The organism is Laedolimicola ammoniilytica, from assembly GCF_025567165.1.
Lineage (GTDB): Bacteria > Bacillota > Clostridia > Lachnospirales > Lachnospiraceae > Laedolimicola > Laedolimicola ammoniilytica.
Genome location: NZ_JAOQKC010000016.1, coordinates 867 through 58,537, shown reverse-complemented (window position 1 = coordinate 58,537; position 57,671 = coordinate 867). Strand labels below are relative to the sequence as shown.

The 57,671-nt window shown below is 49.2% G+C and carries 54 protein-coding genes, 1 pseudogene, 2 CRISPR repeat arrays and 1 riboswitch (1 of these 58 only partly in view); of the genes and pseudogenes, 6 read left to right on the top strand and 49 right to left on the bottom strand.

The genetic code is table 11. From position 1 onward, the window contains the following. From OCV63_RS12040 to OCV63_RS11870, 37 genes and pseudogenes are all read right to left on the bottom strand, one after another. A protein-coding gene (locus OCV63_RS12040) for a transaldolase family protein (protein ID WP_158364193.1) crosses the window boundary here: on the bottom strand, positions 1 to 362 show its 5' portion. It extends 313 nt beyond the left edge of the window; the window shows 362 of its 675 coding nt (coding positions 1-362); it begins with the start codon at positions 360 to 362; the stop codon falls past the left edge of the window. 314 nt (positions 363 to 676) lie between these two features. Next, complete coding sequence (locus OCV63_RS12035) at positions 677 to 2,719, bottom strand: hypothetical protein (protein WP_158364191.1); 2,043 nt, start codon at positions 2,717 to 2,719, stop codon at positions 677 to 679. Beyond that, positions 2,716 to 3,144 (bottom strand): cytidine deaminase, encoded by a 429-nt coding sequence (gene cdd, locus OCV63_RS12030; RefSeq protein ID WP_158364189.1) that lies wholly within the window; start codon positions 3,142 to 3,144, stop codon positions 2,716 to 2,718. Before cdd ends, OCV63_RS12035 begins: the two co-directional genes overlap by 4 nt. Before the next feature lie 14 nt (positions 3,145 to 3,158). Beyond that, positions 3,159 to 3,602: a GNAT family N-acetyltransferase gene (locus OCV63_RS12025; RefSeq protein ID WP_158364187.1), complete on the bottom strand. Its 444-nt coding sequence runs from the start codon at positions 3,600 to 3,602 to the stop codon at positions 3,159 to 3,161. 90 nt (positions 3,603 to 3,692) lie between these two features. Then, positions 3,693 to 4,958 (bottom strand): saccharopine dehydrogenase family protein, encoded by a 1,266-nt coding sequence (locus tag OCV63_RS12020; RefSeq protein WP_158364185.1) that lies wholly within the window; start codon positions 4,956 to 4,958, stop codon positions 3,693 to 3,695. A gap of 355 nt (positions 4,959 to 5,313) precedes the next feature. Next, on the bottom strand, positions 5,314 to 5,595 hold the full coding sequence (locus tag OCV63_RS12015) for a response regulator (RefSeq protein WP_158364183.1): 282 nt from the start codon (positions 5,593 to 5,595) through the stop codon (positions 5,314 to 5,316). Between the two features lie 111 nt (positions 5,596 to 5,706). Further along, a complete protein-coding gene (locus tag OCV63_RS12010) occupies positions 5,707 to 5,898 on the bottom strand; it encodes an alpha/beta-type small acid-soluble spore protein (protein ID WP_158364181.1) in 192 nt (63 codons plus the stop codon). A 68-nt stretch (positions 5,899 to 5,966) separates the two neighbouring features. Further along, positions 5,967 to 8,540 (bottom strand): preprotein translocase subunit SecA, encoded by a 2,574-nt coding sequence (gene secA / locus OCV63_RS12005; protein ID WP_158364179.1) that lies wholly within the window; start codon positions 8,538 to 8,540, stop codon positions 5,967 to 5,969. A gap of 142 nt (positions 8,541 to 8,682) precedes the next feature. Continuing rightward, on the bottom strand, positions 8,683 to 9,207 hold the full coding sequence (hpf, locus tag OCV63_RS12000; RefSeq protein WP_158364176.1) for a ribosome hibernation-promoting factor, HPF/YfiA family: 525 nt from the start codon (positions 9,205 to 9,207) through the stop codon (positions 8,683 to 8,685). A 37-nt stretch (positions 9,208 to 9,244) separates the two neighbouring features. Then, the gene (gene hisA / locus OCV63_RS11995) at positions 9,245 to 10,015 is read right to left on the bottom strand and encodes a phosphoribosylformimino-5-aminoimidazole carboxamide ribotide isomerase (RefSeq protein ID WP_158364173.1); all 771 of its coding nucleotides are present in this window, start codon (positions 10,013 to 10,015) and stop codon (positions 9,245 to 9,247) included. A 129-nt stretch (positions 10,016 to 10,144) separates the two neighbouring features. Then, positions 10,145 to 11,407, bottom strand: a complete 1,263-nt coding sequence (locus tag OCV63_RS11990) for a peptidoglycan-binding protein (RefSeq protein ID WP_158364171.1) — start codon at positions 11,405 to 11,407, stop codon at positions 10,145 to 10,147. Positions 11,408 to 11,502: 95 nt separating this feature from the next. Then, entirely contained in the window at positions 11,503 to 12,828 is a 1,326-nt protein-coding gene (locus OCV63_RS11985; protein ID WP_158364221.1) for a family 4 glycosyl hydrolase, read from the bottom strand. An 8-nt stretch (positions 12,829 to 12,836) separates the two neighbouring features. Next, entirely contained in the window at positions 12,837 to 14,393 is a 1,557-nt protein-coding gene (locus tag OCV63_RS11980) for a PTS transporter subunit EIIC (protein ID WP_158364169.1), read from the bottom strand. A 143-nt stretch (positions 14,394 to 14,536) separates the two neighbouring features. Then, positions 14,537 to 15,286, bottom strand: a complete 750-nt coding sequence (locus OCV63_RS11975; RefSeq protein WP_262670838.1) for a MurR/RpiR family transcriptional regulator — start codon at positions 15,284 to 15,286, stop codon at positions 14,537 to 14,539. A 79-nt stretch (positions 15,287 to 15,365) separates the two neighbouring features. After that, positions 15,366 to 15,860: a Uma2 family endonuclease gene (locus tag OCV63_RS11970; protein ID WP_262670842.1), complete on the bottom strand. Its 495-nt coding sequence runs from the start codon at positions 15,858 to 15,860 to the stop codon at positions 15,366 to 15,368. Positions 15,861 to 17,171: 1,311 nt separating this feature from the next. After that, positions 17,172 to 17,803: direct repeats of the CRISPR family, unit length 33 nt; unit sequence ATTTCAATCCACGCCCCCCGCGAGGGGAGCGAC. Between the two features lie 100 nt (positions 17,804 to 17,903). Then, positions 17,904 to 18,748: direct repeats of the CRISPR family, unit length 33 nt; unit sequence ATTTCAATCCACGCCCCCCGCGAGGGGAGCGAC. A 165-nt stretch (positions 18,749 to 18,913) separates the two neighbouring features. After that, the gene (cas2, locus tag OCV63_RS11965) at positions 18,914 to 19,204 is read right to left on the bottom strand and encodes a CRISPR-associated endonuclease Cas2 (protein WP_158364165.1); all 291 of its coding nucleotides are present in this window, start codon (positions 19,202 to 19,204) and stop codon (positions 18,914 to 18,916) included. A gap of 8 nt (positions 19,205 to 19,212) precedes the next feature. Further along, a pseudogene (cas1c, locus tag OCV63_RS11960) lies at positions 19,213 to 20,244 on the bottom strand (type I-C CRISPR-associated endonuclease Cas1c). Continuing rightward, positions 20,241 to 20,903 (bottom strand): CRISPR-associated protein Cas4, encoded by a 663-nt coding sequence (gene cas4, locus OCV63_RS11955; RefSeq protein ID WP_158364163.1) that lies wholly within the window; start codon positions 20,901 to 20,903, stop codon positions 20,241 to 20,243. Before cas4 ends, cas1c begins: the two are co-directional and overlap by 4 nt. Next, a complete protein-coding gene (gene cas7c, locus OCV63_RS11950; protein ID WP_158364161.1) occupies positions 20,903 to 21,814 on the bottom strand; it encodes a type I-C CRISPR-associated protein Cas7/Csd2 in 912 nt (303 codons plus the stop codon). Before cas7c ends, cas4 begins: the two co-directional genes overlap by 1 nt. After that, on the bottom strand, positions 21,815 to 23,545 hold the full coding sequence (gene cas8c / locus OCV63_RS11945; protein WP_158364159.1) for a type I-C CRISPR-associated protein Cas8c/Csd1: 1,731 nt from the start codon (positions 23,543 to 23,545) through the stop codon (positions 21,815 to 21,817). It abuts the gene before it with no gap. Next, positions 23,542 to 24,204 carry a type I-C CRISPR-associated protein Cas5c gene (gene cas5c / locus OCV63_RS11940; protein ID WP_158364158.1) on the bottom strand — a complete coding sequence of 221 codons (663 nt, stop codon included), beginning with the start codon at positions 24,202 to 24,204 and terminating at the stop codon, positions 23,542 to 23,544. The genes cas8c and cas5c overlap by 4 nt, the downstream gene beginning before the upstream one ends. A 314-nt stretch (positions 24,205 to 24,518) precedes the next feature. After that, positions 24,519 to 26,669, bottom strand: coding sequence for a CRISPR-associated helicase Cas3' (cas3, locus tag OCV63_RS11935; protein WP_158364157.1), 2,151 nt, complete (start codon positions 26,667 to 26,669; stop codon positions 24,519 to 24,521). A gap of 149 nt (positions 26,670 to 26,818) precedes the next feature. Beyond that, on the bottom strand, positions 26,819 to 27,676 hold the full coding sequence (locus tag OCV63_RS11930; RefSeq protein ID WP_158364156.1) for a hypothetical protein: 858 nt from the start codon (positions 27,674 to 27,676) through the stop codon (positions 26,819 to 26,821). Positions 27,677 to 27,754: 78 nt separating this feature from the next. Beyond that, positions 27,755 to 28,180, bottom strand: coding sequence for a metal-sensing transcriptional repressor (locus OCV63_RS11925; protein WP_158364155.1), 426 nt, complete (start codon positions 28,178 to 28,180; stop codon positions 27,755 to 27,757). Between the two features lie 98 nt (positions 28,181 to 28,278). Then, entirely contained in the window at positions 28,279 to 29,751 is a 1,473-nt protein-coding gene (locus OCV63_RS11920) for an ATP-binding protein (protein ID WP_158364154.1), read from the bottom strand. Further along, the gene (locus OCV63_RS11915; protein WP_262670836.1) at positions 29,748 to 30,953 is read right to left on the bottom strand and encodes a VWA-like domain-containing protein; all 1,206 of its coding nucleotides are present in this window, start codon (positions 30,951 to 30,953) and stop codon (positions 29,748 to 29,750) included. The genes OCV63_RS11920 and OCV63_RS11915 overlap by 4 nt, the downstream gene beginning before the upstream one ends. A gap of 195 nt (positions 30,954 to 31,148) precedes the next feature. Continuing rightward, positions 31,149 to 32,540 carry an asparagine--tRNA ligase gene (gene asnS, locus OCV63_RS11910; protein ID WP_158364151.1) on the bottom strand — a complete coding sequence of 464 codons (1,392 nt, stop codon included), beginning with the start codon at positions 32,538 to 32,540 and terminating at the stop codon, positions 31,149 to 31,151. Positions 32,541 to 32,742: 202 nt separating this feature from the next. Then, positions 32,743 to 33,081 (bottom strand): hypothetical protein, encoded by a 339-nt coding sequence (locus OCV63_RS11905; protein ID WP_262670835.1) that lies wholly within the window; start codon positions 33,079 to 33,081, stop codon positions 32,743 to 32,745. 160 nt (positions 33,082 to 33,241) lie between these two features. Further along, positions 33,242 to 33,637: a hypothetical protein gene (locus OCV63_RS11900; protein ID WP_158364149.1), complete on the bottom strand. Its 396-nt coding sequence runs from the start codon at positions 33,635 to 33,637 to the stop codon at positions 33,242 to 33,244. A gap of 179 nt (positions 33,638 to 33,816) precedes the next feature. Then, a complete protein-coding gene (locus OCV63_RS11895) occupies positions 33,817 to 35,736 on the bottom strand; it encodes an ABC transporter ATP-binding protein (protein ID WP_158364147.1) in 1,920 nt (639 codons plus the stop codon). Beyond that, the gene (locus OCV63_RS11890) at positions 35,733 to 37,478 is read right to left on the bottom strand and encodes an ABC transporter ATP-binding protein (RefSeq protein ID WP_158364145.1); all 1,746 of its coding nucleotides are present in this window, start codon (positions 37,476 to 37,478) and stop codon (positions 35,733 to 35,735) included. Before OCV63_RS11890 ends, OCV63_RS11895 begins: the two co-directional genes overlap by 4 nt. Then, positions 37,472 to 37,969: a MarR family winged helix-turn-helix transcriptional regulator gene (locus OCV63_RS11885; protein ID WP_158364143.1), complete on the bottom strand. Its 498-nt coding sequence runs from the start codon at positions 37,967 to 37,969 to the stop codon at positions 37,472 to 37,474. The genes OCV63_RS11890 and OCV63_RS11885 overlap by 7 nt, the downstream gene beginning before the upstream one ends. Positions 37,970 to 38,110: 141 nt before the next feature. Next, positions 38,111 to 38,263, bottom strand: coding sequence for a 2-keto-3-deoxygluconate permease (locus tag OCV63_RS17775; protein WP_416862037.1), 153 nt, complete (start codon positions 38,261 to 38,263; stop codon positions 38,111 to 38,113). After that, positions 38,221 to 38,442, bottom strand: a complete 222-nt coding sequence (locus OCV63_RS17770; RefSeq protein WP_416862036.1) for a 2-keto-3-deoxygluconate permease — start codon at positions 38,440 to 38,442, stop codon at positions 38,221 to 38,223. The genes OCV63_RS17775 and OCV63_RS17770 overlap by 43 nt, the downstream gene beginning before the upstream one ends. Positions 38,443 to 38,616: 174 nt before the next feature. Next, positions 38,617 to 39,270, bottom strand: coding sequence for a GntR family transcriptional regulator (locus OCV63_RS11880; protein ID WP_158364137.1), 654 nt, complete (start codon positions 39,268 to 39,270; stop codon positions 38,617 to 38,619). A gap of 48 nt (positions 39,271 to 39,318) precedes the next feature. Further along, on the bottom strand, positions 39,319 to 39,453 hold the full coding sequence (locus tag OCV63_RS11875) for a hypothetical protein (protein ID WP_262670834.1): 135 nt from the start codon (positions 39,451 to 39,453) through the stop codon (positions 39,319 to 39,321). A 3-nt stretch (positions 39,454 to 39,456) separates the two neighbouring features. Then, a complete protein-coding gene (locus OCV63_RS11870) occupies positions 39,457 to 40,740 on the bottom strand; it encodes an L-cysteine desulfidase family protein (RefSeq protein ID WP_158364135.1) in 1,284 nt (427 codons plus the stop codon). 301 nt (positions 40,741 to 41,041) lie between these two features. Here OCV63_RS11870 and OCV63_RS11865 point away from each other — a divergent pair, with 301 nt between their 5' ends. Then, on the top strand, positions 41,042 to 41,362 hold the full coding sequence (locus OCV63_RS11865) for a DUF1622 domain-containing protein (protein WP_158364133.1): 321 nt from the start codon (positions 41,042 to 41,044) through the stop codon (positions 41,360 to 41,362). A 207-nt stretch (positions 41,363 to 41,569) separates the two neighbouring features. Here the strand turns inward: OCV63_RS11865 and OCV63_RS11860 are convergent, their stop codons facing one another. The 8 genes from OCV63_RS11860 to OCV63_RS11825 form a co-directional block, all read right to left on the bottom strand. Next, positions 41,570 to 42,208, bottom strand: coding sequence for a TIGR01906 family membrane protein (locus OCV63_RS11860; RefSeq protein WP_158364131.1), 639 nt, complete (start codon positions 42,206 to 42,208; stop codon positions 41,570 to 41,572). Between the two features lie 97 nt (positions 42,209 to 42,305). Then, entirely contained in the window at positions 42,306 to 42,878 is a 573-nt protein-coding gene (locus OCV63_RS11855) for a DUF4340 domain-containing protein (RefSeq protein ID WP_158364129.1), read from the bottom strand. Beyond that, a complete protein-coding gene (locus tag OCV63_RS11850; RefSeq protein ID WP_158364127.1) occupies positions 42,879 to 44,957 on the bottom strand; it encodes an ABC transporter permease in 2,079 nt (692 codons plus the stop codon). 1 nt (position 44,958) lies between these two features. Beyond that, entirely contained in the window at positions 44,959 to 45,918 is a 960-nt protein-coding gene (locus OCV63_RS11845) for an ABC transporter ATP-binding protein (protein ID WP_158364125.1), read from the bottom strand. 476 nt (positions 45,919 to 46,394) lie between these two features. Continuing rightward, positions 46,395 to 47,147: a 4-hydroxy-tetrahydrodipicolinate reductase gene (gene dapB, locus OCV63_RS11840; RefSeq protein WP_158364123.1), complete on the bottom strand. Its 753-nt coding sequence runs from the start codon at positions 47,145 to 47,147 to the stop codon at positions 46,395 to 46,397. 3 nt (positions 47,148 to 47,150) lie between these two features. Continuing rightward, positions 47,151 to 48,041 (bottom strand): 4-hydroxy-tetrahydrodipicolinate synthase, encoded by an 891-nt coding sequence (dapA, locus tag OCV63_RS11835; protein WP_158364121.1) that lies wholly within the window; start codon positions 48,039 to 48,041, stop codon positions 47,151 to 47,153. A 91-nt stretch (positions 48,042 to 48,132) separates the two neighbouring features. Continuing rightward, positions 48,133 to 48,307, bottom strand: a riboswitch (Lysine riboswitch). A gap of 112 nt (positions 48,308 to 48,419) precedes the next feature. Further along, positions 48,420 to 48,905 carry a cob(I)yrinic acid a,c-diamide adenosyltransferase gene (locus tag OCV63_RS11830; RefSeq protein WP_158364119.1) on the bottom strand — a complete coding sequence of 162 codons (486 nt, stop codon included), beginning with the start codon at positions 48,903 to 48,905 and terminating at the stop codon, positions 48,420 to 48,422. A 124-nt stretch (positions 48,906 to 49,029) separates the two neighbouring features. Further along, positions 49,030 to 49,656, bottom strand: coding sequence for a single-stranded DNA-binding protein (locus OCV63_RS11825; protein ID WP_158364117.1), 627 nt, complete (start codon positions 49,654 to 49,656; stop codon positions 49,030 to 49,032). A gap of 242 nt (positions 49,657 to 49,898) precedes the next feature. Between OCV63_RS11825 and typA the strand changes: the two genes are divergently transcribed. After that, a complete protein-coding gene (typA, locus tag OCV63_RS11820) occupies positions 49,899 to 51,725 on the top strand; it encodes a translational GTPase TypA (protein ID WP_158364115.1) in 1,827 nt (608 codons plus the stop codon). A 75-nt stretch (positions 51,726 to 51,800) separates the two neighbouring features. On the opposite strand, the gene OCV63_RS11815 is transcribed toward typA, so the two are convergent. Then, entirely contained in the window at positions 51,801 to 52,367 is a 567-nt protein-coding gene (locus OCV63_RS11815; protein ID WP_158364113.1) for a carbonic anhydrase, read from the bottom strand. 258 nt (positions 52,368 to 52,625) lie between these two features. Here OCV63_RS11815 and OCV63_RS11810 point away from each other — a divergent pair, with 258 nt between their 5' ends. From OCV63_RS11810 to OCV63_RS11795, 4 genes are read left to right on the top strand one after another with little or no spacing between them, the layout of a single operon-like run. Then, a complete protein-coding gene (locus OCV63_RS11810; RefSeq protein ID WP_158364111.1) occupies positions 52,626 to 52,949 on the top strand; it encodes a PadR family transcriptional regulator in 324 nt (107 codons plus the stop codon). Further along, a complete protein-coding gene (locus OCV63_RS11805) occupies positions 52,946 to 53,638 on the top strand; it encodes a DUF1700 domain-containing protein (protein ID WP_158364109.1) in 693 nt (230 codons plus the stop codon). The genes OCV63_RS11810 and OCV63_RS11805 overlap by 4 nt, the downstream gene beginning before the upstream one ends. Beyond that, positions 53,635 to 54,495 (top strand): DUF4097 domain-containing protein, encoded by an 861-nt coding sequence (locus OCV63_RS11800; RefSeq protein WP_158364107.1) that lies wholly within the window; start codon positions 53,635 to 53,637, stop codon positions 54,493 to 54,495. The genes OCV63_RS11805 and OCV63_RS11800 overlap by 4 nt, the downstream gene beginning before the upstream one ends. A 51-nt stretch (positions 54,496 to 54,546) precedes the next feature. Next, positions 54,547 to 54,741 carry a PspC domain-containing protein gene (locus OCV63_RS11795; RefSeq protein WP_158364105.1) on the top strand — a complete coding sequence of 65 codons (195 nt, stop codon included), beginning with the start codon at positions 54,547 to 54,549 and terminating at the stop codon, positions 54,739 to 54,741. A 42-nt stretch (positions 54,742 to 54,783) separates the two neighbouring features. Here the strand turns inward: OCV63_RS11795 and OCV63_RS11790 are convergent, their stop codons facing one another. The 3 genes from OCV63_RS11790 to OCV63_RS11780 form a co-directional block, all read right to left on the bottom strand. Then, positions 54,784 to 55,575, bottom strand: coding sequence for a nitroreductase family protein (locus tag OCV63_RS11790; RefSeq protein ID WP_158364103.1), 792 nt, complete (start codon positions 55,573 to 55,575; stop codon positions 54,784 to 54,786). A 1-nt stretch (position 55,576) separates the two neighbouring features. Continuing rightward, complete coding sequence (locus tag OCV63_RS11785) at positions 55,577 to 56,044, bottom strand: low molecular weight protein-tyrosine-phosphatase (RefSeq protein WP_158364101.1); 468 nt, start codon at positions 56,042 to 56,044, stop codon at positions 55,577 to 55,579. A gap of 185 nt (positions 56,045 to 56,229) precedes the next feature. Then, entirely contained in the window at positions 56,230 to 57,429 is a 1,200-nt protein-coding gene (locus tag OCV63_RS11780; RefSeq protein ID WP_008703747.1) for a site-specific integrase, read from the bottom strand. Positions 57,430 to 57,671: the final 242 nt, after the last annotated feature.

The following is a 57,671-nucleotide window of genomic DNA, read 5'->3' as shown; positions in this document are numbered from 1 at the left end:
GCCGCCAGGAACGCCTGCATCTGGGTATAAATCGCTGTGGCTGTCACATGGATACCTGCCGCCGCCAGAATCCGGATAGCCTTCAATCCCTCCTTGGTGGTCGGGATCTTAATATAGGTATCGTCTCCCAGCTCCTTGCGGATCTTGTAGGCTTCCTCCACCATACCCTCGGCCTTGTCGTTTAAGACCTGTACATGGAGCTCTCCTTCCTCGATAAAATCACGGATCTCCTTCAGTACCTCGTAGGGCGGGCGCTTTTCCTTGGCCAGAATGGTCGGGTTACAGGTTACGCCGTCCATGGGAAAATACTCATACATGGAACGAATGTCATCAATGTTCGCGTTATCAATAATCAGTTTCATAGGATTCCTCTCCTTTTCCAACGGGCCTGCCATCCGTAAGGGCCGGTTTTGTTTTGGAATGTTGTGTTTTTGTTATGTTTTTTGTTGTATTTTTGTTGTATTTTGTTATATTCTGTTATATCCTATTATACTAGAATCCGCTCAAAATACAATGCATAATATGTCTAAAATTTAACATATATCTGTCCTGATTCTGTACTTTTTGCGTAACGGTTCCGTACCGTCATCTAAGAACTTGCCACCGAAAAATCCTTACAGCTGCTTTGTAACCGTTACACTGCAAATTCTATGAAAACCGACTTTGCTAATGGAATTTACTGATTTACTTTTTCCCGCAGTTCCTGCACCAGGAACAGCACCGCCAGCGCCTCAAAGGCAATCATAATCGGATAAGCCCCCGACAGATACCAGTACAGAATCGCGTTCCAGCCGGAGATCTCCGAATAAGAGATTCCCCCCAGTAGCACGAAATAGCTGGCCAACAGTGCAGAAAGCGTAAGCCATACGGACAAATCCCGTCCGTCCTCATCCTTCACCTTCTGCAGGCGGCGCTTCAACATCCGCACGCAGAGCGCCACATAAGCCAAAGCTCCTGCCGCTGCCGCCACGGCTCCGGTAACATGGTACACCTGACGGATTCCATTTAAAAGGACGCCCTTATAATTGATCTTTGCCAGGAAACCATGCCGCTCCGGCACATCCCAGTACCAGTCCAGATTCAGGCAGGAAGCCCCGCTCTCCACCCGGGTCAGATCCTCCGAAAGCTCGTAGGAATCCAGAAGCGTTCCATTCCGGTAGGCCTTCAGATAGACCGTCTGCGGTTTATCCTTCACCGACAGCTTCAGGGAGAAGCGACATTTTTCACTGCCGGGTGCTTCAATCCCCTGTCCCGCCAGATAAGCCGCGATATCATCGCTCTCGGTAAATTCCGCCGTGCCAAGCACCGTACCGTCCGTTGCTTCCGCCTGCAGGGTCACGCCCTCCATGCCTTCATAGGAAGCATACCAGCCTGCCATTTCCACCAGATCTGACTCATACCAGACAGCCTTGTCTCCGGTCATCCGCTCAAACAGCGGAATTCCGCCATTTTCATCGGGCTCGCTGTAGAGATACACCAGGGTCTCCATTTCGTCATAAGTAGTAGTATAAGCAATCGCCTTGCCTAACGCGCCGAACAGATCTCCGAGATATCCTTCCCGCCAGGGGGACATATAGGTGGATGGCATGGTCGCCTGCCGTGTGAGGCGTCCCTCGTCCATGGCCGCCTCCAGCTCGTCCCGAATCTGCAGACACACCTGATTGACCGTCCCGCCGTCCGTATAATAACCGGCCTGCGCGAGGGCTGTCCGAAAGATCCAGAAGACCCAGCCGTCCCGTACTTCCCAGTCCTTCTCATTTTCCCCGGAACCTGCCCAGTAGAGTCGGCTGCTCTGGATATAGGGTTCCAGCTTCTCCAAGGTCGGGCACTCGTCGCACATCCGCGCGATTTTCTCCCGGGTCATGGTCACGCCCGGAATATCCTCCTCCGGCTTCACCGCCATCATACTCTTATACATTTCCGCAAAGCCGCCCTTTTGCAACTCGTTGGTCAGACGAATGTTATAATGATTATCATTTTCCTGGGCAATCAGCTGTCCTGCGCCCCAGACGCTGAGGAAGGGCAAAAGCACCAGCACTGCCTTTCCCACATATTCGCGCCTGTGCTCCTTCTTCCATGAAAAGAACATAGTTCCCAGGTAAACCAGCAGGAACACCAGCAGGAAGGGCTCCACCCAAATGGCGTCCTCCCGGGTATAAAAGAACGTGACCATGCCCACTGCGGCGGTCAGAAGCCACAGAATCTGCTTCTTCACCGGTTCTTTGCGTCTGAGCCACAGGGCCAGCAGGCCACCGAAGATCAGCAGTACCTGAATATAGGAAATGCTGTTGCGGTACACGCGCTGGAACGCCTGCACCGAATAGGACACCGGGTTCCACAGAAGCACCAGATAAAGCGTAAAGCAAGCCCAGTACTTCTTCAAAAGGGGCCGCAGGGCATACACGAAAATCATACAGCTTACCGTATACAGAAGCGCCGACACACTTAAATAGGACAGGCGCAGGAAATTCAGCACCGCCAGATAGAGCGGGAAAAACATACCCTTGGTCAGGGTCAGATCGTTATATTCGCCCAGCCACTGGCCGCTCCGCAGGGCATCCGCCATATGTACCATGATCCAGTCGTCGTGGATGCCTTTGGGCACCGCCATGATCGGCAGGTTGTAGACCAGGAATTCCTTCAACACCCCGAACAGCACCATGGCCAGGAAAAAGGAAACTTCTTTTCTCCGGATTGACTGGTTTTTCCAGAATTTCATGAATATTTCTCCTTCCCCTTCAGATTATCCGGGCCAAAGCTCAATGGAAGCAGCTCTTTTAATAAATACACCTGCTTCTCCCCGGTTCCGGCTCCCAGGATAATCCGAAATTCTTCCGGATCGCAGAATTCCCGCATGACCTGGCGGCAGACGCCGCAGGGCGCGGTCAGGGCCGGCTCTCCGCCCTCCGGGCCGCCCGCGATGGCGATGGCCTGAAAGTCCCGCTTGCCCTCACTGACCGCCTTGTAGATAGCCGTGCGCTCGGCGCAGATGCCCGGCGTAAAGGCAGCATTTTCGATATTACAGCCGGTGTAAATGCTGCCGTCGGCGCAGAGCAGAGCCGCCCCTACCCGGAAATGGGAATAGGGACTGTAAGATCCTTCTCTGGCCGCCAGAGCCAGCTCCATTAATTTCTCATCACTCATCTGTATCTCCTCATTTACCGGTCGAGAATCATCTGATCATAATCCAGGAAGGTGAAGCCCAGACGCTCGTAGAGACGCACAGCCTTCTCATTGCTGCGGGTAACCTCCAGACGGAAGCGGCGCACCTCCGGCTTTGCTTTCATAATTTCATCAAAGAAGCGGGTGCCGTAGCCCTTTCCCCTAGTCTCCTCCTTCAGGTAAAGTTCCTCAAACATCAGGCAGCGGCCGCCCACCTCGCAGGCATAGTATTCGGTAATATAGGCAAAGCCCACGGTCTTTCCATCCTCGGTCAGCACAAAGCCCTCCAGAATCGGATCATCGCTCACTGCGTCCGCAAAGGTCTGCTCCAGCCGCTCCTCAGGAACCGGATGGCAGACTGCGTCGCTGTGATAAAACTCCTCCACCATCGCCAGCACTTCATCGTGCATCTCTTTTGTCATTTTTTTCAGTGCAAACATGGTAATTCTTCTCCTTATTACGCATTGGTACTTACAGTGTACCTTGAATCCGGCTTTCCGTCAACCACGCCGTCCGGACGCTTTAGCGCTTTAGCGTTCCTGGATCTGATAGACCAGTCCTGCCTCCTCCATCAGATCCATGTAGGGACGGGAGGGGAAGTACTCCGGCGAGAATACGCCGGCCTCCTTCCAAATTCCCCGGCCCATAAGCTCGATGGCCAGAGCCGCCCCGAAACCGGTCTGGGCCACCACTGCCTGCAGTCCGAAGTCCCGCAGCGCCTCCTGATTGTCAAAGGGCTGATAGATAAAATATTCCTTCCTCTCTCCGTCCTTGATACCGATACAATCCACGCCCACGCACATACCGCCTGTCATGTCCTCTCCGATATCCTTGGGCTGGGGCGCGCAGGCCGCTACCACGTCCCGGGGCACTACCTTCACATCTCCCACTTGAACCGGATGGATATTCCGGAGTCCCAGCTTATCCAGAACCTTCAGGGCGTTCAGCAGGTTATCGTCCAGGGCAATCTTGAAGCTGGCCTTCTGCAATCCATATTTTTCCAAATATCGCGGCATGGTAACTACCTCCTCGTGCTCCACCTTTACCAGATGGTTGACGCCGAAGGGATCCGGCATCCGGAAATCTTCCTCTCCCGCAAAGGCGTCCTCGATGAGGAAGCCGCCCTCCCGGCTCCATTCCGCGTTGGGATTCATCACCTCGTCCAATACCGTCCATACATTGAAGCCAAAAATGATCTCGTCCTTCTCGCTCTCCGGCGGCGTCAGATTGCCGCCGTCCTTCACATGCACCTCCAGCAGCTCATCAAATAAGTATTCTGCCGCATATTTGGCAAATACATTTACCACGCCCGGATCGATGCCCAGACAGATACAGGCCATCTGTCCTTTTTCCTTCCAGGCCTCATGCCGGTCAAAATTATATTTGGTCATGGGCTCCAGGTAAGCCCCCTCAAAGCCCTTTCCGAATTCCGGGTGATCCTTTGGCACCGACCAGGTTCCCATGCTGGCATAATCGGCTCCCGCCTCAAAGGCCGCGTCAAATATAAAATTGCTCACAAAGGGAGAGGCCGCGTCCATCACGAAATCAATCCGGTGCTCCCGCATAAGCGCCGTCAGCGCCTCCCGGTCTCTGGCGTCCACCTGCGCCGTCTCATACTGCGTTCCTTCCCGGAATTTCCGCTCCTGCTCCAGATGGCTCTTTACCTCATCCGCCCGCTTTAAATCAAAATCCGCCAGCAGCACATAGGAAAGCCACTCTCCCTTGGGATCCCGCTTTTCCAGCATTTTTAAAATACATTCTCCTACGGCGCCTGCGCCTGTCAGCATCATTCTCATATCTTTTCTCCTTTTCCATAAAAAATAGAGAGACTGATGCCTGTACATCAATCTCTCTGTCCTTTTACCAGTTGGTTATCTCCACGTAGGCGGCGATTGCTCGCTCTCTCCAGAGTTCCGTCGGATAACCTTCCTTTTGCCTGCCAGTTTCCACTGCGGAATGATGAATTCCCACAGTTTGCTTCTTCGGCGCCCCTTTTGCTTTATTCAGCCGGAGTCTCTAGAGTTATCCTCTGCCGGATCTATGAATTTGAACCAAGTATACCAGTCCCAGCTCCTTCATGCAAGCTTTTTTACTCAATTACCGGAAATATCCTACTTGAAACTTATACTGCGCTATTACTTATGCTATTACTTATTGTCCTATATCCTGTGCTTCTCCGCTGACTGCCAGGTGAAACCGCATATATTCAAAATGGGAATATCCACTGATAATAATAAATTCCATATCCGGGTTTTGGATGCGCGCCCGTTTCAAAAGCTCCATTCCATCATATCCGGGCATCCGGATATCCGTCAGCACCAGATCCGGTGTTCCGCTTCTATCATCTGAAGAGCTCCAATTCCATTTGATGCGGTTCCCACCGATTTCATTTCCAGTTCTTCCCAGTGAATCAGCTTGCAAATCAACTGACATGCCTTTTCCTCATCATCTGCTACTAATACACGGAGCATGCATTTTCTCCTATTCCGTTTTTTGTATTCTTCATTATATACACCCCGTTAAAAATAGCAAGCTGGCTGCGTCTTACCTGGATTTGTTCAGTTCTTTCTTCTTTTTTGTCATCAGCCCGCCGATCCGTCCGGTCTCCTTGGATGACAGGGCCTTCCAGCCGTCCGCCAGGACCTTGTCGAGAAGTCCCAGCTCCTCGGCGATCTCGTATTTCAGCTGTTCTTCCGGCTCCAGGTGCTTCAGATCCGGCTTTTTCTTTTTTGACATAAAAAGACCATACCCCTTTCTGATTATTCTAAAAAGAGTATGGCCATTTTTTCATAGCTTATGCGATATTACGCGCCTTTTCTTCCGCAGCACTGCTTATACTTCTTTCCGCTTCCGCAGGGGCAGGGATCGTTCGGATAGACCTTGGCGCTCTCGCGCTTCTTGGGCGCTGCTGCCAGTGTGGTGTCCTTATTGGTGCCCGTTACCTTGGCTACCTGCTCACGCTCGGCCTTCTCCTCCACGCGTACATGAAGCAGAATCCGGACGGTCTCTTCCTGGATGCTGGCCGTCATGGCGGAGAACATCTCATAGCCGCTGAGCTTATACTCTACCAGCGGATCACGCTGAGCAAAAGCCTGCAGACCGATGCCCTGACGAAGCTGCTCCATATCGTCGATGTGATCCATCCACTTGCGGTCGATGACCTTCAGAAGGAATACACGCTCCAGTTCACGAAGCATCTCCGGATTCGGGAACTCCGCCTCCTTCAGCTCGTAGAGCTTCACAGCCTCTTCCTTCAGCATATGCTTCAGCTCTGCCTTATTCTTCTTATCGGCGATACGCTCCGGCGTAATCGTCTGAAGCGGAATCGTGCGAAGCAGGGACTCATTCAGTCCCAGAAGATCCCACTCGGATTTATCCTGGTCGTCGCCAATCAGGCTGTCTACCACATTTTCCACGGTATCAGTGAGCATCTTGTAGATGGCGTCGCGCATGCTCTCGCCGTTCAGTACCCGGCGGCGCTCCGCGTAAATGATCTCACGCTGCTCATTCATAACCTGGTCGTACTCCAGCAAGTTCTTACGGATACCGAAGTTATTGCTCTCAATCTTCTTCTGGGCTTTCTCGATGGCATCAGAAAGCATCTTGTGCTCGATCTGCTCATTTTCCGGCACGCCCAGGGCGTTGAACACGCTCATGAGACGCTCGGATCCGAAGAGACGCATCAGATCGTCCTCCAGGGAAATGTAGAAGCGGGATTCTCCCGGATCTCCCTGACGGCCGGAACGTCCGCGCAGCTGGTTATCGATACGACGGGACTCATGGCGCTCGGTACCGATGATTTTCAGTCCTCCTGCTGCTCTCGCGTCATCATCCAGCTTGATATCGGTACCACGGCCTGCCATGTTCGTGGCGATGGTAACCGCGCCGTGCTGACCGGCCAGGGCTACGATCTCAGCCTCGCGCTCATGGAACTTGGCGTTCAGGACTTCATGCTGGATCCCCTTTTTGCGGAGCAGTCCGCTTAAGTACTCGGATGTCTCGATGGTAATGGTACCCACCAGAACCGGCTGTCCCTTGGCGTGGGCCCGCTCGATTTCCTCTACCACCGCATGGAACTTCTCTTTCTTGGTCTTATATACCGCATCATCCAAGTCTTTTCGGATAACCGGACGGTTGGTCGGGATCTCGATAACGTCCATACCGTAGATCTCGCGGAACTCCTTCTCCTCAGTGAGGGCGGTACCGGTCATACCGGCCTTCTTATTGTATTTATTGAAGAAGTTCTGGAACGTAATATTGGCCAGAGTCTTGCTCTCTCTCTTGACCTTCACATGCTCCTTTGCCTCAATGGCCTGATGGAGTCCGTCGGAATAGCGGCGGCCCGGCATGATACGTCCGGTAAACTCATCGACAATCAATACCTGATCATCCTTCACCACGTAATCCTGATCGCGGAACATCAGATAGTTGGCGCGAAGGGCCAGAATCATATTGTGCTGAATCTCCAGGTTCTCCGGGTCAGCCAGGTTCTCGATGTGGAAATAATCCTCCACACGCTTCACGCCGTCGGCGGTCAGATTGACAATCTTATCCTTCTCATTGACGATAAACTCACCGGTCTCCTCGATCTCCTCGCCCATGATGGCGTTCATCTTGCTGAACTCTCCGCTGGCCTCGCCACGCTTCATGGTCTTCGCTAGCGCGTCGCAGATCTCGTAAAGCTTTGTGGACTTGCCGCTCTGTCCGGAGATAATCAACGGGGTACGGGCCTCGTCGATGAGGATGGAGTCAATCTCATCGATAATGGCGTAATGCAGGTCTCTCTGTACCAGCTGTTCCTTGTAAATGACCATGTTGTCACGCAGATAGTCGAAACCAAGCTCGTTATTGGTTACATAGGTAATGTCACAGTTATAAGCGGCACGGCGCTCGTCACCCGTGCTGCTGTTCAGTACCACGCCCACGGTCAGACCCAGAGCCTCATGAACCTTGCCCATCCACTCGGCATCACGGTGTGCCAGATAGTCGTTGACCGTGACAATGTGGACACCCTTGCCTTCCAGTGCGTTCAGGTATGCCGGGAGAGTAGACACCAGGGTCTTACCTTCACCAGTCTTCATCTCGGCGATACGTCCCTGATGGAGGATAATACCACCGATGAGCTGTACCCGATAATGCTCCATGCCAAGCACTCGTTTCGCAGCCTCGCGGACTGCCGCGAAAGCCTCTACCAGTAAATCATCCAGGGTCTCGCCATCCGCCAGACGCTGTCTGAATTCTTTTGTCTTGCCTTTCAGTTCCTCGTCAGACAGCTTCTGCATCTCCGGGCGGAGTGCTTCGATCTTGTCTACCAGCGGATAAATCAGCTTTAATTCACGCTCGCTGTGAGTACCAAACATTTTTGTAAATAAATTCATCTGCTAACTCCAATCTTAAGTTTCTGATATTTCAGACAATACTCTGTTTATCATTTTAACACTACACGGCAGAATATTCAAGAAGTTTCGCCGCCAGCCAAAAAGGGGCTGCGCCTGCGCGCAGCCCCTGAAAAATCCTGTTTTAATGTTCCGGCTCAATGAGTCCGTAGGTATTGCCCTTTCTCTTGTAAACCACGTTGATCTGCTCGGTCTCCGCATTTACAAATACATAGAAGCTGTGGCCCAGCATCTCCATCTGCACGCATGCGTCCTCGGGATACATGGGCTTCATGTCGAACTGCTTGGTACGGATGATGCGAACCTCCTCATCCTCTGCCTCTTTGTCGATAAACTCCTGACGGAAGCTTCCGGCTCCCTGCTCGCGCTGTACGATCTTGTTCTTGTACTTGCGGAGCTGACGCTCGATAACTTCCTCCACCAGATCGATAGATACGTACATATCGTTGCTTACCTGCTCGGAACGAATGACGGTTCCCTTTACAGGAATGGTTACCTCAATCTTCTGTCTTTCTTTCTCGACACTTAAAGTAACATGTACTTCCGTGTCCGGAGTAAAATAGCGCTCTAACTTTCCGAGCTTGTCCGTGATCGCTGTACGGAGCCCCTCTGTCACATCGATATTTTTGCCGCTGATTACATAACGCATAAAATCAACTCCTTTACGGGTATTTCGAGATCTCTCTCTAACGCAAGTATACCACATTTCGGTACGGGATACAACCGCCAAAAAGATCTAAAGCGCTTCCGATGGTCACGTCCAGGCGGCCCTTTCCGAGGGTGCGAAGCGCCTCCACATCCTCCAGGCTGCCCACGCCGCCCGCATAGGTTACGGGAATTCCGGCCCAGTCGCCGAGCATGGCTGCCAGTTCTTTTTCGATCCCTGAAGCTTTGCCCTCCACGTCCACGGCGTGGATTAAAAATTCGCTGCATTTCCCGGACAATTCATCCAGAAGGGCGGGCGTCACCCGGACGTCTGTAAATTTCTGCCAGCGGTCGGTGACGATGTAGTACGCGCCGCCCTTTTTGCGGCAGCTCAAGTCCAGCACCAGGCGGTCGCGGCCCACAGCTGCAAGCATTTTTCCCAGATTCTCATACTGGATCCGGCCGTTTTTGAAGACATAAGAGGTCACGATGACCTGGCTGGCTCCGGCGTCCAGATATTCCGCCGCGTTTTCCGGATGGATGCCGCCGCCGATCTGAAGGCCCCCCGGGTAGGCCTTTAAGGCTTTCAACGCCTGCGCTTTCGTGGCCTCATAATAAGGAGAATCCGCGCCGTTCAGCAGAATCACATGGCCTCCTTTCAGGCCGTCTTCCTGATAAAGCTTCGCGTACCAGGCCGCATCCTGCTCCGACACAAAATTTTCCCTGGCGAAATCATTTTTATCAGTCAGGCTGCCTCCCACGATCTGCTTGACCTGGCCATTGTGGATATCGATACATGGACGAAAACGCATAAATTTCTTTCCCCGCTTTCCAATCATTTTCCCTATTATAATAGAATTGTTTTTCTTTTGTAAAGCGAAAATACCGGTATTCAGAGAGTTGTTATTCATTCCCTGAATGCCGGTACTTTTTAATCTGTTCTAATTCAGCTCCGCGATTCTGGACACGCCTACATAGATCTCCGAAATCTTATACCAGGTCCGATAATCCACCACCCCGGTCTGGGGCAATCCAAAGATAGACTGAAACGTCCGCACGCTCTCCGCCGTGGCCGGGCCGTAGATACCATCCTCGGAGACGGTCGGAATCGCCGGATAGTTCCGCGCAATCCGGTTTAACTGCTCCTGTAGCTGCAGTACCTTCTGCCCGGAAGCTCCCTCCGTCAGCTCGTAGCCGGGCCAGGAATACGGCACGCCAGAGATCTCCTCCGCTGTATTGATATACATGGACTCCCCGTAATAATTCCGCAGAATCTCAATGGCCATATAGCCCTGCTCGCCCAGAGACTGACTTCCCCACTGACTCATCCAGTTGGGACAGTTCACCCGTCGGCCATCGCAGTATTGGGTCAGGATGGGCTGCTTCACATTGGGCCGGGACAGATAGTCCGCGAAGAGCTCATCAACGATCAGAGAGATGTTTTCAAAAATGTTTCGGTTATGGATCCATTTGTGGTCGAATGCTGTGGACGAGGTAATCGTAAAGTCGTAGCCCTTGTTTCTATACCACTCGGTATACACCCGGTTAAGCGTAAAGGACATAATTGCCAGCACATTGGCGCGGATGGCCGCGTCGGTCCAGGTGGCGTAGATTTCGCTGCAGGCCACATTTTTGATGTAATCCCGGTAGCGGACCCAGTAGTCTGACGCGGAGCTGTCCGAGGGCGCGCCGTCATGGACGATGACGTACTCCGGCACCACCACACGGCTCAGGACAATCTCCCCGCTCTCGCCCACCGGCTTAATCTCCGCCTCCGCGATCTTCGGCGGATAATTCCCGAACAGGGTATGAGCTCCGATGACATAGCGCTCATACTCTTCTCCCTGCCGGGGCTGCATCCGAATCTCCTGAATGGCCGTCACCTCCGGCAGAATCTCAGTTCCTGCGATCTCCACCGGCTCATACCCCGGTGCGGTCACCGACAGGGTATATTCCGAGTAGGGCTGGGGCTCGCTTGGCTCCACACTGTACTCCAGCGGCGGCGCGGCCAGCTCCACCTCATCGGTCTGCCCGGAACTGTTGGTCGTCAGCTCCTCCATGGTCTGATCCGGCTCTCCGGTATAAGAGATAGCCACCTTCGCCCCCGGAATCGGATGCGCGCCTAGGGCGGAAGTAATATGAATCTGCAGCTTCCCGTAGTCCGGCAGGTCGGACTGCATGGCTTTTACTCTAAAATTTTGCATAATGGTTTCCTGTATGAATTTTTTCTATAATATATGCAAAGAAATGTAAAAAAAGCCATAATGAAACTATTTTCTCATCATGGCTTTTCGCGATTCTACTTTAATACCCAATAATCTTTTGAAACCAACTGAAAATCATCTAAGATGGCTTTTGCTTTTTCCGGATCAATAACTGTTCTGTTTAACGTCAGAGCTTCCAGCGCCTTTTTATAGTCCTGCTCAATAAACGCGTCTACCGTCAAGCTCTCATATGCGTATTGATTTTCCATCAGGCCTTTGTAAAACATGTCGATGTTTCCAAAGTAATAACCTTCTGCTCCATTTTTCCCGATTGTTCCTGCAACTTCTACAATTGCGTCCTTTTCAAAATTAGGAATAATGCCGTTATTTTTTACCAGAACAATAAACTCATTATGGAGATCGTATGCTATGGATTCCGCCACTTCTACCATCAGTTTACCAAAGACCCCATTGGTAAGCATGGTAATTCCGTCCATTGTATCTCGTCCGACGGCCTGTCCGCAAACCTCAAATACTTCTTTCTCTCGACTGTCCCGCGCTTCATCCACTCTGGTATACTGTGGATTACTTTCCTGCACAATTTCATCCGGGAAGAAATAATACTGTAAATATGTGGTCGGAATGTACTCATCAAAGTACTGCATATACTTGTTAACTCTTACATATGTATCCAGCCAGGATTTTGATCTCTGCTCCGCATTAAATGGCTTAAAATCATGATTTTTCAGATAATCCCGCAACTGATCAAAATAATTATTTCCTGCTGTATCAAATAAATCTGTAAACCAGCCAAAATGATTCAATCCAAAATATCTTGCCCTTAATGTTTCCTGCGGAATCCCCAGGATTTTTGCAAAAGACTTCATCAGAGAAAATGGCTGATCACATAAATTTAAAATTCGTTTATCATCCGGAAATAACCGATCCAATCCAAGCGCTACAATAGCTGCCGGATTTGTATAATTCAGAATCCAGGTATCTTTCGAATAAGAACGAACCTTTTCCACCATTTCCTTCATGGCTCCCAGAGAGCGCATCCCGTAGGAAAATCCTCCCGGTCCGCAGGTTTCCTGTCCTACCAGTCCGTATTTTAAAGGCATTTTTTCATCATAGCTTCTCATTTTGCCTTTTCCGACCCTCATCTGACAAAACACAAAGTCGGTATGACAATACGCAACATCCATATCTGTAGTAAATACAACCTCTACTTCCGGATAATAAGTTTTGAGAACCAGTTCGTCATATGCCTGCATTTTTCCCATACGTTCATTATCAATATCGTAAAATATGATTTTCGTAAGCGGAAAACGTTCTTTCATCTCAATCAGATTGCCTACCAGAGCCGGCACTCTGGCGCTGCCTGCTCCCGCAATCGTAATGATATGTTTTTTTCTGTTCATTGTCATTTCTATCTTATCTCCAATCTGTCATCTACTGCATTTCTTACAAACTCAACCAATGGACCAAACACAATATGAATATGCTGCGGAGCCGGGAAAAATACGCCTGAGCAGCCTGATTCACTCAGCTTTTTCTTATCAATTTTCTTAATATCTTCCACGTCAATTCTCAATCGGGTGATACAATTATCTACATTTTTGATATTTTCTTTTCCACCGAGCGCTTCAATAACTATCTCCGCAATTTTGTCATACTTCTTTTCTTTAATCAGCGTATTGTCCAAAGATGGAGCGTCCTCACGTCCCGGCGTTTTTATGTCGAATTTCAAGATAAACCATTTAAATACCAGATAGGTTACAACTGACACGACAAGACCGATCAGGACAAAGAATATCCAGTTTGTTTTTTCATACAATAAACCAAAAATTGCAAAGTCAAAAATGGTGCCACGGATATATCCAATCGCAACATGGGCAAAGCTCAAAGCAACTGCTCCGATTCCTATGATACAAGCATAAATAACATACAGAATTGGAGAAATGAATACAAAAGAGAACTCCAACGGTTCCGTAACATTTCCCAACAGCGCAGTAACTACACAGGTGATCATCAATGATTTTACCAGCGGTTTATTTTTCTTATAGGCTGTCTGATACATAGCAAGCGCAATCGCCGGAAATGCAAACATTGTACACAGCATCTGCTGCTGTGCCATAAATCTGGTCAGTTTTGGCATCATGGACCAATATTCACTGGACGGTCCAAGATTAAACAAAATCTCATTCATGGCCGGAACCACGCCTACATATGTTTCACCGTTAATCACATAACTTCCTCCAGCTTCCGTGAAACGGAACAGAGAATTCCATAAATGATGAAGACCAAAGGGAATAAATACCCTTTCCCCTGCTGCTGTAAAAAATGGTCCTACCGGAGACAGAAATATAACGGATAATTTAGTAAGTCCCTTTACAAAGAACTGCCACACAAACGGAACCGTCAGACCAAATGCTGACATCAGCAGAATACAGATAATAGAGACTGATTTTTTACCCGCAAAAAATGCGAATGCAACCGGTAACTCAAGATTATAAAACTTGTCGGTAGCCCATGCCGCTATCAGACCTGCGACGATTCCGCCCAGCGCGTTTATATTTAACGTCTGAATTCCAAGGATTTGAATCTGTCCTACCTGACTCATCGTTTCCGGATCTGCCAGATTGCCCGTTACCTTCAACCACACATTCATGGCAATCAGCATAACCAGATAACCAATAACAGAGGCAAATGTTGCAATTCCCTTGTCTTTCTTACTCATTCCATATGCGACGCCCATCGCAAACAGCAACGGGATATTATCAAAGATAATACTTGCAATTGTTCTGATACTTACTAAGATCGTGTTGACAACCGGAGTCCCTAAAAATGGAAATCTTGCTATCATATAGCTTTGTACAAGAGCTCCCGTAATTCCCAATACCATACCTACTGGCGCCATAACGCCAATTGGCAATAACAAGGTTCTTCCGAATTTCTGTATTGCCTGATTATATTTCTTTAACATTCTTCTTCTCCCATACTTATTTTTTGGTTAACCATGAACTAATTATAAAAAGATATTTCCTGCCATACAATAAAAAAGCTGTGACATAGATTGTTTTTCAATACTAATGTCACAACTTCTGACTTATGTCATTTCTGCCATTTTCATTTAAATATATTTTCTTCGTACATTTCCTTTACAATTGTTACCAGCATATCAATCACGACAAACATTCCCAGCCTTGAATTAATATCATTTTCTCTGGTATCTGCATTTTCTGCGGAACAATATAAGGTATAATCCGCCAATCGTCCAATCGTACTGGAAAAAAAGCCAGTCAGGGCAATTACCGTTGCAGATCTGGCTTTTGCAATTCTTGCCACTTCGACTATTTTTCTTGTTTCGCCTGATAAAGAAATTAAAATTACAGATTCGTTCATATTAATTTTTTTGATAACTGTAGAATTCAGATTGTAATCCCGTAAATTAATACACTTAATTCCTATCAGTAAAAGTAAATGTTCCAGATAATCTGCCGCAGCTTTACTTGTTCCTCTGGCAACAATATATACTGTTTTTGTCTTGATAATAGCAGACGCCACCCTTTTCAGACACTGCCGATCTACCACTGCCATCGTCTTCTTTACCTGATCAAGACACTGAAATTGTATATCCTCATAGGTTCTTTGGCTCTGTTCTTCCTGCCTGCCTTTTAAATAATATTTCAGATCTCCAAAGCCATCAAACCCCAATTTCTGACACATATTAATCACAACTGTTTTTGAAACCGCCGTCTCTTCAGCCAGATCATTTATCTTCATAACAGAAACTTTTTCCTGGTTCTGAAATACATACGTAAAAACATTTCTTTCACTGTCTGTTAAATTTTCATACTCACCGATAAACTTCTCCACATGTATCCCCCCTGCACGCTTCCGTTTCTTTCTCCATTATATTTGATCTCTGAGTGAAAGTAAAGGCGTCGAATCTCTCCTACTCTATCGTAATCTCAAGGTCCTCGTATATCCCTGCCTTTACCGGCTCGCCGAATTTGTATATTACCGGGAATCCTTCTTCCTCGCGCTTATAAACTACGGTCACCTCGCGCACCGGATCCACAATCCAGTATTCCCGGACACCATTGTTCATGTACAGGTTTGCTTTTTGCAGGTAATCCCTCATTCTGCTGGAAAGAGAGACTATCTCTATCACCCAATCGGGTGCTCCGTGACAGCCTTTTTCGTCTACCTTATTCGGATCGCATATTACCATAAGATCTGGTTCTACAAAATCCTCTCCCCATTTTTCATTTTTCAGGAACACACCAAACGGTGCATAAAACACCTCGCACTTCCCCTTTTTCGATTCAATATAGGAATCTATCTTTCTAAGCAAGAAATGCGATAATCTCTGGTGTCTTGTACTGGGTGTCGCCAACATGTACATTTGTCCATCTATCAGCTCTGCCTGTTCTCCTTCCTTTATTATATTTGATTCTTATGCCAAAGTAAAGGCGTCGCTATCTTTTGTGGGCTCACAATCTCTGGAATATTTGGAGTGATTCACTCCCTGAACTTTTTCAGATAATGATGATAAATTCAGACTAGCATAATTTTACATCATCGTCAAATATTTTTGTTCGACAAATATAATGTGGTATATTACAAATTCCAATCCTCGCTCCCGCAAGGGGAGCGACTTCGCTTCAACGTTTTCTGAATTATATAATATAACATTTCAATCCACGCCCCTGCGAGGGGAGCGACACCAGTCCACATTGCCAAAAGAATAGATAACATCGTATTTCAATCCACGCTCCCGTGAGGGGAGCGACAGTTTGTGGAACGCTATACAAACCCTCTAACTGATTTCAATCCACGCTCCCGCGAGGGGAGCGACTGCCGTAATATATATTTTACTCATTTGAATCCTCCAATTTCAATCCACGCTCCCGCGAGGGGAGCGACATGAGCGATACGGATACAAGAGAAATCCTATATATTTCAATCCACGCTCCCGCGAGGGGAGCGACCACCGTAATGCTGTTCAGGATAAATCGGTCCCGGTTATTTCAATCCGCGCTCCCGCGAGGGGAGCGACTTTCCATCGGCTTTCACGCTCAATAAGAGCTTCCACATTTCAATCCACGCTCCCGCGAGGGGAGCGACACCGTACAAGCCGGGAGATATCCTGTATGTTCGGATTTCAATCCACGCTCCCGCGAGGGGAGCGACGAAGATCCACCCGGCGCAGAAGCCTGTTGCAGTCCTATTTCAATCCACGCTCCCGCGAGGGGAGCGACGGAGTGGTGGACGGACGAAAAAATGAGGCTGGAAATTTCAATCCACGCTCCCGCGAGGGGAGCGACCTTGTGGGATTTCAGCACATAGATCTTTCGCTGAAATTTCAATCCACGCTCCCGCGAGGGGAGCGACTTTGAATGACGGCGAAACAATACACATTTATAGACCATTTCAATCCACGCTCCCGCGAGGGGAGCGACGAAATGTTGTCGGCATTTCTCGCAGTTGTGGAAATTTCAATCCACGCTCCCGCGAGGGGAGCGACGGCTGTTACATTTTCAGTTCCTTCCAGTCCGAAACATTTCAATCCACGCTCCCGCGAGGGGAGCGACTGGAGGGTGCGATCCGCGGTGCACTGCGAGGATTATTTCAATCCACGCTCCCGCGAGGGGAGCGACTGCGCAGAATTAGGGTTGTCCGTCAACACAGAGATTTCAATCCACGCTCCCGCGAGGGGAGCGACGGAGGGTGCGATCCGCGGTGCACTGCGAGGATTATTTCAATCCACGCCCCCCGCGAGGGGAGCGACATTCAGATCCTGGACGTCGTTATAAAAGCGCTCATTTCAATCCACGCCCCCCGCGAGGGGAGCGACAACTTTTGCGGACGGATTCACGATGACTTTTCTATTTCAATCCACGCCCCCCGCGAGGGGAGCGACTGGATCGCCGTTATCCGGATGAGGATCCGGAAGAATTTCAATCCACGCCCCCCGCGAGGGGAGCGACTTGTAATTCGTGTTGTTATAGCCCAACTCTGACAATTTCAATCCACGCCCCCCGCGAGGGAAGCGACGTAAACGGCGTGTGCCGCGTAGTTGTTCCATCATTATTTCAATCCACGCCCCCCGCGAGGGGAGCGACTATAACCGACCTGCGCAACGTTGTGACTGTACAATTTCAATCCACGCCCCCCGCGAGGGGAGCGACGAGGGTACACTTGCAGGACACAAACGAGATCCGATTTCAATCCACGCCCCCCGCGAGGGGAGCGACTGTACCAGAACAATAACCCGCACATTACAATAGATTTCAATCCATGCCCCCCGCGAGGGGAGCGACCATCCCCTGCAAGTCGCTCCAGAGAGTTTCGGAAATTTCAATCCACGCCCCCCGCGAGGGGAGCGACAAAGAGAGGTAATGTATTATGGCAACGAGTTTGAATTTCAATCCACGCCCCCCCGCGAGGGGAGCGACACGTTCCACCCGAAATCGTTGTTCAATGATTTAATTTCAATCCACGCCCCCCGCGAGGGGAGCGACCATATTGTCCCATGCGCTCGCAGTTTCGATATCAAATTTCAATCCACGCCCCCCGCGAGGGGAGCGACATGCGCTTGGCCAGTATTATAATACATTTTGGCACATTTCAATCCACGCCCCCCGCGAGGGGAGCGACACGCTATGAATGGGGGAGTTTACATTGAGTAAGAATTTCAATCCACGCCCCCCGCGAGGGGAGCGACTAACTTTTCCCCGAAACTGTTCGATTGTGCCGTAATTTCAATCCACGCCCCCCGCGAGGGGAGCGACTAGTCACAAGCCACCCCTCCCGGTTTTTGCGGTGATTTCAATCCACGCCCCCCGCGAGGGGAGCGACGGTGAACGTCTTGCAGAATCAATACTTGGAGTTAGCATTTCAATCCACGCCCCCCGCGAGGGGAGCGACTTCACAGGCGTTGTCAGCGTGTCCTCATATTCGCGATTTCAATCCACGCCCCCCGCGAGGGGAGCGACACACGTCGCTTCCATCGTCATTCGTACTTGCATTATTTCAATCCACGCCCCCCGCGAGGGGAGCGACTGTAATTCGTGTTGTTATAGCCCAGCTCCGACAGATTTCAATCCACGCCCCCCGCGAGGGGAGCGACTAAATTGGCACGCAGTCCACATCAATTACTTTTTGATTTCAATCCACGCCCCCCGCGAGGGGAGCGACGACCTCTCTTCGCACGTATCCTGTTGAGGTTAGTGATTTCAATCCACGCCCCCCGCGAGGGGAGCGACCAATCCTTTCGAATTAACAACACCGAAAGCAAATATTTCAATCCACGCCCCCCGCGAGGGGAGCGACAGCAATTTTTACCTAAAATCTTATCTAATTCTCAGCAAAAATTGTTTAAAACTTTTAAAATCATTAAACATTTCGATTTTACAGAACATATTTAAGCATTCCATGACTTATTTTCAGGTGCGAATCCCTCAGTCCATTTATGTGTCATTGGCTTTCGCACCGAACTTATAAAATAAGCGTCTGATCTGCAGCAATCCCTCTGTCTACTCCAATATGTTCTATCTTTGTTTGATATTTGTTTCCTAAATAATAAATGCGAAGACTATCCTTCTCTGGATCAATAATATCCGCAAGGATTGCTTTCAAGGTAATACTCTGCGCATTATCCAGGAGGCACTCAAATACCGAATTTTGCACTCTTCTGCCATAATTGACACACTGCTTTGCGACTTTCCGCAGCCTTGTCTTTCCGGCCGCATTTTCGGTATTCACATCATACGTAATTAATACTAACATTCCACACCTCATTTCCACAGAAAAACCGGATAGCCATCCAAATCGCCACGCAAAAAACGTGCCAGCAACATTGCCTGAACATAAGGAACCATTCCCCACTCCACCTTTTCCTGTAAAAACGGATGCGTTATGAACTCCTTTTTTCTGTTCTGCCATTCCGTCAATATCAGTCTGCGTCCATTGTCATCAAGAAGTACCGCACCGTTTTCCTTCTATGTAAAATTTTTGCCTGTAATCATTTTCTTATTCACTAACGACAACACAAACCGATCTGCCAGAACTGCCCTGAGTTCTTCCATCATATCCAGTGCTAACGAAACTCTGCCGGGTCGTTCTGTATGAAGGTAACCGACACAGGGATCCAGCCCTACACTTTCCAGTGCAGACGTCTCCATATTGGTCAGCAATGTATAAACAAATGACAGCATTGCATTCATCTTATCCATAGGCGGTCTTCTATTCCTGCCCTGAAACGTAAAATCCTTTTTCTGCTGCAGGATCAGTTCGTCAAATACTCCAAAGTAAATACTGGCCGCTTCTCCTTCATATCCTCTGAGTTCGTCCTTTGATGTACTGCTCCGAACCATCGCAATAGAATTTTTTAACAGTTCAGACGCCTTTTTTACACGCTCCGCATCTATCTGCATAGCGTGATCCCGAATAGCCCGCTCCAGAACCCAGCGCGCATTATGTACCTTTCCCAGAATGCAACTCTTAGCAATCTCCAGCGCGATTGTATCGTCGTTACTGCTCTCGTACTGCTGCTTACGCAGAACTACATTTCCCCGTGTTTTTCCTGTAACGCGCGCCAGGAATTTCCCCTGAGGAGTCATATAGCACAGGGAAATATTTTTTTCTGCGCAGGCTCCCATAAGCGCCGGACTGGTTCCACGATAACCAAAGGATACAATTCCTTCCAGATTATGCAACGGGACTCTTCCCAGTTCGCTTTCCTTCTCATAAATAACAATATTCTCACCGTCTAATGACAGATAACTGTTTTCGGAAGTAACATATAACGTGTTCAATAATTTTTTCATACATCTTCCTCCAGCGCCTGGTCCAGATACATTTTCACAGAACCGTTTTTTCCAAGTTTTGGAAGGCAGACATCTTTCAACGAGCATGCTGTACATTTCTTGCCCGGTTTTACCTTCGGCGTATACTGTCGCTTATAATATTGATGCATCTCCTGAAACATTTCTTTTACTTCATTGCGGAGCTCTTCCGTTATTTTCACAGGTTCACGCCGTCTTGTTTCCCCGTAGAACAAAGCCCCCTCTGAAATATGCGTGGAAAGCATTTCCTCCAGGCACATTGCCTGTGCGGTCAGCTGCAATCTGTCTTCTTCCGTAATTTTAGGCTTTCCTTTTTTGTATTCTATCGGATAAACAGAAAAGTTGCCTCGATGTCCATACAGGCGAATTCCCTCCTCACATCGGTGAAACTCTACTACGTCGCATTCACCAGTGACGCCCATTTTTCTGGACGCCACCGGCATAGCCCGCGCAATGATGATATCTTTTCGTTTTTCTGTAAGATAGGGATCGTGTACTTTTTTATGCATCAATTCACCAATAACTGTGTGTTCATTCTCTGCCCACTGCTGTTCTATGTGAATCAACGCCCACTGCCTTTTACAGAACCTGAAATGCTGAATTCCGGATATCATAAGATAATCGTCTTCTGTGTATTCCATCAATTTATCCTTCTTACTTCTACGGAATCAGGAATCTGTTCTTTGTGAACCGTTACGATATAATCCTGATATTTTTTGGGGTATTCCACATCTTCCTTTCTCTTTACTTCTACCGCATCGAATAATTTGTACGCCGGACAATCTCCCAATTCCTTACTGTGCTTAAAGACAATCAACTCCCGTACTGCCATATTTCCCCTTGCAGCAGAATGATCTATTTCAAACATATTGAGAATTGCTTCCCACAACAGTTCCAGATCTTCTTCCGAAAAGCCGGTTACTTTTCGCGCCAGATTTGCAGAAATATATCCCTCCGCGCGATAAAGTCCATAAGGAACGATCGTCTTTCTGCCCATTTCTGTATTTTTGTTTTCCGCATCTTTTTCAGTAGTGATAGCAACTCTCGTAATTGTCACCTCCTGACCGATAATCGGATCAACGCTGCGGGCGAAACCAATCTGAACAGGACCTCTTACCTGACCACAGTTCAAAGAGGCTTTGACAAAAGTAGTCATTACGGCTCCAAAAGTACGAATGTCATAGAAATTCCGGCACATATAATCCTTCAGCTTAAGATCTGCGTCCGGATCATCTTTCTTTAATTTCTTCAATTCTTCCGTTACCTTTTTTTCCTCTGTTTCCCTGATTCCCAGATCTGCGCAGGCCTCTCTGTCACTGCGGTTCAAAGGTACAGACTCTTTGATGTAAATTTTATATCCCTGCGCATCCTCTTTTACCGTTTCCACATAATTGCGAATCTTGCGCTTCAGGCAAACATCTGTTACCAGTCCCAGTCCACTCTCCGGATCGATTCTGGGCATATTGCCTGCGTCGGGGTCGCCATTTGGATTTCCATTTTCCACGTCAAATAATATCACGAACTCGTATCTATTTTTAATCGCTTCACTCATTTATTTTTCCTCCCCTTTTTCATATCTTTTCTGCTGCTGATGATAGTAACCCAGCGTAAATTGTCCCTGCTGCTCCAATGATAACCGTTTTGGAAATTCCTCCAGTCTCCCCATGATATCTGTCAGCTGTTTTTCATAATAAATTTTTGCGCCCCCTTTATCTCTTTCCAGCTTCTTGATATGACTGTTTTTCAATTTGATCAACACCGGGAATACGCTTGCAGGTGTTGCACAGGCGGAATTAAAATACCGATCCCGGATTGTCGTTGTGATTGATGGATTTGCTTCTTTCTGTATTGCTTCCAGAAGGGAAAATAATCTTCCTAATACATAAGCTGTATCCGTGCATTCTTCCTTTAGTCCCATAAATCTTTCTCCTTTCTTCCACCCATAGTTGCGATTCAGATATGCTTTGATAATAGCGGCTCTCCCCCATGTAATCTTGCCATTCTCTGCCCGTATGCGAATCAAAGTATCTGTATAAAGGCTTGCCGGATATCTGCTTCCTGACAGAATCGCCTGCAATACAAGCGATGACATATTTGAAATGGGTGTTTTATCTTTCGACTTCTGGTTCACGGTCTCATTCAGCATATCGCGAATTCCCAAATAATCCTGCTCTGCCCAGGCCGGTTTTACAATGCTGAGCCGCTCATAATGTTCCGCAATATTCTGCAATATCTTCCCAAATGAATTCATGTAAAAAAATCGTACCGATAAGCGAGCCGCATTGGGCGCCAACGCCAGGATATAAAATTTCTGTTCCGGATCCATCTCTGCGTTTTCCAGATATACCTTCGTATCTTCTTTTAAACTATCAAAAATATCCTTTAATTTTTTTTGATTATCTTTGGTCGGTCTCAGGATATCAAAAAAGCACTTCTGATATTCTTCTTTTCCGCTTTCTGCCCAGTACACCACCATGGCGTCGCCCAGAGAAAAGGTATAGTCTCTCTGTGTCAAAAGATAATTTAATGCTGTCGTATAGGCAAATTCCGCATATTTCCCCACCGGTGCATTGTAGCTCTGTTCTTTTCCATAAGACTCAAATGCCGGGGCATTAAAAGATACCAATGCCGCTCCGCTGGACTGCGCGCCCGGAACTCCTTTGATCACTTTATGGATTCGGGAAATCTCAGTTTTCCTACCTGTAACAAGACAAAGCCCCTTACGTTCACCATCGTCTTGCTCCCGGTACTGTTCCCAACACGTCCGGATTTCCTCGTCCTCCTGCGCCTCCTGTCCTTCTACGCTGAAAATCAGGTTTCCGCCTTCTGTCAACTTTTCCCAGTTTTCTCGAATAACCGGATGCTGTTCTGCTTTTTGCGGATCCCACTTCTCAAAATAGGCCAAAATCGCGCGGGCTATTTCTCCCTGCGCGTTTTTCAACACGCTCCGGTGCTTTTCTCTTGTGGCCTGAAAGCAATCAATAACACGCTGATTTGTTCCCTGCACATCAATTCCCAGCATATACTTGGAATTATCACACAGGAAATTAGCTGACACACCAGAAGAGCGCGTCACCATTTCCGGGACAATCAGAGATGCTGGTGCCCAGACGGTCTTTTTACCGCGCATTTCTTCTATCTTCCGCGAAGTAACGCCCAGAACGTCTCCATTTTTTGACAAATCAAGTTCGTATGACACTTTGGCCTGACACCAGCCCAGCCCGGATACTTTTCCCTGTCTTTCCAGATTCTCATATTGTTTTACCAATGCCTGCAAGATCATCGTAACACCTCGCATTCTCTTAAATCTATCACACCATGACGCATAACCGCATGGAAAAACATGGGCTGAATATTTTCCGGTTCGCTGTAATCCATATCGTATAACATAAGTCCCAAATCTTTTTCCGGCACTTCATCATAAGCGGTATGGATCTCTTCTTCCTCGCAGAGAGCGAAATTCGCCGGAAATTCTCTGCATCCGAGACAAGGCATCTGGAAGCACTCTCCCCTTCGCAATCGCCGCATAATGATATCCTTAAATTTACCCGGATTATCCGACGCGTTTGCCTTGTCTGTCATTTCAAAATGCGCCTCTATCACATAGGAAACATTACACAACATCAGCGCTGCTCTCTGGACAATGTCCTCCCTGGCGCTGATATACAACGGCTTGTCTGCGCCATTGTACGCCTGCAGCACATTGCTTGCCAGAATTTTGCTTTTTACTTCGTTCCGCCGTACACTTGTAAAACAAACAGGATTTTTCACATAGATTTTATCGATGACCCACCTCATACCTGGATGCCAGTATACGGCGTCCAGGATGCCACGGGCCGCCGAGGGGGTAATGACGTCATAGCTGTAGCGTTCTGTCTTAAGCTCCGGTCTTGAAAACAATGCGTAATCACCCCATACATGCACCTTTACTCCAATTCCCATTTTATTTTCACCTTCTTTCATCGTTAAACTATTACTCTCATCTACAGTATCTGCGAGATAACGTTATATTTCGTCCTGCATTTATCTGATAATTAGACTGTATCACATTTATTTTAGAATTGCAATAGTAAATTATTTTTTGTAACATAAATTATAATTGAAATTATACATCGCCTTGAATAAACTACCAAACCTGTGGTACACTATACACGTCAGGGAATCCCTGTGGATTGAAATAATTATAATTTTTGTTATGTTCAAAGAGCGGCGGTACACTTTTTTATGGTGTACCGCCGTTTCCATTCTTCCTTTATTCAGATCAGTATCATTCCGCCCAGTTCCACGTCCAGTTTCATTCCTGTATTTTCCAGATACTGCTCTTTATCCGTAAGCTCGTAAAAATCCTGTGCTCCGTCCACCACCAGACGCAGCATTCCCGCTCTGTACATCTTCTCAAACAGCATTTCTTTCCGACCGTCTCCCCGATAGACATTTACGCAATATTTTCCGGCTTTTCTCATCAATCCCTTTGTCAGTCCCTTTTGCCGAATTTCCTGCAAAAGCTCCTCTGCCTCCGGTTCTCTGTTTACATATACGGTAACTGAATTTTCTTCAATCAGATTAAATTCCCTGGCGACTGTTGCAAAATGGTAATCTCTGTCTTTGAATTTATCTAAAATATCTTTTTTATCCAGGCTCCCGCCCCTGATGTGATAAAGTCTGCGGAAATATTCCGTAATATGCTCCAGGGTTGTAATATCTTTTCCCTCTGCCAACAGACTTTTTGTCGTATCGATCTGCTGCTGTTGTCCCGGTATGTGTTCTTTGTCCTCCCATTGAAATATATGGACCACACTCTCTTTTTTATCTCTGTTCCCATTTCGATTACAGCGTCCTGCTGCCTGAATCATGGAATCCACACCGGCAAGTTCCCGATATACAGACTTAAAATCCAAATCTACTCCCGCCTCTACCAGACTTGTAGAAATAACAATACATTTTTTATCCTTCTCCTTTATCCTGCTGCGGATTTCATTCAGGACTCTCCTTCTGTGTAACGGATACATGCTGGTCGATAAATGATAGATCCCCTCGCCCCGCAGCTGTTCATAAAGTCTCTGCGCTCTTTTCCGTGTATTAACAATACACAGTGCCTGTCCCTCCTGACACAGATTTTCTATCATATTCTCTTCCGTTACCGTTCCCATATTCTGATAAGTAACTCTTTCAAAAAATTGAAACTGTTCCTCTCTTCTTGGACATAATTCTCTGACCGTCTGTTTTCCATGAAAAAACGGAAGCAACGCCGGCTGTGTCGCCGTACACAATACGATGCTGGCTCCATATCGCTGCAGCAATTCCTCCATGATTGCAATACACGGCTTTAAATAATTTGTCGGAAGCATCTGTGCCTCATCAAATATAATCACACTGTTTGCAATATTATGCAGCTTCCGGCATTTCGATGATTTATTGGCATACAGAGATTCAAAAAACTGGACATTTGTAGTCACCACTATCGGTTTATCCCAGTTTTCCGCCGCCAGCTGCATCGGTTTAAATTCCTCTGAGCTTTCATAATCCACATTGCTGTGATTTTCCAATACATTTTCATTCCCCAGTATTTCACGAAATACCTGTGCATTCTGTTCAATAATACTTGTATAGGGAATGACATAGATGATCCGATCCATCTGATTTTTCACGGCATGCTGCAATGCAAATGCCATCGAAGAAATCGTTTTTCCTCCACCGGTAGGCACCGTAAGTTGAAATAACCCCTTACATGATTTACCCTGCTCCAGACAATTTCTAAGGATCTCACTTCGTCTGCCGTTGATGGTTCTATCGTCCCAATCTTCAAGCCATGTAGCTATATGCTCTTTGAATCTGAGTAAAAGATTTTCCATATTCTCCCCGGAATCTCTTTGAGCTACCCCGCCGCTCATGAATTGTTCCGTATCAAGGAAATCTGCATCTACCAGACAGGAGTATAGCATACGGATAAAGGTACTCAATGAGAAATCAAAATCCGCCACCTGTTCCGGCGCAAATGGCTCCGTAGTGATTTTCGGTATCTCTATTTCTTTTTTATATTCGCTGTAATCACAAACCTTTTTTTCAAGTCTGCCCAACAGGCTGGCGGATACTCCTTTTCTCCCGCAATCCGGAAGTCCGGCATGGTGTCCGGCGATACAATAGCTCATCAGGCTATAATATGCTCCCAATTCATTGCTTACCTGCGCCCCTGCCGTAGAGTGATCCACGCGCAGATCCGGATTCTCCTGAATTTTACGCTGAAATTCTGATGAATACTTTCCTATATCGTGAAGTAATCCGCAGTAATATCCCCAGTCTGCTGAGCCGAATTTTGCGGCAAACTTTTCAGCAAGCTTTGCTGTTCCCTGTAAATGTTCTTTTACCGATTGTTTCCTGCTCTCCGTCAGATGTGCATAATAATCCATTGAATTTCCCCATATATGAATCGTCATTTTTTATATTGTACCAAGCCAACGCTCCGACATCTAGATCTAAGTTTCTAAAATAATCCTTTCAAATTCGTGCAAAAACACCCGGCGGAAGGATTCCTTCCGACCGGGTGTCACACCTGTCTTTAACCTGCATAGGGCAGTGATTCAAACAGCTCATTCTCATCTACACCGCCAATTGTATATGCGTAATTTCCTTCTTCGTCCAGATCCACCTGGAAGCTGCCCGGAGTGCCGTCCTCCCTTTCAAAATAGAATACTCCGTCCTCCGAATATGCCGTTGGGGTGATGATATCGCCAGGCTTCAGCTCCGTACTGCCGCCTTCGATCCGGCAGCTGATCTCGCCTGTTACGGTTAGCACAGGCCTGTATCCGTCCGGAGTGCCCCGGAATTCATACAGCGTGCTGTCTGTGGTGAAGCGGCCATTTTCAATGGTGTAAGTCCGGGTACCGCCATAGCTGCCCAGCACGTCTATCTTGGAGGTAATAGAAAATCCGTCCTCGGGATTCTTTGGCATATCACCCAGGGAACCATCTATCACATCTGTCTCAGTGATTCCCTTCTCGTCCGCCCGAAGCAGATAGACCACTCGCCAGTCATTGAAGGTGCCGGTTTCTGTCAGCATATAGATACCGTCCTTCTGAACTACCTCGTAGATACCCTTTACCCCCAGACTTTCATCCAGCTTCAGGGTCTGATCCCCGTATATAGCGTTGACTGCAAGAATCTCATCGTCGTCCGGGTAGGCCTGCTCTGTGGTAATGGTAAATTCTGTTCCGTTTATCTCGGTCGGGATATTGACGGCCAGCGAGGTGACGCTTCCGGATTTTTCGTTCTCGGATATCAGCGGGGTATCGGAATCTGCGGTGTCTTCGGTACCCTGGGAAGGTGTTGTTGTATCCGTATTTGTGTTTCTGGCATTGCAGCCGGCCAGCAGGGCTGCGGTCAGCAATATGCATAGCAATATCTTTTTTCTCTTCATATTCTTGCGCCTCCTGTTTCTGTTATCTTAGCGCATTTTTCCGTAGCTTCGTTTAAATTTTTATGAAGATTTTTTTATTTATTTGATAAACCGGTCAATGGCCGCCGTCAGCTCTTCGATAGCTTCATGGTCGCCGCTCTCCACCGCGTCTACCATACAGTGCTCGATGTGGTCTTTCAGGATCACTTTGGCCGTGTTGTTGATGGCGGCTTTGACGGCGGAAAGCTGAACCAGTACTTCGCTGCAGTCGCGGCCATCTTCCACCATGCGTTTGATGGACTCCATGTGGCCGATGGCCCTGGACAGGCGGTTCAGAACGGCCTTGGTGTTCTGATGGGTATGGGTATGCCCGTGACCATGGGCGTGACCGTCCTCATGACTATGCTCATGGCTGTGCTCATGTGTGTGCGGTTCCAAATGACTGTGTTCCCCATCTGTGTGCGTATGCTCATAGACGGTGCCGTCCGGCGCTATATGTGTATGGGTATGTATCTGTTCCTTCATGATCATCGTTCTCTTTCTTGGGTTTTGTTCAGTATAGCACACGCATATTCAAAATACAATCCTGGGTGAGGGGATGTTTTTCCCACTTTTTTGGGCTTTTACGCCTGCTGCTCCGTCAATTTCCGGCGAAGCTCCTCCTCTTTTCCTCCGGCATTCAGAAAGTCTTCCGCCTCCCCGGAAAGCTCCCCCAGCTCCTCCTGCAATACCCTGCTGCAGACCGGCTGCTCCCGAAGGCCGGTCAGAAAGATCACCAGCTCCTGCTTTTTCCCGAAGGCTTCACGGACGAAGGCCGCGCCGTTTTGCATGGCTGCGGTCAGCTCTTTCCGCTGCCGCTCTGCCCGGTTTTGTTCCTGTGCGCTTCTCTCCGAAAATGCGTCCGTAGCTCCGCCTGTCCTGACTGCCTCCCTGCAGTCCCGGATCACGTTGAAAAGCCGCTGTTCCCGTTCTTCTTCCCCTGCAGCCAACAGACCGTTTTCTTTGCGGACCGCCAGACTCTTTCTCCGACGGTCCAGGCGCTCGTCCACAAGCGCTGTCAGCTGCTCTGCGGTTCCCTGTCCCAGTCCGTCCGCAAAGAAGCGCAAACTGTCGGACAGCTTCTGCTGCTCCTCGTACGCCCTGCCCAGGGTGTAAATACGCTGTAACAAAAGCCAGACGATGCAGAGGCGCTCGTCAAAGGGCAGGGACGGCAGGTTCGTCGGCACGTCCGCTGCTCCGGTCAGAATCTGCTCGGGCTTCAGCTCCTTCTTCCATTTTTCATAAAGACGGTAATAAAAGGTAAATTCCGTCGCCGTATCCTCGTCCTGAAGATACTGACCGAACAGCGCCTCCTCCACGCCAAGCTCCAGTTCCTCCATGGTCAGTAGTATCTCTGACAAATCTTCCCAGGCCCGTCCGGTCACAAAGCCCTTCTCGCCAGGCTCCATCACGTAAAAGCGTTCCGGGCGCAGCTCCAGGAAGGACAATACCGCCGGGTGCAGGCCGCTCTCCACCGCATAATGCTTCCAGATGGGGAAATCCGGTTCCACCTTCATATAGCGTACCCGATCCAGGGTAACCGTATCGAATTCCCGCGCCGAACGGTTGTAGGCAGGCGGATTACCGGCCGCCACGATGACCCAGCCCTCGGGTAGCGCATGGCTTCCGAAGGTCTTATACTGGAGGAACTGCAGCATGGCCGGCATCAACGTCTCTGACACACAGTTGATCTCGTCCAGGAATAAAATGCCGTCCCTGCAGCCGGTTTTTTCTATCTGCTCATAGACCGACGCAATGATTTCACTCATGGTATAAGAAGTCACGGTATACGCTTTTCCCGCAAACTGCTTTTCTGTCAATACCGGCAGGCCGATGGCGCTCTGACGGGTATGGTGGGTCATGGTGTAAGACACCAGGCCGACGCCGCATTCCCCGGCAATCTGCTCCATGATGGCGGTCTTGCCGATACCCGGCGGGCCAATCAGCAGCACCGGCCGCTGTCTTGGCACCGGAATCCGGAAGGTTCCCGCCGCCGTTCTGGCTGTGTAAGCCCGGACTGTCTTTTTGATTTCTTCTTTTGCTTCCTGTATATTCATGCCCTTTTCTCCTCCAATACCAGTCTGTGTACCCAGTCCGGCATATCGATACTGTCAAAATGCCCCTGCAGCATTACGAACCAGACCTGATAGTCCGGCTCCTTCTTCGGATACCAGCCGCAGCCGTCCGTAAAATACAGAATTCCCTGTAAATCCCGCAGCTCTCCCTGCTGCCTCAGCTCCTCGATCCGCGCAAAGGCTGGGCGGAAATCTGTCCCGCCCCCGCCCCGGATCTCCAGGTGCTCCAGATATTTTTCGAATTCTTCCCGGCTGTGAATACAATCGTCCCGCTGGATCTGATTGTCGCACTGGATCAGGTGCAGGCAGAAGCTTCGGAAAAACAGGCGATCCTGCTCCAGAATTCCCCTGGTCTCCTCCAGGAATACCCGCACCAGTTCTTTTTCACAGGAACCGGAGGTATCGATAACAATGACCAGGTCGGCGATTTTCCGTTCCTCGCTGTATTCCAGCGGTTCTATCAACGGCATATTTCCATATATTTCCAGTCCGTAAGTGTACCAGGAATACTGAAACTCGTCCAGATTCAGACGGCTGTCTTCCCGGTAGGAGGACAGGCCTCTTAAAATACTCCGATAATCGCCCCGCTGACCGGCTGCCGGAACCAGCTGCCGGGTGCGGTGCCGCTTCGCCGTCCCCGCTTTCCGTTTTCCTCTGGGATTGCCGCTTCGAAGCAGCTTCTCACCCTGCCCCTGCCAGAAGGCCTTTTCCCGCTCGTCAGGCTTCTGTCCCCAGAAGCTGTGATCGTCTACCGGGGGCTTTTCCGGGATGGACTTTCCCCAAAGCTCTTCCGTCAGCGCCCAGGCCTTTTCGTCGCAGTCAGACTCCCAGACTTTTCGCTCCTCCCGTTCCACACGCCAGGCCTCGAAAGGATGCCCCAGGAGACAATGGCTGAGCATGTGCAGCAGCTCCCGGCAGAGGAAATCGCTGTCTTTCAGGAAATCTGACCGGATCCGGGACGGGGAGAGATAAAAGACGCGGCCGTCGATCCGAAAGCCCGCGCAGGCCCTGTCCGCGCTTTCCTGTTCCACTCCCCCATTAGGTTCCGGCTGCTTCGGCTCTTCGATCCGGAACTCCACTGCGCCCAGCACCGGAGCCAGGCCGTGAAGCCGCTGGTAGAGCTTCAGCTTCAGCAGTTCAAGGATTTCGTATTCGGTTGTGTACTGGCCGGCCTGATTTTTCATATCCCCGCTCCGCTTCCTTTCGCCTTTCTTCTTGTCTATCATTTTAACACGCCGCCCCCGCTTTATAAAGAACATAAAATAGAATCCCGCGGAGCGTTTTTGTGTCATAGGACGAAGTTTCCTATGACAAAAAATATCTGTATCACGCCCCAGGGGAATGATACAGATATTTGGAATTTTCTGTAAACTATAATCTTACAGCTCGCAGTTATTTACGGTTCTCGGGAACGGAATCACGTCGCGGATATTGCCCATGCCGGTCAGATACATGACGCAGCGCTCGAAGCCCAGGCCAAAACCGGAATGACGGACAGAGCCGTATTTCCGCAGGTCAAGGTAGAAGCCGTAATCCTCTTCCTTCAGACCCAGCTCCTGCATACGACCGGTCAGCTTCTCCAGGTCATCCTCTCTCTGGCTTCCGCCGATGATCTCACCGATACCCGGTACCAGACAGTCCATAGCGGCTACGGTCTTGCCGTCCTCATTCAGCTTCATATAGAAGGCCTTGATGTCCTTCGGGTAATCTGTTACGAAAATCGGGCGTTTGAAGACCTGCTCGGTCAGATAACGCTCATGCTCCGTCTGCAGATCACAGCCCCAGCTTACCTTATAATCAAAGTTGTCGTTGTTCTTCTCCAGAATTTCAATGGCCTCGGTGTAGGTCACATGGCCAAACTCGGAGTTCAGTACGCCGTGCAGTCTGTCCAGAAGTCCCTTGTCCACAAACTGGTTGAAGAAATTCATCTCCTCCGGAGCGTTCTCCAGCACGTAACTGATAACATATTTCAGCATAGCCTCAGCTACTTCCATATTGTCTTCCAGATCGGCGAATGCCATCTCCGGCTCGATCATCCAGAACTCAGCCGCATGACGGGTGGTATTGGAATTCTCCGCGCGGAAGGTCGGTCCAAAAGTATAGATGTCACGGAACGCCATAGCGTAGGTCTCGCCATTCAGCTGTCCGCTTACGGTCAGATTCGTCTCTTTTCCGAAGAAGTCCTGGCTGTAATCGATCTGTCCCTCTTCGGTCTTCGGTACATTGTTCAGATCCAATGTCGTTACCTGGAACATCTCGCCTGCGCCCTCGCAGTCGCTTCCGGTAATCAGCGGCGTATGTACGTATACAAAGCCTCTCTCCTGGAAGAACTGGTGAATCGCATAGGCAATCAGGGAGCGAACCCGGAATACAGCCTGGAAGGTATTGGTTCTGGCACGCAGATGAGGAATGGTTCTCAGATACTCGAAGGAGTGGCGCTTCTTCTGCAGCGGATAATCCGGCGCGGAATCGCCCTCTACCACAACCTCTTCTGCCTGAATCTCGAAGGGCTGCTTTGCCTCCGGTGTAGCAACCAGAGTTCCCTTTACAATCACGGCAGCGCCCACGTTCAGCTTGGAAACCTCTTTAAAGTTCTCCATGGTATCATGGTATACGATCTGTAGTGTCTGGAAGCAGCTTCCGTCTCCCATAACCAGGAAGCCGAAGGCCTTGGATCCACGGTTACTGCGGAGCCAGCCCGCTACTGTGATTTCCTTATCCAGATAGCTTTCAGTATTACGATATAATTCTTTTACAGTAATGCACTTCATGTTCTTTATCCCTATCCTTTTCTTTCTCTTGCTTCCGGCGCCTTTCCCGCGCGCCGATTTAGCTTATAGTATAGCGCATTTTGGCCTGGTCTGCAAGACAGGAATCTTAAAGAATCTCACCGTCAGACCGGGTTTTCCCATAAAATTGCCCTGCAAATCCATCTCGATCTGCAGGGCATTGCTTTTTGCTTTCTTTTCAGGCTTAACGAGTGGTCTGGTTTGTGGTGCCGTTATTGGTGTTCGTTGTCCCATTCGTCATATCGTCCACCACATTTTCTGTGCCGTCTACCACGTCGTCCACACCGTTCATGATGCCGTCGCCTACGTCTTCCACTGCGTCTCCTGCGCCGTCTACGGCGTCGTCTACGATGTTGCCATTGTTCGTAGTGCCGTTCGTATTGGCTCCATCATTGGTTGTTCCGTTGTTTTCGGTGTTCGGCTTGTTGGTGCCTCCGTTGTTGTCGGAATTGCCACAGGCGCTTACGCCCAGGACCAGTACAAGCAGCAACAGTCCTGCTGTGTATTTTCTGAACCTCTTCATAATATAGAATCTCCTTTCTGCCGTCGCTGGACGGTATCCGTTTCTATCCACATTATGAGCGGTTCCTGATTTTTTTATACACAGGGAAATGTTATTTTTCCACTTTGTTCTATTAAAAAAGCAATGTAATCTTTTTACAGACTGCATTGCTTTTTGGGTTTTAGCTTTTTTTCTGAAATTCCGTCCGGCATTTGGGGCAGGTTACGATGATTTTGCCTTTGCCCTTGGGGACACGGATCTTTTGACCACAGCTGGGACACTTGTAGATATGGTGGGTTTTTCGGTCGGCCAGGTTTCTTTTCCAGTTATTTACTTTGTATTTTATTTTGTTCTGCCAGGTCAGGAATTTCTGATTTTCCGCGTAACGGCGGTTATAATCCCTGGAAAACATCCGGTAATAGCAGTAAACAAGCAGAGCCATTACCAGATAGACGATCGCATTGCTGTGGACAAACAGGTTCAGAATAATCAGAACCAGGCCGATGGCAGTCAGAAACCGGGACAGCTGGTCGGCGCCGTAGCGTCCCTGCATAAAATGTTGAAATTTTTCTCGCATAAAAGCTCCTTTTAAGACGGACGCTCTGCGAGGTTCAAAAATCGTGTGTTCGGACGTTTCACAGACAATGTATGTCTGGAACGGACAGGCAAGCCTGTTCGCCCCAGACACACACAATCCGCGAAAAGCCGGACACCCTGATTTTTCGAACCCCACAGAGCTGGTTTTCGAGATTAAGGTTATGAGAGTTCAAAGGCTCCGGTATAGAGCTGATAATATTTACCCTTCTGGGCAATCAGCTCCTCGTGGCTGCCCCGCTCGATAATTCGGCCCTGATCCAGCACCATGATGACATCTGAATTCTGGACCGTAGACAGACGGTGGGCAATAACAAATACGGTACGGCCCTCCATCAGGCTGTCCATACCCCGCTGTACGATGGCCTCTGTACGGGTATCGATACTGGAGGTCGCCTCATCCAGAATCAGAACAGGCGGATCTGCAATGGCTGCCCGGGCTATCGTCAGAAGCTGACGCTGTCCCTGGGACAGGTTGCCGCCGTCTCCGGTAAGCATGGTATCATAGCCCTGGGGCAGGTGCCTGATAAAGCTGTCTGCTCCTGCCAGCATGGCTGCGCCCTTGACCTCGCTGTCGGTGGCGTCCAGCTTGCCGTACCGGATATTGTCGGCTACGGTGCCGGTGAACAGATGGCTGTCCTGAAGTACCATACCCAGGGAACGGCGCAGATCCTGCTTCTTAATCTTATTGATGTTGATACCGTCGTAACGGATCTTTCCGTCCTGAATATCGTAAAACCGGTTAATCAGGTTGGTAATGGTCGTTTTTCCGGCTCCGGTAGCGCCTACAAAGGCCACCTTCTGTCCGGGCTTCGCGTAGAGCTTAATGTCGTGAAGTACGGTTTTTTCCGGTGTATAACCGAAGTCTACCCCGTCCATGACTACGTCGCCCTTCAGCTCCGTGTATGTGATGGTACCGTCATGATGGGGATGCTTCCAGGCCCAGATACCGGTACGCTCCGGCACCTCCACCAGCTTGTCACCCTCATAGCGGGCATTGACCAGGGTTACATAACCGCCGTCCTGCTCAGAGGGCTCATCCATCAGGTTGAAGATTCGCTCCGCGCCTGCCAGGGCCATAATGATAGAGTTGAACTGCTGGGCAATCTGCGCAATCGGCTGATTGAAGCTTCTTGTCAGCTGCAGGAAGGAGGCAAGACCGCCCAGAGTCAGGCCGCCGATCCCGCCGATAGCCAGCAGAGAGCCTACGATGGTGGTCAGTACATAATTGATATTTCCAATATTTCCCATTACCGGCATCAGCACGTTGGCGTAGATGTTCGCGTTGCTGGCGCTGTCGAAGAGCTTGTCGTTCAGCTCCTTGAATTTTTCTTTCGCTTCTTCTTCATGGCAGAAGACCTTTACCACCTTCTGGCCGTCCATCATTTCCTCGATGTAGCCGTTGACTTTACCCAGATCCTGCTGCTGCGCCATAAAGTACCGGCCAGACTGGCCGCCGATTTTCTTGATGACATTTGTCATGACGAATACCATGGCAATGATCATCAGGGTCAGAATCGGGCTTAAGTATACCATGGACGCGAATACGCTGACGATGGTAATGGCGGAGGACAGCAGCTGCGGGATACTCTGGCTGATCATCTGGCGCAGGGTATCTGTATCATTGGTGTAGATACTCATCAGGTCTCCGTGGGTATGGGTGTCAAAATACGGGATCGTCAGGGTCTCCATGTGGTCGAACAGTCCGTCCCTTACTTTTTTCAGGCTGCCCTCGGAAATGTAAATCATCAGGCGGTTGTACAGATAGTTGGAGACTACGCCCACCAGATAAATCACTGCCATGGTGGCCAGTGCCTTCAAAAGCGGCGTGAAATCCGGTGCGGAGCTTCCCACCAGGGGTGTGATATAGTCATCGATCAGAGACTGCAGAAATAAGCTGCCGTATACGTTGGCCAGTACTCCGACTACGATACCGATGATAACCAGTACGCACTGAATCGGATAACCCTTTACGATGATCGCGAAGATCCGCTTCAGCGTCTTCATGGGGTTTTTCGCCTTGGGGCCTTTTCTCATGCCTCTGGGTCCTCCGGGACCTCCAGGTCTTTTGCTGTTGCTCATTCTGCGTCACCTCCTTCGCTGTCTGTGGGCTTCTGCTGGGATTCGTATACTTCCCGGTAGATTGCGTTATTTTTCAATAATTCCGCATGGGTTCCGACACCGCTAACCGCACCGTCGTCCAGCACGATAATCTTATCCGAATCCTGTACGGAAGAGATACGCTGGGCAATGATGATCTTGGTGGTATCGGGAATCTCCTCCCGGAAGGCCTTCCGGATCATGGCATCCGTATGGGTATCCACCGCGCTGGTGGAATCGTCCAGAATCAGGATTCTCGGCTTCTTTAACAGGGCTCTGGCGATACAGAGACGCTGTTTCTGTCCGCCGGACACATTGCTGCCGCCCTGCTCAATCCAGGTGTCATACTGCTCCGGGAAGCGCTGGATAAATTCATCGGCGCAGGCCAGCTTACAGACACGGATCAGCTCCTCATCGCTGGCGTCCTTATCGCCCCAGCGCAGGTTTTCCTTGATGGTGCCGGAAAACAGCACATTCTTCTGAAGCACCATGGACACCTGATTCCGGAGGGAATCCAGGTCATAATCCCGGACGTCGATGCCGCCTACCCGGACGCTTCCTCCTGTTACGTCATACAATCTTGGGATCAGCTGTACCAGCGTAGACTTGGCGCTTCCGGTGCCGCCCAGGATCCCTACGGTCTCGCCGGATTTGATTTCCAGATTGATATGATCCAGATTCAGGTTCCCCTCGTCGTTCCGGTAGCTGAAGGATACGTTGTCAAAGGTAATGGAGCCATCGGGAACCTCTGTGACGGCCTGCTCCTTATTGGTCAGGCTGCTCTTTTCATTTAAGACCTCGCAGATACGCTCTGCGGAGGATTTAGCCATGGTCAGCATAACGGCTACCATGGCGATGAACATCAGGCTCATCATGATATTCATCGTATAAGTAAAGAGACTCATCAGCTGGCCAGTGGTCATATTGCCCGCCACGATGGTTCTGGCGCCCAGCCAGGACACCGCGATGATACAGGCGTAAACCGTAAACTGCATGGTGGGCATCATGCTGACCATCAGCTTCTGGGCCCGAACCGCGCAGCGGTATACGGCCTCGGAGGCCTTGCCGAACTTCTGCTTCTCATGCTCCTCACGCACGTACGCCTTGACTACCCGAATACCGGTCAGATTTTCCTGGATATCCGCGTTCAGGGCGTCGTATTTGTCGAACATTTCACGGAAATATTTTCCTACGCGGCCCATCAGGAAGGCAATGACGATTCCTAAGAATACCAGCGCCACCAGATATACACAGGACAGTCTGGCGTTGATGATAAAGGTCATCGTCATGGCCGTAACCAGCATGACCGGCGCGCGCATCAGCATACGCATCATCATCTGGAACGCGTTCTGTACATTCGTTACATCGGTGGTCAGACGCGTAACCAGTCCCGCGGTAGAGAAATGGTCGATATTGGAGAAGGAAAATTCCTGGATATGATTGTACATTCCCTCTCTTACATTTTTCGCAAATCCGGTAGACGCGATGGCCGCCTGCTTCGCCGCCATGGATCCACAGAACAGGGACGCAAAGGATACCAGAAGCATCACCAGTCCCATCGTGATTACATATTTCATGTTGCCTGTCTCAAGTCCGTTGTCGATGATAGCCGCCATCAGAAGCGGAATGATCATCTCAAAGATAACCTCGAAGACAATAAAAATCGGCGCTGAGATGGCCGTCTTTTTGTACTCGCCTATATAGGCCTTTAATGTCTTCAGCATGTGTGTCCTCCTTGTGTGATTCTTTCTCTATGCTGCTCTAACTGTTCTTCTGTTCCATCATTTTCCGTCATAGTCGCCAAAATCCGATCCAGAAGCTCCAGAAGCTTTGCCTGTTCCTCGTCCGTCATACAGGCGTAGATTCGTTCGTCCAGATTTCTGGCTCCCTCTCCCATATCCTCCATGACCTGATTGCCTTTTTCCGTCACTTCAATGATCCGGTATCTGCCGTCAGCCGGATTGCGCCGCCTGGTGATATAGCCTTTTTCCTCCAGCCGGTTCAGGATACCGGTCACCGTCGGGTTTTTCAACTGGAACCAGTACTCGATCTCCCGCTGATGGATTTCCTTGTCCGGATTGCATTTCAGGTAGCAGAGTATTTCCATCTGCACGCCGGTCAGGTTGTATTTCAGAAGATTTTTATCCCACAGCTTGCGGAACTTGTTGTTGATAATCCGAATCCGCTTGCTGATTGGGCTGGGCCCCCTCCTCATTGGTTGATCCTCCTTCTGCGAATTTTTTCATAATAAATAGGATACTATATAGTGTCCTATATAGTATCCTATATGTTATTACGATTGTTATGGATTGTCAAGAAAATAAATCTTAAAAATATGTGAACAGTTATAAATTTCTTATGCTTTTTTAGAGTCCAATATTTTTACGAATACCGGTGTCATAAATGTACTTAATAATACAACCATCGCAATCTGAGCGGTTGCAGTTTCCACATATGGCAGATATTCTATATGTTCAGACGCCAGAATTGCCGGGACAGAGACAGACACCAGTCTATTCCACTGCCTTCTGAAATACTCAAAAAACAAACAGGGATAAACGGCAATGATACCAAACTTATAAATGTATAACCGGCTTTGTCTACATCATCGCCTTTTTCATTCATCAGCGCTATATAAACACCGGGGCTCATACTACTCAGACATGCTGCCACTTCAACAGCCGACACTCTCTGAAGCCGGGCTCTTTAATCTGCTAAGAAATGGGTAATAAGTGCATACGAGCGCAGATATCGCCATTGGAATCAGCATCAGGCTTCCCGGAATCGCAGTTATCCTTTTTTTCATCTCTCTTTATCCTTTTAAAAGACTGGCTGTTAAAGTTGCCTTCAACAGCCAGTCTTTTACATATTTTTTTCCTCTATAAACCTGTAATTTTTCCCGCCAAAATCGTTCAAATCCCTTGCAAGATATTGTACCGCTTTCTCTATATCACGCTCGCGTAATGCCTGTATAATCATTGCATGATTTCGTGTATCCAGTTCCAATTCCAACTCATATTGCTCCCAGCAAAATCTCGTATATGCGCGTTTTAATCTGTCCATACACCTTTTCAATTCTTCCATCGCAAAATTATTTCTTCCAAATCCAACCAGCTTCAGATGGAATTCCGTGTTTAAGCTCCAATGCTCCCACATTGTATTTTCTTTTTTTCTGCACTGCTTATCTATATCTTCCAGAATAGAAAAATGAACTTCCGTCAGATCTGAATATTGCTTGCGAAGAATTCCCGCCTCCAGAAGATAGCGGAATTCTATCATTTCACGCACATCATCCATTGTAAGTTTTACCACTTCATATCCATATCTCGGAATATTGCGCAACACATTGTCTTTGCACAGCTCTAAAAGTGCTTCCCTGACTGGCGATTTACTACACTCATACTTTTCAACCAGCGCCTTTTCATTTAAAATATCTCCAGGTTTATATTCCAATGAAAATATATCTTCCAGTATTGCGTTATAGATTGTGTCCTTCAGGCTCTTTTCGTTTTTCATAAACAGCCTCCTTTTCTATCTGATTATAGCAAACGGAAGATTAAAAATCTACTGTTTCAAAAAATCTACGGCCATTTGCACATACATGGCCACGCCGCGCTTTAAAATACTCTCATCTATCTGATAGCATTCATGGTGCTGCGGATATGTACAGCCCTTTTCCGGATTATATGCTCCAATCATATCTTATTTTTCAAATTGAACCTGATTCAACATAATTTTCAGGATCTGGTGATCTGTTTCTTTCATTCCCACTCGGCCCACATATCCGACACTCTGTATCGTTTCTTCTACCGTATCCTGTATAATTCCTTCCCCTTCATGGAACGTACGTCCCTTCATACTCAGGCTATGCGCTAAAATCGCCGCATCTACTGCAGAGGCAATTTTAGCAGCGCAGGATGCTTTTGCTCCATCACATACAATGCCCCCGACATTCGCAACTGTATTTACAATGGTTCTTGATACTGCTTCATAAGAACCCTCCATCATATAGGTAATTGCCGCTCCCGCGCCGCTGGCTGCAATGACTGCGCCGCAAAACGCGGATAAGCTTCCTATATAATGCTTCTGATGAATTGCAACCAGATTACTTACAATCAATGCTCTGTATAATTCTTCTCTTGACTTTCCAAGATACTCTGCGTATACAATGACTGGCAGACTTACTGTCATTCCCTGATTACCGCTTCCAGAATTAATCACCACTGGCAGAGAACAGCCTCCCATTCTGGCATCAGATCCTGCAGCTGCATAGGCACAGGCTCTGGTCCGTACACTTGAATCCGCTTTTTCCATTAAGGTTCTTCCTACTTCAGCACCGTAAGGATTCTTCATTCCCTCATTGGAAACAGCCTGATTCATCTCTATCTGTCTGTCCAAAACATTCTTCAGTTTATCTGTCGCTACTGTATTTGCAAACTCCAAAATATCACGAATCGTCAGCTTTGCATAATCTTCCTTGCTGTTCTCAGCTGCCATATCTATCTGATAGATTACTTTTTCATCTTTTACAATCTCTGTAATTAACGTATGCCGGTTGACTATTTTTACTTTTGCCGAATGATTTTTTGCATATACCTCAGCTACAATGTATAAGTTCTCCACATCCTTCTGAAGCCTGCATTCAATGAAATCTGTTTTTAACAGCTTCCTTGTCTTTTTTATGTCTTCCTCTGTGATATCCTCTAAAACCTCTAACTCTCTGTCTGCATTTCCGCCTACTGCCCCAAGTACACAGGCTGCGTCTACTCCACGCATTCCGCCTGAATTCGGTACCGTTACTGCTTTCACATTTTTTATTACATTACCGCTGCAATACACAATCATTTTTTCCGGGAACTGTCCCAGTACTTTGCAGGCCTTTGCCGCTGCATAAGCAAGCGCAATAGGTTCTGTACATCCCAATGCAGGCACCAGTTCTCTCTGCAGTATACGTATGTAGCTCTCCTCCAGTTCTTTCTTTAACATATTCTTCCCTCCTCTGATATTATTAGTAGTATTATTAATGGCATATTATCATTCAGTCTACAGTTTGTCAATCAGCAATTTGACATAAAAAACGCCCCCGAGCATTCACTGCCCAGCTAAAAAAACATCGGCTGCTTTCTTGCTGCCTCTCTTCTTTCGGAACTGAAATTCCTATGATCTGGTAAATTCCATGCGTGACTTCAGGGGGGGCGTTGACAATGACGATGGAACCTATATCAATATGTGTGAACTTATGTTATACTGTCCTTATCTTACTTTAGAAAATCGGGGGGATTTTACTATGGAATTTTTAGAATTACTGCACCTCATTCTGGAAAATATCGTGGACGGAGCGATTCTGCTCTTTGAATTTATCGGCGTGGGCATTATCATTTTCTCAGGCCTGCGGGGCTTCTGGAGTTACCTGCACCGCTCTCCGGACACAAAGCTGACCCTGGCCCGGGGGCTGGCCATGGGTCTGGAATTTAAGCTGGGAAGCGAGATCCTGCGAACCGTAGTGGTCCGGGACTGGAAAGAAATCGGAACGGTGGCAGGAATTATTGCGCTCAGGGCTGCGCTGACGTTCTTGATTCACTGGGAGATTAAGGAAGAGGAGAAATAAATCACGATTTAATATTATTAGAAAGACAGAAACGCTCCACGAATGAAGTGACAGCCTCTGTTCTTGTTTCATTTCTATAACTAACATTCCATGATATCTTCGATACTCTGCTTCATATCCGCGTTAATCCCCACTGCCCGCAGGTGATTCTGTCGGGCAGCCGTTTGCGCTCTATATTACATTCTATTTTACTTTCTGTTTTTCTTCTTATTTCACATTCTTTCTCTGTACTCGCCGGTAAATCAGACCGCAGATAAGGCTTCCCAGGATCACCAGCACCAGAATCATAACTGCGCAGTGCAGAAAATACGCATCCGGCAGGATATTGATAACCGGGTCGGTGGCAGGGTCGAAGAGCCAGTAGTCATTGTTGAAAGCGAGCTCATGAAACGCGGCAAAAGTCCAGTCCCAGTTCAGGGCGACGGTTGCTCCGATAACGGCTGGCAGGGCCACAGTCAGGATAGCCGTCAGCTTCAGATATCCATAGCTTTGCTTACGGCGCTGCCGAAGAATCCCGGCGGCACCTGTCAGTGTACCGAAGATAGCCATGCATTTAAAAAGATTGAAGATGTTCTTTACTTCTTCAAAATGAATGCGCCCGCCCTCCGACATGGGAAACGTGGGAAATTCCAGCGGAGCATTTCCGAAGCTCAGGCTGTAGTCGATGACTGCGTCATAATTCGCTTTAATCTCCGAAATCGTATAGCCGGTAGTTTCCGGAATATGGAGTGCGTGGATATCCAGATAATACAGTGGCTTGCAGGCCAGGGTCAGGACGACAGCCAGGGAAATAAGCGTCAAAGTCAGGATAAGGGAGAGCAGGATGCTCCATGCTTTTATCTTCATAGTAATTCTCCTTTACAGACGTCTTTTTCAGTATAAAGGAATTTCTTCCACATTTCCAGTGGTTTGTGGGTTCTAAAGCCCCGACCCGTCCGTCCTTCTATTCCGCAGACTCGCTATCTCCCGGTTCTTCCTCAACAGTCGCCTCAAAATCACGTAAGCTGCACGTAAAAGCCGTCGCCAGATAACTGTCACAGGTATAGATATGATCACTTTCCGAAGTCATCACATACACATTTCCATCCGAAGCCGTACTGCCGATAGAGACAGTAAGTTCCGTACCGTCATCGCGGATGATCCGGATCGTGACAGCCGGATCAGCAAGACTGTAAGCACTTAAGTCCTCCGGCGCTTCGCCCAGATCCCGGACAGCAGACAGCGGATTCAACCGATTCCACAGGGTCGCCAGAGCATCCTGATTCAGATCCATCTCCGGGTTATCCGGGCTGATCCAGGTTTCGCCATCATAGCTTAGATACAGGGTGCCATAGGAATTCGTGATCTCGGCTTCACTGATTTCCGCAGGCGCTACGCTTAAAACCTCGATTTCTTCCGTGGTTTCGTCTTCCTCATGATTCCAGTCTGCCCGGCTAACCAGAACATAGACAAGAGTCAGGACAGCCAGGGCGGCTATCGCCGCCAGCAGCTTTACCTGTCTTTTCTTTTTCGTCATCTACCGTTTCCTCCTTCCAAACCAGATAACGCCCCCTGTAATGAGCAGAAACAGCGGGAGCAGAATAATCGTCAGAATCCCCCAGAAAATAGCGCTGCCCGCACTTACCGTCAGGTATTCGGTACTCATACTTTTGGGCTCGATAGAAACGGTGTTTTCATGGTCTACCAACTGACTCATCACATTCAGAAACATTGTGCTGTTGCCGCCGGATACCATATTGTCTACCTGTTCATCCAGCAGAGTCTCAGAAGAGAACACGATGAGTTTTGCTTCTGTGTCTTCGTCAATGGTTTTGGTGACGACAGCACCCAGGTCAAAGGGCCCCGCAATATCGCCCTCCTCCTGATCGAGATTTTCGGATTCCAGGTTGGTCTTGGAATAGGACAGGGCGGAGGTGGTCAGCAGACTTTCATAGGTCAGATCGTCACTGATATCCGGGCTTTCTGTCATGCCCTGGGCAAAGGCCAGCAGAACATTGCGGGAGCTGACGTCCGATGTATACGTGGAACTCTGAATCGTCGGCAGCAGATAATAGGGATAATTGGGCAGGTGATGCTGACTGTCGCCCTCCAGTACCAGACCCTCTGCCAGAGCGATTCCATAGTCACTCAGCAGGCTGTCCAGATTCGGCGTTTCCTTGTCCGTGTAGCCAGTCAGCATCACAAGCTGTCCGCCCTGCTCCAGATAGGTTTCCAGTTTATTTTTCTCATCCGCTGAAATATCGGAAATCGCACCGTAGATAATAACAGCTTTCGCGTCCTCCGGCACAGCCTCCTCCGTCAGCAGGCTCAAGGATTTTAATTCAATATTTTCCTTTTCAATGGAAGAAGTGACTGTGGTACTCAGCTCTGCCTCGTCGTGACCGGTCAGCGTGTAGACGACCGGCATATCCTCGGCGGTTACATAGGCAATGGCGCTGGTGATCTGACCCTCGCCGTCGAAGCTGCTTAAGGAGCTGCTGTAAGTGGAATAATCCATACTATACTGATAGATATCATAGTAATCCACAGCCTTTGAACGGTTCTGTCCCACCACCAGCACGCTGTTTTCGGACAGATTTTCACTGGTATACCGGGAGGCGAAATTCGGGTAAAGCACCGGATCCTTCGTCTCTACCTTGATGTGGGAGGATAATCCTGCGTAGCGATCCAGCAATTCCTGTAAGGTGGCGTCCTCGCTGCCCTGCTGGGCAATCAGGTAGAGGGTAATATCCTCGTCCAGGCCTTTTACAATCTCCGCCGTCTGGTCGCCGGTGGTGAAAAGCTTCTGGTCACTGGCGTCGTATTTCAGGTACTGGGACGGCAGCTTTCCTGCTATCAGATTCACCAGCACCGCAGCCACGCAGCCGAAGACCACCATGCTGGCCCGATAGGTGCCGTGCTTTTTCTGCATGAGCTGCACTGTCAGGAACAGGGACAGAATGATGACCGTCACATAGTACAGGACGCCAGTCAGATCGAACATCCCCTGCACGAAATTAATGAACGGCTGGTAGATGCAAAGGGCGTTCAAAACCGACGCCAGGACGCCGCTGGCTCCGATGACATTGGCGATGCCGGAGGCCATGTTCAGGAAGAACAGGACGCCGAAGGTCAGCACCGCCGCGATAACCTGGCTTTCGGTGAGGGCCGACAGGAACAGCCCGATTCCCAGACACGCCGCGCCGAACAGGGTATAGCCCAGAATCGCAGTATAGGCCATAGGCAATGAGACGCTTCCGAATTGCAGCAGAATCAGCGGATACAGGCACAAAATCGCCATGGGAATCAGGAAAATCGTCACCATGGCCAGGTATTTGCCCAACACAATTTTCCAAAGGGAAACCGGCGCTGTCATCAAGAGCTGGTCGGTCTTCTGGCGTTTTTCCTCAGCCATACTCCGCATGGTCAGAACCGGCACAATAATCAGCAATACAAAATAAACAGAGGAGAGAACAGCTCCGAAGGCCGGGTAGCCGCCCACCAGACAGTTGGCCACATAGTACAGGCTGGTGACAGCCAACAGCACGGCCATGAAGATGTAGCCGGTCATGGAGGTCAGATACGCCCGCAGTTCCTTTTTGTAAATCGCACACATGTTACTGTTCCTCCTTTTCGTCAGATTTTTGTTCTTCCACAGAAACCGCTTTCTCTTCTGTGTCTTCTGTTTTCTGTTTCTTTTTCCCAAGTGAAAAGCTCTCTGATTTTTCCTGTCTTGCTGCCGTATCAGAATTTCCATTATTTTCCTCATCAGTCAGCTCCAGGAACACATCCTCCAACGCCGCGGGCGTGGTCCTCACTTCCAGCCCCTCTACTTGCTTCAAAAGCTCCATAGCCTGCTCGCAGGCCCCTTTGCTTCCCCGCACCTGCAGTTCCATTGCGTCTGAATGCTTCATGTAGCTGCCCAGATTTTCCGGCGTGTCGCTGGCCACCAGCTTTCCATGGGAAATGATCAGGACATGGTCACAGACGCTGGTGATCTCCGACAGAATATGGGAACTCAATATAACCGTATGCTTTTGTCCAAGCCCGCGGATCAGTTCCCGAATCTCGATGATCTGCTTGGGATCCAGGCCGACCATGGGCTCATCCAGAATCAGAACCTCCGGATCCCCAAGCAAAGCCTGGGCCAGTCCCACTCTCTGCTTATAGCCTTTGGACAGATGGCGGATCAGGCGGTGCTCCATGTCTTTGATGCGGGTTTCGCCCATGACGCGCTCCACCTCGCTGCTCCGGTCATTTTTCGGCACCTGTTTCAGCTCTGCAGCAAAGCGCAGATATTCCAGCACAGTCATATCCGGATAAAGCGGCGGAATCTCCGGCAGGTAGCCGATACATTTCCGGGCTTCCATGGGCTCTTCAGCTACGTCGTGGCCGTTGATCAGGATTTGGCCCTCAGTAGGAGCCAGATAGCCGGTCATCATGTTCATAGTGGTGGATTTTCCGGCGCCGTTGGGGCCTAAGAATCCGTAGATCTGACCTTTTTGTACGTGAAAATTCAAGTGATCCACTGCAGTATTTTTGCTGTAGCGTTTCACCAGGTCTTTGACTTCGATCAAGTTTCTTTCCTCCTTCACTCTCATCGACTGCCTGTTGGCTCCTTTCTGTAATAAGAAAGAATCCTGCGAAGCAGGATTCTCCGCCTGCGGCGGGTCGCATAAGCGACATGATTCCATTCCGCCGCAGTGCGATCCCCCGGAGGGGCTTTTTGCTCTATAGGAATCATGACTTTCACATTTTAATGTAACACGGTATTTCCTATAGAGCGAAAAAAGAGGAACATCCCTGCAGACGTATCTGTCTAAGGATATTCCTCTTTTGTGTTTTTTCTGAATGGATTCTGTGATTTTTGAGTGAAAGTTTTGTGAACAGGGACGTTCAGTCAGGCGCGCCATTCGCAAAAGCGCTCCTCCGGAGCTCTCCGCTGCTACGCAGCTCATTTTTGCTCATGACATGGCGCTCAACACAAGCTTCCATACAGGCAGATTCTTATGCAAGCATAGTATCTGCCTGCACAGAAGCTTGCCTGAACTGGTTATATCACGTCGCTCATGTCATATCTACCCGCCGGTTTTCCCGCCAGGAACTTAGCTGCCTGAATCGCTCCCTTACCAAATACAGCGCGGGAGTAAGCCCGGTGCTCAAAGGTGATGACTTCGTCGGTGCCTGCGAAAATCACGTCGTGGTCGCCTACGATGGTGCCGCCGCGGACAGCGGAGATGCCGATTTCACGGCTGTCGCGCTTTTTGCGTTCCTGGCTTCTGTCGTATACATAGTGATAAGCTCCGTCAGAAGCCTCGTTGATAGAGTCAGCCAGGGCCAGGGCGGTACCGCTGGGAGCATCCAGCTTCTGATTGTGGTGCTTTTCTACGATCTCGATATCAAATCCGGCTGCCGCCAGAGTCGGAGTCGCTTCCTTTAAGAGCTTCATGAGCAGGTTAATCCCCAGAGACATATTGGCAGACTTCAGAACCGCGGTTTCTTTAGCCGCCTCTTCTACCTTGACAAGCTGCTCCTCGGAGAGACCTGTGGTACACAGAACAACCGGCGTCTTGGTCCGTACGCAGTAATCCAGCAGGCCATCTGCCGCCTTTGCATTGGAAAAGTCGATGACTACGTCAGCCTGTACATCACACTCATCAATCGTTGTGAATACCGGATAGTTATTGGCGATACCAGTGTAACCATCTACGCCTGCTACCACTTCTGCTTCCGGATCCTCCTTCAGAAGTCCCGTCAGCATCTGTCCCATACGGCCGTTACAGCCGTGAAGTATTATCTTTGTCATTTGTTATTTTACCTCGATTCCAAAATCAATCATTGCCTGCTTCAGCTGCGCCTGGTGCTCCGGCTCCATCTCGGTCAGCGGCATGCGAAGGGGGCCGACCTCAAAGCCCATCTGATTCAGGGCTGCTTTTACCGGAATCGGATTCACTTCACAGAACAGCTTGTCGATGACCGGAATGGCCTTCATCTGGATGGCAAGACTGCCTGCGGTGTCGCCCTCCAGGTACTTCATGACCATGTCGTGGGTTTGTCTCGGCGCCACATTGGAAAGTACAGAGATAACGCCGTATCCGCCCAGAGACAGGATCGGAACTACCTGATCGTCATTTCCGGAGTAGAGCTCGATGCATCCGTCTGCCAGCTGCATCAGCTTCGCTACCTGAGAGATATTGCCGCTGGCTTCCTTGATGCCGACGATGTTCCTGACATTCTTAGCCAGCGCTACGGCTGTCTCGGGCTGGATATTGCAGCCAGTACGGGACGGCACATTGTACATGATGATGGGCAGGCTTACGGACTCTGCCACTGCGGTATAGTGGGCGATGAGCCCCTTCTGGGTCGCCTTATTATAGTAAGGAGTCACCACCAGCAGTGCGTCCGCGCCGTATTTTTCTGCCTCCCGGGACAGATAAATGGCAGTCTCCGTACAATTGGAACCGGTTCCGGCGATAACCGGCACGCGTTTCTTCACATGCTCTACGGTGAAGCGAATCGCCTCCAGATGCTCCTCGTGGCTCAGTGTGGATGACTCACCGGTGGTTCCGCAGATGACGATGGCGTCTGTGCCATTTTCAATCTGGTAATCCAGAAGCTCAGAAAGCTTCGGATAGTTAATCTCTCCATTGTCCAGAAACGGTGTTACAATTGCAACTGCTGCTCCCTTAAAAATAGCCATTTTCATTTCCTCCTGCTAAATGAATCTAAGGTTTAAAAAATGAGGCGTACCCGTGAAGGCCGCCCCAAAAGAATCTGCTTTATGATACTGCTCTCTGGATAGCGCCCCATCAGAAACTGATGACAGTCATATCGTTCTTCACGGTATGCCCAAGAAACCACTCACAGGAAACAATCTCTTTCGGCGTCGGCCCCTTTCCCTCTTCTTCGTCTATGCCTGCCATATCCGAAAAGGTACTAATGGAAAACGCAACCTCTATCTTTCTTCCTATTTAATTTGTTACCAATTATGTTCAGATTAGCACAGTGTGTACCGCTTGTCAACGCTTTCCGGACATCTCATGTTTTTTGTCCGCCTGGCAGATACACCTGTCTTTATTTATTTCAAGGTGTCGATGCGAAATACCTCGTCCACGTACGGATACAGCTCATCATACATCCGGATGCCGGTCAACATCAGCTCCGTATCGCCGTCTCCGGCTTCGAGCAATGTCTTCAGCTCTTCCACCGTCAGGATACCCTTATCGATCAGTCCCAGTACCTCATCCAGAATCAGGACGTCGCAGCCGTCCGTGGTCAGTACCTTTCTGGCGAAGTTCAGGCCATTGCGGATATTCATCGCTTCTTCCTTCTGTTCCTCCGGCGATAGCGCCTCATAGTTCACATCGGATTTTTCAAAGCAGAAGGCTTTAATCTCAGGCTCCAGACGCTTGATAAAATCAATGCGCTCGCCAATCTTTCCCTTCAGGAACTGTATGATAATGACGGATTTCCCTGCGCTGGCTCCGAAGATTCCCTGTCCGAGCGCCGCTGAGGTTTTCCCTCTTCCGTTACCGCAAAAGACAGTTACATGTGCTTTTCCCATTTTCCATACTCCCTTGTTGTTCGCTGTGTCCACAGACGCTTCTCAGAATCCGCCTGTGAACCTTTGTTTCTGAATGCCTCGATAATTAAGCCCATCATACAACAAAACAGGAGGAATTGCAAGTTCAGTATTCATACTCCAGCTTGCTCACCGACACCTCATAAGCAATCCGCCGCTCGGACTCGGTCTCGCTGAGCTTTTTCACGTACTCCCGGCTCTGGATCCTGCCCCAGATCTGGGCATGGCCTCCCACCTCGAAGCCTGAGGCGAAGCGGGCATTCCGGCCCCAGCAGATGCAGGGGATGTAGTCCGATTTCCCATAAGGGCGGTTTACCGCGATAAGCAGATCCGCGATCTCCCGGCCCAGAGGCGTCTTCCGATACACCGGTGGCTTACAGATGTAGCCGTCCAGGAAGATCTGGTTCGTCTTGGCATTTTCCATTTCCCCGTCCAGGAATTCCACCTCTCTGGCGAAAACCGACAGCACCAGCCGGTTCTTCTTCTCTTCGTGCCGGTTGTAGGAGCGGAACTGTCCGCCGATGCGGATGTATTCTCCCACGTAATCCCCGGATACGTCAATCAGCCGCTCGGATATCATCACCGGAATCTGATCCGCTGAATCGGACAGGCGGCGGACCAGAATATCCACCATATAGAAGCCCTCACCAAATACCTCATGGCTGAACGTAAATCCCGATACAATTTCTCCGCTTACCGACACCTGGTTGTTCTCAATTACCTTATCTGACATAGTTTGTGTTCTCCCTTCTTCTCCCCTTGGAAATGGCATTTTCGCGCATACTTCCGCCGGATTCCTGTATTATTCATAAATATATATGTCCAGGATTTTCCAATTAGAACCGTTTCTGTAAATTTTTTCTAGGTTGCATTTGAAAAAGTACGCTGAGTAAGCAGATTTCCCTTGTAATTGGCCGAAAATGTGATAAACTGTAAAGGTTGACGAAGTATCTATTTACATTGAGGAATTGTTTTATGAAAAGAGAAGATATCAGAAATATTGCAATTATTGCCCATGTAGACCACGGTAAGACTACACTGGTAGACGAGCTCTTAAAGCAGAGCGGCGTATTCCGCGCCAACCAGGAGGTGGCGGAGCGCGTCATGGACTCCGGCGATATCGAGCGTGAGCGAGGTATTACCATCCTGTCCAAGAATACCGCCGTTACCTATAAGGGCGTGAAAATTAACATCATCGATACCCCGGGCCATGCGGATTTCGGCGGCGAGGTAGAGCGGGTTCTGAAGATGGTAAATGGTGTCGTCCTGGTGGTCGACGCTTTCGAAGGCTCCATGCCCCAGACCAAATTCGTGCTTCGGAAAGCCCTGGACCTGGACCTTCCGGTTATCGTCTGCGTCAATAAGATTGACCGTCCTGAGGCCCGCCCCACTGAGGTGGTAGACGAGGTTCTGGAGCTGTTCATGGATCTGGACGCTTCCGACGAGCAGCTGGATTGTCCGTTCATCTTCGCTTCCGCCAAGGCCGGCTACGCCATGCGGAACCTGGACGACGAGCCCAAGGATATGACGCCGCTCTTCGAGACTATTCTGGACTACATCCCGGCTCCCGAGGGAGATCCGGATGCCGGAACCCAGGTACTGATCAGCACCATTGACTACAACGAGTACGTGGGCCGTATCGGTATCGGCAAGGTGGACAACGGTACCATCCGTATCAACCAGGATATGGTCATGGTAAACCACCACGATCCGGACAAATTTAAGAAGGTCAAGATCAGCAAGCTCTATGAGTTTGACGGTCTGAATAAGGTAGATGTATCTGAAGCAACTGTGGGTTCCATCGTAGCTATCTCCGGCATTGCGGACATCCATATCGGCGATACCCTGTGCTCCCCGGAGAACCCGGTGGCTATTCCGTTCCAGAAGATTTCTGAGCCGACCATTTCCATGGATTTCCTGGTAAATGACAGCCCCCTGGCCGGTAAAGAGGGTAAATATATCACCTCCCGCCATCTGCGCGACCGTCTGTTCCGAGAGCTGAACACCGACGTCAGCCTGCGCGTAGAGGAAACCGAATCCACTGAGCGCTTTAAAGTCTCCGGACGAGGCGAGCTGCATCTGTCCGTCCTCATCGAGAATATGCGCCGCGAGGGCTACGAGTTCGCAGTCAGCAAGGCTGAGGTTCTGTATCACACCGACGAGAAGGGCAAGAAGCTGGAGCCCATGGAGCGCGCTTACATCGACGTGGACGACGAGTACGCGGGAAATGTCATCCAGAAACTGGGCGAGCGTAAAGGCGAGCTCATCAATATGCACAGCAACGGCACCGGATCCACCCGTCTGGAGTTCCTGATTCCGGCCAGAGGTCTCATCGGATACAGAGGAGAGTTCATGACCGACACCAAGGGAACCGGCGTGCTGAACACCATTTTTGAGAACTATGGCCCCTACAAGGGAGATATCCAGTACCGGAAGCAGGGCTCTCTGATTGCGTTCGAGGCAGGCGAAGCTATCACCTACGGTCTGTTCAACGCCCAGGAGCGCGGTACCCTGTTCATCGGACCGGGCGAGAAGGTTTACGCAGGCATGGTCATCGGCCAGAACGGTAAGGCCGAGGATATCGAACTGAACGTCTGCAAGACCAAGAAGCTGACCAACACCCGTTCCTCCAGCGCCGACGAAGCCCTGAAGCTGACCCCGCCCCGGGTACTGAGCCTGGAGCAGTGCCTGGAGTTCATCGATACGGACGAGCTTCTGGAGATTACACCGAAATCTCTTCGAATCCGTAAGAAGATTCTCGATCCGACCCTGAGAAAGAGAGCCGGATTTAAGAAAGCTTAAGAGCTTAAGACTGAAATAAAAAAGCTATGAACCATTGCCACTACGGCAGCGGTTCATAGCTTTTTTCGATTTGGATTACAGAAATTCCACGCGGCCGTCCTCGATGTGGTACACGGCTCCCACTACCTGCATTCCTTTTTCTTCCATTTTCACAATATCTAGGCTATGCTCGATAAGATCCATGCTGCGCTGCACATTCAGACAGCAGGCTTTGAAATCATCCTTCTCGTCTCCGATGGCCAGCTTAATCTCGTCGGTAATAAATTTGATATAGCCATCCGGGTCGTGATGGATCGCCGCGTCCACCGCACCGCAGCAAGTGTGGCCCAGCACTACGATCAGCGGGCTGCCCAGATGGCTGGCTGCATATTCGATGCTACCCAGCTGATGATCGTCAATGACATTTCCGGCCACGCGAATAACGAACAGGTCTCCGATGCCTGCGGAGAAAATGCTTTCGGGAATCACACGCGAATCGGAACAGGTGACAATGATCGCATAGGGATGCTGGCCGTGCTCCTTCGTATACAGGCGCAGCGCCCTGGAGATATTGCCCTTTCCGGTCTCGGAGTCCAGGTATTTTTTATTGCCGTCCTTTAACTTTTTCACGGCCTTATCTGCCGTCATAATAAATGGTTGCATTGTTTCGCCCCTTTCCTTTCCTCTGTTTGCGCATGTTCGCAGCGCAGCGCATCCAGGTATCCCCGTAGGGAGACGTTTTCTTTTTATTATAAAATGCTGGTCTGGAGGCTGTCAAATAAAGCATTTCCGATAATTATTAAGTTTTTATGAACCCTATTGGCAAAACGATATTATATATCGTATAGTATAGTCATCCGATAATACTATATGACGTATAATATTATAAAATTATATTGCATAAAATAAGGAGTGGATTGCATGGTTTCTAATACGGGAGCCGCTCTTCTGGATGCCATTGTGTTGGCGGTCGTATCGCACGAGACTCAGGGAACCTACGGGTATAAGATCACCCAGGATGTCCGACAGGCTATCGACATTTCCGAATCAACACTGTACCCGGTGCTTCGACGGCTTCAGAAGGATGGCTGTCTGGAGACCTACGACATGGAGTTCGGCGGGAGAAACCGCCGCTACTACCGGATTACGGAGGCCGGGATGGCACAGTTGAATCTGTACAGGAACGAGTGGACACTTTATTCCACCCGGATTTCCAATTTGTTTGTGGGGAGTGAGGAGACATGACAAGAACGGAATTTATGAAGCAGCTTCAGGTTCTGCTCTCAGATATTTCTGAAAATGAGCGGGAAGAAGCCCTTCAGTACTATCATGATTATTTTGACGATGCTGGTCCGGAGGAGGAAGCGCGAATTCTCCGGGAGCTTGGCAGTCCGGAGCAGGTAGCCCGGAAAATCAAGGCCGGTCTGTCCGACGACGCTTCGGAGTTTTCCGAGCAGGGATACCGGGATACACGTTTTGCTGAAAATGGGACTGCGCCTGCGGCTTCCCCTTCGACTGCTTCCGAAAGCACTGAAAAAACTGCTCCGAAAAAGGAACGGAATCTGTGGAAGATACTCGCCATCGTGCTTTTATGCATAATACTTGGCCCCTTTGTGATTCCGGTTGGCTTTGGCCTTTTGGCAGTTCTGTTCTGCCTCCTTCTGGCAGTGGTTCTGACCGTAGCAGCCGTTCTGGTTTCCGGAATCGTCATTTTTATCGCCGGAATCTTTGTGATCGGCGTAGGGCTGGTTCAGCTCTTTGCAGTACCGGCTCTTGGAATTGCCACCGTAGGCGCAGGCTGCCTGCTGACAGCGCTTGGGATTCTGCTGTCGCTGGCGCTGTTATGGATTGCGTTGAAGGTCGTACCCGTATTGGTGCAGGGACTTGTCAATCTGATTAAATTTCCATTTCGAAAGGCAGGTGTCATTCGATGAAACGTTTTACAAAAATTTGTTTGATTTTAGCTGCTGTTCTGACGGCACTGGGAATGATAGGAGTCGGCGTTGGCTTCCTTTTAGGGGCAAAACCGGAGCAGCTTGCCGGAAATCTTTCTTATACGGCTCCCTCATTATCCAGGAGCCATGGACAAAATAAAGACAGCAATAGCGGAGATTCTTCCGAGTATACGTATGATTCCGCTATCCGCAGGCTGGAACTGGACGTCCATTATGCATCCGTTACGATTGGCACATCGGAGGATGACCATATCTCTGTAAAAGCCCGGAATGCCGGGAAGTATTTTAAGGAATCGGTGGAGGACGGCGATATGCTGGTTCTGGAGGATGAACGTCCCAAAGGGAAGGCCACCCTGGAACTGGAGATTCTGCTTCCGGACCGCGTGTTGGAGGAAATGGAGCTGGATCTGGGCGCTGCGGAACTTACGGCCGACCGGCTTCAGGCGCGGCAGTTTTCCCTGGATATCGGCGCTGGAGCAGGCACTATCCAGTCTCTGCTGACTTCGGAGGATGCGTCTCTCGATATCGATGTGGGGGAACTGACCATTGGATATTTTGACGGTTCGGATCTGGAGCTGGATTGCGGCACCGGGCAGCTCAGTATCACGGTGGCCGGGGAGGAACAGGATTATAATTATGACCTGGAATGTGGCATCGGCTCCATTGATATCGGTGGTTCCAGCTATTCCGGCCTCTCTTCTTCCCACTCTGTGGACAACGGGGCGGCACGGATTATCAGCGCAGACTGCGGTATGGGGGCAATTTCTCTCAGGTTTGCCGGGGAGCAGCCTGCCAGCCATGATATTGAAACCGGGCATTCCGGTTCTGAATTATAACTGTTGCGTTTGTTTTTTTGATGAACAGATGTCTGAATGGAGGATTTTATTATGGGAACTAAGAAATTGTTGCGTTCGATACATGACAGAATGGTTTGCGGTGTGTGCGGAGGGATTGGTGAGTATTTCAATATTGATCCGACACTCATTCGGTTGTTGTGGGTGCTGCTGTCGCTTGGTAGCTGCGGAACCGGGTTGTTGGTTTATATTATTGCGGCGGTAATTATTCCGGAAGAAGCGATCTAGGTAGTGCTAAGGTCCGGCTCCGATTGGAGCCGGACCTTTCTGTCAACGAATGGTTACGCGAGCTTCACGGCGGGGTACCGTGCGGGCGTAGATCATGTTTGGGTATCCCAGAAGCATGCAGGCTTTGATGCGTTCGTTTTCGATGCCAAGCCAGGTTTTCAGAGCTTCGTTTTCGTCGCTGATGCGCTGGAGGTAGCCGTTGTAGAGGGCTCCCAGGCCCTGGGCGATGGCCATGTGTTCGATGTTCTGGGCGGCGAGGCCGGCATCCAGATCCCAGTCGGAGGTGATGTAGAGAACGGCTGGGGCGTTGCGGAACAGGAAGTCGTCAGTGGGATCGGCTTTCCGGTGGCGGTTGAAGCTGACGAAGGGGATATATTCTTTTGGAAGCTCTGTGGCCGGAACGTCTGTCAGGGCGTCGATGTGATTCCAGACCAGTTCTTTTAAGGTGCTAAGCTCCTGCTGCACCAGGATGAAATGGCTGCTCTGGTTATTTTTGGCTGTGGCGGTGTAGCGGCCTGCCTGGAACAGAGCGTCGATTTTTTCCGGCTCGATTTTCCGGTCCTGGTAGTCCCGGATGCTGCGGCGGTATTTGATAGCGTGGAGCAGGGTGTCTGGATTCATGGTAAAGCTTTCTTTTTTGTACTCTTCTACTTCGGCCATGTTGTATTCCGGTACGGATACGGCGGCCCTGGGACAGACGGCTACGCAATGACCGCAGAGAAAGCAGTCGCGCTTGGGCTCTGCTTTTCCGTCTTTCAGAATGATGTTATGGGCTACGCAGTCCTTTACGCATTTTCCGCAGCCGATGCAGAGATCTTTTTCGATGGTTACCATATTATTTTCCTCCTTTTGTCCTCTGTATCTGTGACAGCAGGGCTTCGCAGCCCGCTTTCACGTCGTCGTAGGTCGCATCAAAGTCCCCGGTATACCAGGGATCCGCAATATCCCGCGGATGGTCCGTATAATCCAGAAGCAGAGACACCTTTCCCTCCGGATCTTTTCCCAGAATCCGCATCATGTTTCGGCGGTTCCAGTTGTCCATGCCGATGATGTAATCGTATTTGTCATAATCCGACCGCTGCATCTGCACCGCCCGATGATCCCCGCAGGGAATCCCCACCTCTTTTAACTTCGCTCTGGTTCCGCGGTGTACCGGGTTTCCGATCTCCTCCATGCTGGTGGCGGCGGAATTGATGTAGAAATGGTCTGCAAGGCCATGGCGGTTGACCAGATCCTGCATGACGTATTGAGCCATGGTGCTGCGGCAGATGTTACCGTGGCAAACAAATAATACTTTAATCATCTTTTTATATCTCCATTTAAATCTTGTATTTCTTCTCAAACGCTTGATATTTCAGGGTTTTCCGACTTTTGAGTTGTCCTTTCTTTTCAAGGTATCTTCTCAAATCTTCTCGTATTTTCTTATGTTTTTCCCTGCAATCTTGGTAAATCCGTTGGTAAAGCAAGCGTCCTTACCAACGGGCTTTTTTAACTATTCGCTATCCGATACACTTCTTCCTTTGCATCATCAAAATTCACATGGGTGTAAGTGTTCAAGGTTACACTGATGTCTGCGTGACCCATGATATACTGCAAGGTTTTCGGATTCATCCCGGATTTTGCCATATTAGAGCAAAAGGTGTGCCTACATACATGAGGGGTAACTTTCGGCATCTGGATACGGTAAATCCTGTTGTATTTCTGAATGATATGCTCCAGATACTTTTCCCAGTGAAGGGCAACCATCGGCATATCGTTTTTATCCAGAAACAAAAATCCTGCATATCCTTCCACCATCGGTTCAACTTTTGGTGTCTTGCGGTTGGCAATGATTCTGCGAAAACACGCTGCGACAGCTTCCGTCATCGGCACATAGCGGATGCCTTTGTCAGTTTTTGGCTCTTCAATTACATACTGCATCTGTGCAGTACGCTGTAACTGATGGTCTACCTTAATACGCATTTCTCCAAACTCGATTTCTGAAACCGTCAATCCACAGAACTCTGAGATACGAAGCCCTGTGTGAAAAAGAATATAGATTGCATCATAGTATCTGCTGAAATGTTTATCTTCCTGAATAAACTTCAACAAATCTCTCTGCTGCTTTCGGGTGATCGCTTCTCTGGTAACAGAATCATTGACAATGACGGAGGCAAGCTCAAATTCAAATGGATTTTTACGAAGCAAATCATCATCTACCGCCATCTGAAATGCCGGTCTGAGAACTCCCCGGATCGAATGAATGGAACTGTATCCTCGTCCATCAATTTGTTGGAGCTTAATCAACCATGCCTTTGCGTCTGACAAACGCACCTTATCAATTCGCAGATTCCCAAAACTCTCTTTTTTCAGCATATTGATGACCGTTTTATATCCGGCAACCGTATTGTGACGAACTCCTGTTTTCAATGAAACATACTTTTCTACCAGTTCCAAAACAGTATAGTTGCCACCGTTGGTTACGATACGGTCAAACAAATCCGCTTCAATCTGTTTTTCTTTCTCACGCAGGGAAGGCTCCCGCTTCTTCCCTTTTGGCATTGGGTCATTCTTGTCCAAACGCCAACTATATACATTTTTCTCTTTTCCGTCCTCATCAATATAGCGGAACCGATACCTCCCATCTTTACGCTGGTACTCGCCCTCTCGCAAAATCCGATTACGGTTATCTCGTCTTTTCTCACTCATCGTGAACTCTCCTTTCAAAAAAGAGAGCCAGACTTGCGCTCTTATCATAGCACAAATCCAGCTCTCCGCATAGTTATATCATGTGAAATCGGTAAATCTGTCAGCTCTGTTTACACAGCAGTAGCCTGATCCAGATACCTCTCAAATTTCTCACGCTTAATGAGGGCACGATTGCCGTTAATCACATAAAAATCCTCATTGGGATGTGTGTCAATAAGCGTTCTCAATTTTCCTTCGCCGAT

Bases quoted from the DNA above. Each gene is read 5' to 3' on its own strand.
- OCV63_RS12035 (WP_158364191.1), bottom strand. From the start codon at position 2,719: ATGAAATTCTGGAAAAACCAGTCAATCCGGAGAAAAGAAGTTTCCTTT.
- cdd (WP_158364189.1), bottom strand. From the start codon at position 3,144: ATGAGTGATGAGAAATTAATGGAGCTGGCTCTGGCGGCCAGAGAAGGA.
- OCV63_RS12025 (WP_158364187.1), bottom strand. From the start codon at position 3,602: ATGTTTGCACTGAAAAAAATGACAAAAGAGATGCACGATGAAGTGCTG.
- OCV63_RS12020 (WP_158364185.1), bottom strand. From the start codon at position 4,958: ATGAGAATGATGCTGACAGGCGCAGGCGCCGTAGGAGAATGTATTTTA.
- OCV63_RS12015 (WP_158364183.1), bottom strand. From the start codon at position 5,595: ATGTCAGTTGATTTGCAAGCTGATTCACTGGGAAGAACTGGAAATGAA.
- OCV63_RS12010 (WP_158364181.1), bottom strand. From the start codon at position 5,898: ATGTCAAAAAAGAAAAAGCCGGATCTGAAGCACCTGGAGCCGGAAGAA.
- secA (WP_158364179.1), bottom strand. From the start codon at position 8,540: ATGAATTTATTTACAAAAATGTTTGGTACTCACAGCGAGCGTGAATTA.
- hpf (WP_158364176.1), bottom strand. From the start codon at position 9,207: ATGCGTTATGTAATCAGCGGCAAAAATATCGATGTGACAGAGGGGCTC.
- hisA (WP_158364173.1), bottom strand. From the start codon at position 10,015: ATGCGTTTTCGTCCATGTATCGATATCCACAATGGCCAGGTCAAGCAG.
- OCV63_RS11990 (WP_158364171.1), bottom strand. From the start codon at position 11,407: ATGCAAAATTTTAGAGTAAAAGCCATGCAGTCCGACCTGCCGGACTAC.
- OCV63_RS11985 (WP_158364221.1), bottom strand. From the start codon at position 12,828: ATGAACAGAAAAAAACATATCATTACGATTGCGGGAGCAGGCAGCGCC.
- OCV63_RS11980 (WP_158364169.1), bottom strand. From the start codon at position 14,393: ATGTTAAAGAAATATAATCAGGCAATACAGAAATTCGGAAGAACCTTG.
- cas2 (WP_158364165.1), bottom strand. From the start codon at position 19,204: ATGTTAGTATTAATTACGTATGATGTGAATACCGAAAATGCGGCCGGA.
- cas4 (WP_158364163.1), bottom strand. From the start codon at position 20,903: ATGGAATACACAGAAGACGATTATCTTATGATATCCGGAATTCAGCAT.
- cas7c (WP_158364161.1), bottom strand. From the start codon at position 21,814: ATGAGTGAAGCGATTAAAAATAGATACGAGTTCGTGATATTATTTGAC.
- cas8c (WP_158364159.1), bottom strand. From the start codon at position 23,545: ATGATCTTGCAGGCATTGGTAAAACAATATGAGAATCTGGAAAGACAG.
- cas5c (WP_158364158.1), bottom strand. From the start codon at position 24,204: ATGGGAATTGGAGTAAAGGTGCATGTATGGGGTGATTACGCATTGTTT.
- cas3 (WP_158364157.1), bottom strand. From the start codon at position 26,669: ATGGATTATTATGCACATCTGACGGAGAGCAGGAAACAATCGGTAAAA.
- OCV63_RS11930 (WP_158364156.1), bottom strand. From the start codon at position 27,676: ATGAAGAGAAAAAAGATATTGCTATGCATATTGCTGACCGCAGCCCTG.
- OCV63_RS11925 (WP_158364155.1), bottom strand. From the start codon at position 28,180: ATGAAGGAACAGATACATACCCATACACATATAGCGCCGGACGGCACC.
- OCV63_RS11920 (WP_158364154.1), bottom strand. From the start codon at position 29,751: ATGAATATACAGGAAGCAAAAGAAGAAATCAAAAAGACAGTCCGGGCT.
- OCV63_RS11915 (WP_262670836.1), bottom strand. From the start codon at position 30,953: ATGAAAAATCAGGCCGGCCAGTACACAACCGAATACGAAATCCTTGAA.
- asnS (WP_158364151.1), bottom strand. From the start codon at position 32,540: ATGAAGTGCATTACTGTAAAAGAATTATATCGTAATACTGAAAGCTAT.
- OCV63_RS11905 (WP_262670835.1), bottom strand. From the start codon at position 33,081: ATGAAGAGGTTCAGAAAATACACAGCAGGACTGTTGCTGCTTGTACTG.
- OCV63_RS11900 (WP_158364149.1), bottom strand. From the start codon at position 33,637: ATGCGAGAAAAATTTCAACATTTTATGCAGGGACGCTACGGCGCCGAC.
- OCV63_RS11895 (WP_158364147.1), bottom strand. From the start codon at position 35,736: ATGAGCAACAGCAAAAGACCTGGAGGTCCCGGAGGACCCAGAGGCATG.
- OCV63_RS11890 (WP_158364145.1), bottom strand. From the start codon at position 37,478: ATGCTGAAGACATTAAAGGCCTATATAGGCGAGTACAAAAAGACGGCC.
- OCV63_RS11885 (WP_158364143.1), bottom strand. From the start codon at position 37,969: ATGAGGAGGGGGCCCAGCCCAATCAGCAAGCGGATTCGGATTATCAAC.
- OCV63_RS11880 (WP_158364137.1), bottom strand. From the start codon at position 39,270: ATGAAAAACGAAAAGAGCCTGAAGGACACAATCTATAACGCAATACTG.
- OCV63_RS11875 (WP_262670834.1), bottom strand. From the start codon at position 39,453: ATGATTGGAGCATATAATCCGGAAAAGGGCTGTACATATCCGCAGCAC.
- OCV63_RS11870 (WP_158364135.1), bottom strand. From the start codon at position 40,740: ATGTTAAAGAAAGAACTGGAGGAGAGCTACATACGTATACTGCAGAGA.
- OCV63_RS11865 (WP_158364133.1), top strand. From the start codon at position 41,042: ATGGAATTTTTAGAATTACTGCACCTCATTCTGGAAAATATCGTGGAC.
- OCV63_RS11860 (WP_158364131.1), bottom strand. From the start codon at position 42,208: ATGAAGATAAAAGCATGGAGCATCCTGCTCTCCCTTATCCTGACTTTG.
- OCV63_RS11855 (WP_158364129.1), bottom strand. From the start codon at position 42,878: ATGACGAAAAAGAAAAGACAGGTAAAGCTGCTGGCGGCGATAGCCGCC.
- OCV63_RS11850 (WP_158364127.1), bottom strand. From the start codon at position 44,957: ATGTGTGCGATTTACAAAAAGGAACTGCGGGCGTATCTGACCTCCATG.
- dapB (WP_158364123.1), bottom strand. From the start codon at position 47,147: ATGACAAAGATAATACTTCACGGCTGTAACGGCCGTATGGGACAGATG.
- dapA (WP_158364121.1), bottom strand. From the start codon at position 48,041: ATGGCTATTTTTAAGGGAGCAGCAGTTGCAATTGTAACACCGTTTCTG.
- OCV63_RS11830 (WP_158364119.1), bottom strand. From the start codon at position 48,905: ATGGGAAAAGCACATGTAACTGTCTTTTGCGGTAACGGAAGAGGGAAA.
- OCV63_RS11825 (WP_158364117.1), bottom strand. From the start codon at position 49,656: ATGTCAGATAAGGTAATTGAGAACAACCAGGTGTCGGTAAGCGGAGAA.
- typA (WP_158364115.1), top strand. From the start codon at position 49,899: ATGAAAAGAGAAGATATCAGAAATATTGCAATTATTGCCCATGTAGAC.
- OCV63_RS11815 (WP_158364113.1), bottom strand. From the start codon at position 52,367: ATGCAACCATTTATTATGACGGCAGATAAGGCCGTGAAAAAGTTAAAG.
- OCV63_RS11810 (WP_158364111.1), top strand. From the start codon at position 52,626: ATGGTTTCTAATACGGGAGCCGCTCTTCTGGATGCCATTGTGTTGGCG.
- OCV63_RS11805 (WP_158364109.1), top strand. From the start codon at position 52,946: ATGACAAGAACGGAATTTATGAAGCAGCTTCAGGTTCTGCTCTCAGAT.
- OCV63_RS11800 (WP_158364107.1), top strand. From the start codon at position 53,635: ATGAAACGTTTTACAAAAATTTGTTTGATTTTAGCTGCTGTTCTGACG.
- OCV63_RS11795 (WP_158364105.1), top strand. From the start codon at position 54,547: ATGGGAACTAAGAAATTGTTGCGTTCGATACATGACAGAATGGTTTGC.
- OCV63_RS11790 (WP_158364103.1), bottom strand. From the start codon at position 55,575: ATGGTAACCATCGAAAAAGATCTCTGCATCGGCTGCGGAAAATGCGTA.
- OCV63_RS11785 (WP_158364101.1), bottom strand. From the start codon at position 56,044: ATGATTAAAGTATTATTTGTTTGCCACGGTAACATCTGCCGCAGCACC.
- OCV63_RS11780 (WP_008703747.1), bottom strand. From the start codon at position 57,429: ATGAGTGAGAAAAGACGAGATAACCGTAATCGGATTTTGCGAGAGGGC.